Genomic DNA, 57671 nt, shown 5'->3' on the forward strand with positions numbered 1-57671 from the left:
TAAGTAAACCAGAGCGGGTCATTAGCTCAGTTGGTAGAGCAGTGGACTTTTAATCCATTGGTCGATGGTTCAAGTCCATCATGACCCACCACTTCTGGTACACTTTCTCCGTATAATATATTCCTTAGTATCTCCCTTATTTTTATTTATAAACTGCCTGACTAGATTGCTATTATTTAGCGTTCGTTTCTCGTATAATTTGCGCTATTAATTACACTGTAAATAAAGTGGTCGAGAACATGAGTTTAGCTCAAACTATTATGCCTGAAGGTTATATTTTCCCTCCTAAGCCGGCACCGTTAACACAAGACGAAAAAGGCGAATATAAAGCGCGTATAAAACAATTACTGCAAGAGAAAAACGCGGTACTTGTTGCTCATTATTACACTGATCCTGAAATTCAAGCACTCGCTGAAGAAACAGGCGGTTGTGTAGCCGATTCACTCGAAATGGCACGTTTTGGCGCTAGACACGAAGCCGATATGATTATCGTCGCGGGTGTACGTTTTATGGGTGAAACCGCTAAAATTTTAACGCCTAACAAAACTGTGGTGATGCCTACACTTGAAGCAACCTGTTCATTAGATATTGGTTGCCCTGTGGATGAGTTTTCAGCATTTTGTGATCAAGACCCAGATCGTAAAGTGGTGGTATACGCTAACACCTCTACCGCGGTTAAAGCGCGTGCTGATTGGATAGTTACCTCATCGTGTGCACTTGAAATAGTAGAGCACTTAGATGAGCAAGGCGAAAAAATTATTTGGGGCCCAGATAAGCATTTAGGCAGCTATATTCAAAAGAATACTGGTGCTGATATGATCATGTGGAACGGTGCATGTATCGTACATGACGAATTTAAAACCAAAGCCTTAAAAGACATGAAGGCATTGCACCCAGATGCGGGCGTACTTGTGCATCCAGAATCACCGGCTGAAATTGTTGAATTAGCCGATGCAGTTGGCTCTACTAGCCAGCTAATTAAAGCCGCTCAAACAATGAGCAATAAAAAGTTTATTGTAGCCACCGATCGCGGTATTTTTTATAAAATGCAGCAACTATGCCCAGAGAAAGAGTTTTTCGAAGCTCCAACGGCCGGTAGCGGCGCTACATGTAAAACTTGCGCTCACTGCCCTTGGATGGCAATGAACGGCTTACAAGCGATTGAGGAAGCACTGATTGATGCCAGCGGTAAAGAAGTGTTTGTTGATATGGATTTGCGTGAAGGCGCACTTAAATCATTAAATCGCATGCTTGATTTTACAGCCAATATGGCAAAATAATAAATAGCAATATAATGCATTAGATAAAGGCGATACTCAGGTATCGCCTTTTTATTTGCTTATGAGTAGTTAGTTTGATTATTGAGCAGTTAAAAGCATGATGTTAAAAAGGCCTTGCACCAAGCAAGTGTATTTCATACTATAGCGCGCTGTTGCAAAGCAACATTGTGGAGAGATGGCTGAGTGGCTGAAGGCGCACGCCTGGAAAGTGTGTTTAGGTTAATCCCTAACGAGGGTTCGAATCCCTCTCTCTCCACCATTATTCTATATTAGGACGTCTCAGGACGTCCTTTTTTGTGCCTGTAATAAAGTTAAGCGTGTTGGCTTTGTACTTGGCGTTTGTTTTTACGCTGGTGCTTTAATGTATACATTCGTTGGTCGGCTAAGGTTAAGCAAACTTTATAGTCATTACATTCCTCACTACTTGCTAAGCCATAGCTCACGCCTGATAACGGCCAGTGTTTTTGAACTTGTTGATGAATATAGTTTAACGACTCGTTGATGCTCAGGGTGAGTTGGGCGAGCTGTTGTGCTGACTGAACGTTACACACACAAATAAACTCATCACCGCCGGTTCTGCATACCTCGCCTATATCGGCTAACGCATTTTGTATTAACCGTGTAACCTCAATGAGTAGCTTGTCACCGTGAGCATGACCTAGGTGATCGTTAACGCTTTTAATATTGTCGCAATCTATAAACACTATGAGATAAAAATTATCTAAGTTATCAAGTATTTCTTGTAATTGCAGCCGGTTTCCTACTTTGGTGAGTGGGTCTATGCGTGATAGCTCTAGCGCTTTTATAAAATTATTTTGCTTTATTTTTAGCCATTCAGATAAAGAAAGTAAAATACAGATACAATCAATGGCCAGAGCAATAAGTACCCATAATTCAGGTGAACTTATTTCTATTAAATTTAGGTGCGATAAAATAAAAATAACTAAGGACAAGCTATAAACAAGGTTGCCAGTTAAAAAATATTTCGCTCTAAAGTCTTTCATCCCCAGCATTGTAAAGCCCAGTTTTAAGCTTAAATACACCCAAATGGCAGCAAGGAAATGAGCTAAATAAAACACCCAATGAAAGGGTAAAAAGAGGTTTAAAAAACCACAGGCAAGTGCGGTTATGGAGAAGTATTTTAAAAATCGGCTAATACCAGTGCGGGTATGTTGGTCAAAGTTAAATAAGTAATAGGCAAATGAGCTGGCACAAGCAATAGCGAAGGCAAAAATATACATGCCAAAGTAATGGGTGTTAATTGCGTGGTAATTAAAAAGTAACGCAACTATCCCCGCCGCGAATGCCCAGCCAATGCCGTGTAACCCTATGTAACCTGCACAAAATAATGCCACGCGATGTTGTGTTTTAAAGAACATTATTAAGGCCATGCAGGCCAAGGTCAGCATTATCGTAATAGACACTAAGCTTAATGAATTGATATAAAACTGAAGTTTAACAAACTCAGATTGAGGAATAACGTTAATACTAACAGGTTTAGCAAAGTGCTTAGCATTAATATAAAGCCATAAAACACCGTGTGAATTAGCTTCTAGCTGTAACTCAAAAGCTTGGCTGTGCATTACAATGGCTGATGGGCTGGCACTATCTTGTGAAAAATCAGCGACTTTTCTGATCCCACTAGTATCTTGATAAAAAGCAACGCCACTATCTAAATAATTAATTTGGGGGATTATATACCAGCGTCCTGCGCTCACTGTAGTTAAACTAATTTTTGCTATTGCACTTCCATGGGCACTATACAGCGAAGTGACGGGAGTACTTACATTGTGATAGGCATTAACGAGTTGTTCACCTTGGGTTGGTTTAGCTAAATCTACTTGACGCCACATAGCAGACTTTAGTTGTAAGCTGTCATTTTGATTTAATGCTACAGCAAAAGCATTAAAACTAATGGTTTGAAATAGTAAACAACATATAAAATTGAAAGTGTACCGCATGTAATACCTAAGTTAGTGATCCTTAAAAATTATACTGCATTTTTAGCAGAATAATTATCGTTATGACTGTTTCAGCGTATTTTTACTTAAAATGTGGCTGTTAACATTGTATCGCTCCAAGAAGATAAATAAGTGAGTGGCAAATTATTACGCTACAGTACGTTGTTAGCGACGCACATCTTTTGGCGCGCCGCCTTGTGGCCAGTCATTCGCTTTATTGGCAAAAACAGGGCGCTCTAAATGAGAAAAATAATAAGCAATGTCTACAGCTTGTTGATCGGTTAACATACCTTCTTGTCCCAATGGCATATTCCCTTTAATAAACGCAGCTGCGGTGTAAGTACGTGCCATGCCCGCACCATCATTAAACGACTGGTTGCCTGCAACAGCAGGGAACATGTAAGTATTATTGGGGTATAAGCCTTGGCCGTCTAGTTGGTGGCAGCTTGCACAGTGCTGAGCGTATAGGGTTTTGCCGTTATCGGCGTTTGGAATAAGCTCTTTATTAATAGTGACAAAACCTGTTGTTCCTTGCAGGTCATCTTTGCTTTTTATATTTAGTGATAAAAAGTTCATATAGCCGACGATAGCCTGCATTTGAACCGAGTCAGTAGCCAGAGGCTGGCCATTCATTGAGCGCTGAAAACAGCCATTAATTCTATCTTCTATGGTATTTATTTTTGCATTGCGAGAGCGAAATTTAGGATACACCACATTCATCCCTACGTAGGGTGCGGCTTTAGCTACGCGTCCCTCGTTAAGATGGCAGGAACTACAATTAAGTTTATTGTTAACGTTGTTTGGAAGTTGTTTATAAGTATCAATAATCAGCAAACGACCATAACGAACGAGATCTGATTCTGGGCTAGCATCGAGATCCTTAATAGCAGGAGTGGCCAGCGTGTTAGGGTGATTTGCTGATAAGTTTATAATTGTCGGCGCATTACTTAGCACTGTTTGTAATGTTAATTGTGTTTCTTGTGAGTATACGGGCAAAGTAAATAACGTCGCTAATACAACACTAAAATGAACTTTAAACATAATATAACCCAAGCTAATAATAAATAGAGTCTCACCATGACTATTGTTAGTTAAGTTTAATTAGCAGCAATGCAATTGATGAGTTTGATGATTCACGCCTATTTAAAATATAGTTAAAAACTATATAGAAGGTTAATGATTCGGCTATTTTTTTATTAATGGATGTTTAGAGCTGGATTTTTGGCAAAAGGAAGGGGTAATTAAAGTGCCGCTGAAAAGAAGTAATTAAAGCCATTTCATTGTTGAAATGGCTTTGAGCAGTTGTTTAATACTTGTTCTTTTTGGCACTGAGCTGTGCTTGAAACTCATCAGGAAATAAAATCGTGCCGTCGTCTTCTTCGGTAGGGAACACGGCAACCAGTAAGTCGTCTTCTTCAAGGCCTGGCGTCCAGCGGCTAAACCAATCTGCTGTTGGAATTGCTTTAGGTGTACATCCTTCCCATTCGCCGGTTGCCCATGCTTGTGCAAACTCACGGGTTGGCCATACAGGCACACAGTCGTCGTCTTCGTTAGTGAGCATGACGCAGCCGTCGTCATCATTTAAAATCCACACTTGCTTAAACTGCTGCACGGTTTCGTACATGTATGCGAGTCGTTTTTTTGCGCCAAGGCCTAAAATTACGTCGTCTTGCTTTGATAAATTGTCAGTGGTCATTTTTGGCTCTCTCTCACTGTGGGGGGAATACAAAAGGCAGCGACATACTGCGCTTTAAAATTTAGTTTAGCTAATGGCTGCAAGCAGCTCATCGGCTAGTTGGTTTAGTGCGTCGGGGTCTTGATTTGTTAATGCGTAAGTGCGCAATCCATAAATACCCATAACACAAAATCGTGCTAGTTCTATGGCACTTCGCCCATTGGTAATTTCTTTATTATCTATCGCTTTTTGTAATTGCTGCGCAAAGGCATGCTCGTACGCCGTTAAATTAGTACGTAATACGTGGCAAATTTGTGGATCGTTACCCTCTACCTCACTAATGCTTTTTGTAAGCAAGCACACTTTAGTTGCTTCGCCGTCAATACATTCTTGCACAATGATATTAAGGTATTGTTTCAGCGTATCTAAAATACAATTACTGTGCTCAAACAGCGCCGTAAACTGTGTATTGCGATCGGTTTGGTATTGCTCCGTGGCGGCTAAAAAAATGCCTTTTTTATTACCAAATGCCCCATACAAAGAACCCGGATGTAAATGGGTGGCTTGAGTCAGTTTTTGCATACTGGTTTTTGCGTAGCCATGCAGCATAAACATGGCCATAGCTTGGCGTAGTACAAACTCTTTATCAAATTCTGCAGTTCTCATAATGACTCTTTTAGTGGAGAGAGTAGTAATGAATAAATTTATTTTTCTTAGGCCTAGGTGGCAGTTTACGCAATCTTAAACAAAGTTTCAAAATTATACTTGAATATTCATTCAAGTGACCTTATCTTGAATGTACATTCAACAAAGGATAAATATTATGTCGATTGACTTACTTTCACCTTTTAAATTAAATAACAGCATTGAACTGCAAAACCGCGTACTTATGGCTCCACTGACTCGCTGTATGGCAGATGACAATTTAGTGCCAACACAAGCCATGGTTGATTACTACGCTCGCCGTGCTGATGTAGGCTTAATTATTAGTGAAGCCATTATTATCCGTGCTGATGCTCAAGGTTATCCAAATACACCGGGTATCTTCACCAGCGAACAAATTCAAGGTTGGAAAAAAGTCACTGACGCTGTACATGCCAATGGCGGAAAAATGTTTGCACAACTTTGGCATGTTGGCCGTGTAGCTCACCCACACTTTTTTGGGGGTGATGTACTGGCGCCTTCGGCTATAGGTGTTGATGGCTCAGTACCGCGCATGCGTGAGCTGACTTATGTTACGCCAAAACCTGTAACTAAAGACGACATTAAAGGCTTAGTGGCCGATTACGCTAAAGCGGCAGAAAATGCGCTGGAAGCGGGTTTTGACGGTGTAGAAATTCACGGTGCAAATGGCTATTTAATTGACCAATTTTTACATTATGCGGCAAATGAACGTGATGACGAGTACGGCCAAACACCAGAAAACATGTCGCGCTTTGCACTGGAAGTAACCGATGCAGTTATTAATGTAGTAGGCAATGAGCGCACCGCAATGCGTTTAACGCCAGGTGCTTATTTTAATATGAGCGAAGACAATCGCGATAAAGCAGTATTTGATTACTTATTACCTGAGCTTGAAAACCGCAAGTTAGCTTATTTACACGGTGGTATTTTTGACGACAGCATGCGTTTTGATTCACTAGAAGGTAAATCAACCTCTGAATTTTTACGAGCTGGTTATGCAAGTACCTTAGTGGGTGTAGGGAGTTATAGTTTTGAAACTGCTAAAGAAGCGATTAACGACAATAAATTTGATTTAATTGCTATTGGTCGCCCGCTTATTGCTAATCCAGACTACATTAGTAAAATTAAAAACGGCGAAGAAGTCACACCTTACAGTGACGAAATGCTAGCTGAATTGAAATAGTAACTAATTTAGTAAAAACGATAGGGCACTCATGGGCAGCTATGAGTGTCTTTTTTTATACATTTATTTGCCATAATTTACTCATAATTGTTTAACCTTGCTGTCAATAAAGTTCCCCCTCGTTGTCATATTTAAAAATTAGACTGTGCCCGCTTTCATAATTACCTTTTATAATTAGAATCAAACGGGACAACAATGTACGCTTTAAAAAATAAATCGATTTTGAGCATGGCTGTGGCCATGGCGGTATCAACATCAGCTTATGCTAACGATAACGTGATAGAAGAAGTAACCGTTACTGCAAAACCAACCAGTTATGCAAACAACGTTATTGAACCTGCCATGCTTGAACAACAAAGCTCGGTATCGAGTGTGTTATCAGTAATAGATAACTTACCTGGCATTAGCATAAACGAAGGCGACGCATTTGGCGGCGACGATTGGTCAACCACTATTACCATGCGTGGTTTTAGTATTGACTCAAACCAGCAGCAATTAGGTATGACGGTAGACGGTATTCCTAATGGCGGTTCTAATTATGGCGGTGGTGCTAAAGCGAATCGTTACCTAGATAGCGAAAATTTAATCACCGTGGAAGTAGGTCAAGGCACTTCAGATATTAAATCAGCCTCGTTAGAGGCACTAGGCGGTACTTTTAACTTTGTAAGTAAAGCGCCTAGCGTTGAAAAAAGCACCACTTTTGCATATACCTCAGGCAGCCATGACGCAAGTCGCTATTACGTTAAACACGAAACTGGCACCATTTTTGATAATACTCAAGCGTATGTGAGTTATTCGCAAACCGATACTAGCCGCTGGATTGGCTCGGGCAGCAACGGTGGTAAAGATAACCAACATGCTGAAGCGAAATTTGTCACCACCCTTGATGAGTTAACTATAACAGGGCGTTTATCTTACGATGATGTAAGCGAGACGAATTATAATAGCGTGAGCTTGGCACAATTTGAACAAACTCCAGATTGGGATCAACTAACATGGAACTGGACAGGCGTTCCGCACTTTGACCAAATGTTTGCAGAAGGTTGGGGCACGCTGCGTGAAAACACTCTAGGGTATTTAAAGTTTGAATACGCGATTTCACCTACCTCATTGTTAACAATTAGCCCGTATTACCATAAAAATTCTGGCCGTGGCGATTGGATCCCTCCTTATTTAACGTCCCCTGTAGATGAAAGTGGTAACCCAACCACAGAAGGTGGCACAAACGCAGGGTCTTATGGCTTTACAGATAGTAATGGCAATCCACTTGCCCCCAACGCAGGTTGTACAGCAAGCTTAAACTGGCCGTGGGAGTCGGGTCCTGAGCTTAACCCTGCATGTTACGACGCTGATGCCACGCCAGTTATGTCTTATCGTCATACACATTATAATAAAGATCGTTTAGGGGTAACTGCTAATTATCAAGCGACCTTTGGCATGCACGATATTGAAGCGGGTTTTTGGTATGAGCAAAGTGACCGTGATGAGTCGCGTGATTGGCATAAAGTTATAGATGCGCGCATTTATCATCACTTTGATAACACCCCATACTGGACGCAATACAAAAACACCTTTGAAACCGATACCCTTAAATGGTACGCCCAAGACTCAATGGCATTTGGCGACTTAACCCTTAATCTAGGGGTTAAAAAGTACTTAGTAGACATAGAAAAGTATGACCATTATCAAAATGCGACAACAGCTAAAGTAAACAGTGATTCAGACCTTCTATTTAGTGGCGGTATTTTATATCAGCTAAATAGTAATACTGAGTTATTTACCAGCTATAGCGAAAACTTTGCTGCCATTAAAGATGGTGTGCTTGAACGCGACAGCTCTGATTTATCAGCTATTGAGCCAGAAACCGCTGAAAATATTGATCTAGGTGTACGCTATCAAAATAATGCACTTAAACTAACGGCAACGGCCTATTCAATTGAATTTGATAACCGTATCACCTTTATCGCACCAGGCAGCGACACCGGCGGTATAGATTACACCATAGGTACTAACGGCTCGTACCTAAATGTGGGAGGTATTGAATCGACAGGTTTAGAGCTGTCAGCAAGTTATATGCTTAATAATGAGTGGAATGTATATAGCTCATACACTAATAATAGCTCTGAATACAAAGGCGATGCGCCAGGCTTTGAAGCAGGAGGCAAGGTAATTGATTCAGTAGATGATTTATTTGTGCTTTCAACCGATTATTACAGCGGTGATTTCCGCTTTGGTTTATCGGCTAAATACACTGGCGAGCGTGGCGATGTAGATAGCTATACCGTGCTTGATTTAAATGCAGGCTATGCAGCCGAAGTTAATGCTGGCCCATTCAAAGCCGTTGATATTGCTTTTGTGGTTTACAACATTACTGATGAAAGCTACCTAGCAGGCGGCACAGGTAATGGGAGCACTTACTTTATTGGCGCCCCACGCACAGCAGCCGTGACGTTAACCGCCACGTTTTAAAACGTAATAAACGTAATTAAGCCCATCATTGATGGGCTTTTTATTAAACGAGGTGTGTATGCAAACAATAATAACAATACTAATAATCGGTTTGGCTTTACTTAACAGTCAGGCGGTTTTGGCTGCACCGCAAAATGTGGTGTTGGTAACTTTAGATGGGGTTCGCTGGCAAGAAGTATTCAATGGTGCCGATAACAAGCTGATTAATAAAAAAGAGTTTGTTAAGCAGCCAGCACAGTTAAGCAATGAATTTTGGCATGAAAGTCCGCAACAGCGTCAACAGTTGTTAATGCCATTTTTAACTCAAACCATTGCAAAACAAGGCGTTATTATTGGCGATAGGGCTAAAGGCTCAACTATGTCGGTGAGTAATCCGTGGTATTTTTCATACCCTGGATATAACGAAATTCTCACTGGCGAAGTGGATGAAAGTATCAACAGTAACGACAAGGTATTCAACCCAAATAAAACTATTTTAGAGCGTTTAAACGCCCAACCTGAATTTAAAAACAGCACCGCATTATTTGGTAGTTGGGATGTGTTTCCTTTCATTGTAAATACCCAGCGCAGCAAGGTGCAGGTGAATGCGGGGTTTATGCCCGTTGCTGATGATTTATTTGCCGACGCAGCGCTACTTAATGCGCTACAAACAGAGATACCTAGCCCTTGGCATAATGTGCGGCTTGATAGTTTTACCTATCGATTTGCCAAGGCGTATATGCTGGCGAAAAAACCAAGACTATTGGTGATTAGTTTGGGAGAGACTGACGACTTTGCTCACGATGGCCATTACGATGCTTACTTAAAGTCGGCCAAACAAAGCGATGCATTTTTAAAAGATTTATGGCAAACCATTCAAAGTACTGCAGGTTATAAAAATAATACCACGTTAATTGTTACTACCGATCACGGCCGTGGAAGTCATGCCAGTGATTGGCAGCATCACAGCTCTCGTCGAGCATTGCTAGAGCTTAATCTAGGCGCAGATGTGTTTCCTAACGGTATAGTAGGCTCTGAGCATATTTGGCTTGCAGCTATTGGCCCTGCAATTAAAAATAACGGTTTAATTAAAACTAAAAACGAGCTTAAACAAGCGCAAGTTGCCGCCACCGTTTTAAAAGCACTTGGGCAAAACCCACACATAATTAACCCCAATATGGCACCGGCTATTAATGAGATTTTAAAATGAAACAGTTGCTAAAAACCTTTAAGTATTCTGCACTGTCACTGACTATTGTGATTAGCAGTGGAGCAATGGCTGCGCCGTCTAAAATATTATTTGGTTCTTGCGGGCATCAAGATAAAGACATCCCTATCTTTAATGCGATAAATAAAGAGCAGAGTGATTTATTTATATTTTTAGGCGATAACATTTATGGCGATACTAACGACATGGCTGTGCTTAAAAATAAATACCAACGCCTTGGAGCAAAGCCAGGCTTTAAAGCACTACGCGCACAAACACCAATAATAGCTATGTGGGATGATCACGATTATGGTCAAAATGACGCGGGGAAAGAGTATCCGCATAAAGAAGCATCGCGGCAAATCATGCTCGATTTTTGGCAAGAACCTGCTAATTCAAAACGCCGTACCCGCCCTGATGGTATTTATACCTCGTACATGTATGGCGAAGGCGAGCAAACCATGCAGGTGATCATGCCAGATTTACGCTTTAATCGTGACACACTTAATTCTGTTAGCGAGATTGAGTATTACACCAAGCGTAAAGCAAATAACCAAGGCCCGTACAGTTCATCTGAAGTTAAAGGCGCGTCAATGCTAGGGGAGGTACAGTGGCAATGGCTTGAAGCCGAGCTGAAAAAGCCAGCGGCAATAAAGCTAATAGCGTCGAGCTTGCAGTTACTGCCTGATTTTACCGGCTGGGAGTCGTGGGCAAATTTTCCTGAGGATCGAAATCGTTTATTTGCGCTAATTAAAAAACACCAAGTAAATGGTGTGATTATTATTAGTGGTGATACTCACTGGGGCGAGATTTCAAGGTATCAACACAATCTTGATTACCCACTTATTGAAATGACCAGCTCAGGTCTGACAGAAAAGTGGAAAGACGTTAGCCCTAACCAGCATCGTGTCGGTGATTACACACATAATGTTAACTATGGTGATTTAAGCATAGACTGGCAACAAGTCGACCCTGCTATTTCATTAAAGCTTAAAGGCATTGATGGCCAAGTTATTATGCAAAGTGATTTTAGTCTTTCAAGTATTAGTCCTTATAAATAGCATCACCATTTAAATAATAAACGCACTGCAGTTAAAGCAGTGCGTTTAAAAGTTCATCTATTGGTGGGCTAACTTGCTGATTTATTAGTGCCAATTTCCCCTTAGTGCTACCGCTTAAATTGAAAATATCTTACACTGGCTTTATCTCAAGTAAGGCTGGTATCGTATGCTCAATATTATTCAATCAAACCGTATGGAAGCCCTGCAAGCGCAGTTTCATCAGCTATTAAAAGTAAACCCATTGCAAAGCCCATTTGATAAAGAAGTGGTGTTAGTGCAATCGCCGGGTATGTCGCAGTGGCTAAAAATTGGTTTAAGTGAAAATTTAGGCGTAGCCGCGCAGGTAGACTTTCCGCTGCCGTCGAGCTTTATTTGGCAGTTGTACCAGCAACTATTGCCAAACGTGCCTAAAGAGTCGGCGTTTAATAAACCGAACCTTGCTTGGAAACTGTTTGCAATTTTACCTACTTGTATTGACGAGCCACTGTATTTACCCCTAAAAACCTATTTAGAGGGGGATATTGACGGCCAAAAAACCTTTGCCCTATGTGAAAAAATAGCCGATGTGTACGACCAATATTTAATGTATCGCCCCCATTGGATAGCGACTTGGGATAGTGGTGTTGATACGCTTGACGATGTTGATATAACGATTGCGCCTTGGCAACCCGATTTATGGCGTCGTATCGTCAAATTAAGCAAGCAGCTGGGGCAAAGCCAATTTCACCGTGCCAATATGCAAGGGCAGTTACTCAGTGCACTTGAGAGCATGGATAGCAGCTTATTACCAAAACGTATTAGTTTATTTGGTATATCGGCGATTGCTAGCTCGCAGCTTGAGGTGTTTGAAGCCTTAAGTAAAAAAACTGAAGTGTTTTTGTTCTTTTTTAACCCTAGCGAGCATTACTGGGGCGATATAATTGATGAAAAAACAGCCGCTAAAATCACCGCTAAATATGCCAAAATGCCGCTGGTGGAAGCACAGCAAAAAAAGCACACCAACCCCGATGAGGAATACTATTTTATTGGTAATCCGCTGTTATCGTCGTGGGGTAAACTAGGCCGCGATTATTTTGAGCAACTAGTGCAGCTTGATGCCCGCTGGATTGATGGCTTTATAGATGCATTTGACGACAGCTTACTTGGCCAAGTGCAAAGTGAAATTTACCAACTTGCCTTTAAAGGTGAGTCGCTCACCGATAACAAAGAATGGTTTATTAACGATGAGGGCAAGCTGCCAATAAGTGTAAACGATGCAAGCATTACACTTAGCGATTGCCATACACCACTTCGAGAAGTAGAGCGTTTGCACGATTACTTACTTAATTTATTTAATCAAAATTCAGCGCTTACCCCCAAAGACATCATCGTGATGATGCCCGACGTTGGTACCTACAGCCCTTATATTGAAGCAGTTTTTGGTGGTGCACAGGGCAGCCGATTTATACCTTATGCGCTAGCCGATTTAGCCATAGAGCAAGAAAAGCCAGTGCTGAGTTCGTTTGCTAGTTTAGCTAACCTACCGTTCTCGCGCTTTGGTGTGTCGGATATTCTCGATTTATTACAGGTTACCCAAATTGCTGAAAAGTTTGGTTTAGAAGCGCATGAATATGAGCAAATTCAGTATTGGTTGGAGCGCGTTGGCGTTAAATGGGGTGTAAACGCGGAACATAAAAGTAGCTTTGACTTACCTGCAATTGAGTTAAACACCTGGCAACATGGCTTAAACCGGTTACTACTGGGTATTGCCATGCGCGATGAACAATGCCCATTTAATGGTATTTATAGTGCCGATGAGGTTGAGGGCATGGCGCTCGATACACTCAATAAGCTGGTACATTTTATTGATGTATTGCAAGACTTTAAAGCTAAGCTCACCCCCGATGATACACTCACTAATAAAGCCCAAATTTTAAGTGAGCTGCTCAATACTATTTATGAGAGCGAAAGCGACGACAGTTGGGATTTATTAGTACTGCAAAAAGTACTCGAAGACATTGGCAAACATCATGATAATGGTGATTACAGTGAGGCCGTGTCGCAGCGCATTGTTAGCTATTTAATTAAACAAGGCATACAAGAAAAAGGTGTCGGCCAACGTTTTTTAGTGGGGCAGGTGAATTTTTGTACGTTAATGCCAATGCGCGCTGTGCCGTTTAAGGTGGTGTGTATGCTAGGCTTGAATGATGCCGATTACCCACGTACCGTGCAGCCTATCGGGTTTGACCTAGTACCTTATTCTAAAAAGCAAAAAGGTGACCGTTCACGAAAACTCGATGACCGCTACCTCTTTTTAGAAGCGCTTCTTAGTGCCCGAGATAATTTATATATGAGCTACATTGGTCGATCATGTTTTGATAACCAGCCACGCATGCCATCAACACTTGTCAGTGAATTGTTAGAATACATAGGTCGCAGCTTTAAACTTAGCGAACCCAGTGATAAACCCTTGCCAGATTGCCTTATTAGCCAACAACATTTACAACCTTTTAATAGTCATTATTATTTGCCAGCTAGCGCTGAACAGGCAGGGCTTAACAACCACAGCTATAACCCAATTTGGCTGCCTAGCGAGGCCATTGAGCCAAAATCAATCACTGCGCTTGATGTAACGCCTCCAGAGCTGCTTGATCTTGATATGTTTATTCGCAGTGTGTGCCACGCCCAAGAGAGCTTTTATCAGCAAAGCCTAGGGTTACGTTTGCCGCAATTTAACGATATAGCCAAAGATGAAGAACCGTTTAGCTTAGATGCGCTGCGCCGTTATTTTTACCTTGATGAAATACTTGAAGCTAATATTAACGATACCCCACTGAGTACCGAACAAATACTGCAGCGCGGTGAGTTGCCGCAAGCCCATGTTGGCAGCTTAATTTATGAGAGCATGCAACATCGCGTTGATGCGCTTGCAGGGCAAGTAAAACAACAAATAAAAGCGGGTAAAAGCGAACCGATAGAAGTATTACTGTCACTTGAAAACACCACCATTGAAGGCTGGCTAAACCATGTGTATATGCAAAAACAAGTGTTTTATCGCAGTGCCAGTATTAAAGCTAAAGATTTAATTAAAGGCTTTATTTATCACCTTGCTGCACAAAGCATGCAACAAGAGGTTGAAACCTTATTGCTAGGTTTAGATAAGCAAATAAGCTTTGCCCCAATGAGTAAAGCCGATGCCGATTTACTGCTTGCAGATTGGTTTGCGCTTTATAAAGAATTACGCAACAAGCCCGTCGCGTTTTTTCCGGTAAGTGGTTATGAATACGTAAAAAGCGGTGGTGATATGGCAAAAGCCAACAGTAAATTTAGTCCACAGTATATTGGCCGAGGCGAAGGAGAAAACCCTTATATTCGTCTCACGGTGCAATCACTTAATGACTGCCAAGACGAATTTATACATTGGAGCGATAAGCTACTCGACCCATTATTTGAGCACGCCAAGGAGAGTGACTATGCAAGCGCTTAATCCACTCACTATGCCATTATCAGGGCAAAGCTTAATTGAAGCCAGTGCTGGCACAGGTAAAACCTACACGATCACGGGTTTGTATTTGCGCTATTTATTGGGCATGCAAATACCTGGTGAGCTGAATACGCCATTGAGTGTTGAGCAAATTTTGGTAGTCACCTTTACCGATGCCGCCACGCAAGAAATTAAAGACCGTGTTCGCAGCCGTATTATTGCCGCGCGTGATGCGTTACTTGGGCAAGTACCCAATGATGAGCTAATTGAGGGTGTAATAGCGGGCGTTGATGACAAGCACCGTGCGTTTGACTTACTTGATGCCGCAGCTAAATCAATGGACGAAGCGGCTATTTTTACCATTCATGGCTTTTGTCAGCGAATGCTAAAGCAGCATGCGTTTGAATCCGGTGTGGCATTTAACTTAGAGTTCATTTTAGATGAGCGCGATATTCTGCTTGAAACCATAAAAGACTTTTGGCGCGCGTTTGTATACCCACTCAGTAAAGAAAGAACAGATGCGATTTTAGCGGTATTTGCTGCGCCCGAATCACTATTTAGTCATGTAAATAGTATTTTAAATAAGGCGAACGCAGAGATAACCCCGCAAGTTAGTTTAGATGCGGTATGGCAAGCGCGAGATGAATACTTGGCGTTTGTTCCAGCCTTTAAAAAAGCCTGCCTAGAGCAAGAGTTTATTGGTGCTGTTAAAGCATCCGATTTAAGTGGCTCAAAAACACCTGGGCGAAAGGGCAGTCTTGTTGCACTTGAAGCATTTTGCTTAGGCAATGATGACTTTTTTGAATTTGGTACCAGTAAGTATTCGTTTGAGGTGTGGAGTAGCGAGAACTTAAGTAATGCCGCTAATTATAAAAAAAATGGCACATTACTGACTCATCCACTTATTAGCCAATTCGATGCCTTAGCCGCACTTAACAACACCATTAACCAAGGGTTAAAAATTGCGATAGTGCAATATGCGGCGAGCTGGGTAAAAGCGGCCATAGTTAAACGCAAACAAGAACAAAGCGTGATCACCCCTGACGATTTACTGACTAATTTACACAGTGCCTTAAAGAGTGAACAAGGTGATGTGCTCGCACAAAAAATAGCGCAGTTATTTCCGGTGGCAATGATAGATGAGTTTCAGGATACTGACCCGATTCAGTACGGGATTTTTAGTAAAATTTATGCTCAAAGCAATACCACTTTAGCTATGATAGGCGATCCTAAACAAGCAATTTATGGGTTTAGGGGCGCAGATATATTTACCTACATTGGCGCAAAAGAAGCGGTAGATGAGCCACAACAATTTACATTGGGCACTAACTTTCGCTCAAGCAGTGATATTGTAAATAGCGTAAATAGCTTATTTAGCAAATACGCCAATAGCTTTATTTATAACGATGCCATTCCCTTTAATAAAGTGAAAGCCAAGGGCAAAAAAGCAGATGAGTCGTTTTTAATTGATGGCAAACCGGCCACCGCCTTTGAATTTAATGTGTTTGTAGATGAAGCCGGCGATGAAAAAAATAAGCCGACCAGTAAAGGCGTAGGGCAAGCTCATTTAGCCACCCATTTTGCTAATAAAATAGTTACTTTACTTGAGCAAGCAAACCAAGGTGTTGCCTGTATTGGCGCTAACCCTGTCAGTGCTGCTGATATTTGTATTTTGGTGCGCGACCGCGTTGAAGCACAAATAATGAAGCAAGCGCTGAGTAAAGCTAATATTGCCAGTGTGTATTTGTCGCGCGACAGTGTATTTAGTCAAGAGTTGAGTCATCACTTGCTCAACTTTTTAACAGCTTTGCATGGTCAGTACGATGAGGCATTACTTCGCGGTGTATTAGCCGGCCCGTTATTTTGTTTAAGCTATAACGATATTTTTGTTCTAGCCGATGATGAAAATAGCTGGCAAGAACACCTAAACTTTTTTGCTCAACTTAGCCATATTTGGCACAAGCAAGGGGCAATGGCAATGCTTGAACGCTTACTGAGTCATAATCAGCTCAGTGCGAAATGGCAGGGCTTGGGCTATAACGTAGAACGTTGGCTTACCGATTTTAGGCACCTTGGCGAAATACTGCAGCAAAAACAAATAGAGCTTGAAGGGACACTTCGTTTATTACGTTGGTTTGCGCAAAAGGTGAGCCAGCAAGATGGCGAAACAGTGCAAGTTCGCTTAGAAAGTGATGCGAACTTAGTTAAAATTGTGACTATGCATGCTTCTAAGGGGCTTGAATACCCATTGGTATTTATGCCATTTGCCAGTGGTTATCGTGAAACTAAAGACGCGCTTTATCATCAAAATGGCAAGTTGATTTACGATTTAAGTAAAGACGAAAACGCCCTGCAAAAAGCCGAACAAGAACGTTTAGCAGAAGATTTACGCTTGCTTTATGTGGCACTGACCCGAGCAGTGCATTTTTGTTCGCTGGGCGTGTATAACATTTCTCAAGGGCAAAGTAGCCGTTTAGCAATTCAAAGTAGTGCGCTGGGGCATGTATTATTCTCAGGGTTAGAGATAACCAGCAGCCAAGTGTGGCGCACCCATTTAAGTGAATTTTGTGAGACTAATCATGCTATGCAATACCAGCAATTTACCTCTGGCGAACTAGTTGAGCAGGGCATACTTCGCTTAAATAACAGTGACACTAAACAGCACGATTTACTTATTAATACAGTAACGGCGCAGATTGAACGTGACTGGCGAGCAACCAGCTTTAGTGCCTTGAGCTTTAAAAAGCATGCAGAGCAACTTGCTCCAGGGCGCAGTGATGAAGATCATCAAAGAGATGAGTTTGCTGTGCAGCAAGATGAACTTCCTTCACCGTATGGCTTTCCAAAGGGTGCAAAACCAGGGAGTTGTTTGCACGAAATATTTGAGCAGCTTGATTTTACCAGTCCGGTAAATCATCCCACGAATACAGAGCAAAACTTAACGGCTGTGATTGAGCGTGCTTTTGAAAAATACCATATCGATGAGCAATGGCAGCAAATTACCGAGCAATGGGTACTCGATGCACTTAATTGCCCGTTAAACAGCGAGAATAATTTAAGTTTGAGCCAATTAGCGCCAAGTGACTGTTTAGTAGAAATGGAGTTTAATTTACCGCTTAGCAGCCTCAGTGCCCCTAAGCTTAATGAAGTGTTGATTAAACATTTTGGCTTTAACCAGAGTAAACTTGAGTTTGCCCATGTGAAAGGGTTACTAAAAGGCTTTATTGATTTAATTTTTTGCTACCAAGGCAAGTATTATATTTTAGATTATAAATCGAATTATTTGGGCAGCACCCCTGCCGATTATGTTCCTGAGCAGCTAGAGCAAGCCATGACCAGCCATCAATATCATTTACAGTATTTAATTTATACCGTAGCGCTGCATCGCTTGCTTAAACAGCGAATTCCCGATTATTCAATAGAGACGCATTTAGGCGGTGTTTATTATACTTTTTTACGCGGTATGCCAGCAGGAGAGGGAGTGTACTTTAAACAGCTAAGTGCAGATCAAGTCGTTATTTTAGATGGCTTGTTTAGCCAAGGAGCCATGCTATGAGTGATTTAAATCAACAACCGGGTTTGTTTGATGACTTAGATGATGCGCCTTTAGATGAACCTGTGCTCACAACAGCGCAGCCAACGATGCAGACCAGCGAAAGCATTAAAGTCGTGCCGTTGCTAACGTATTTAACGGACGAACATAGAGTGCGTGTGGTTGATGTAAAACTGGCTGAATTACTCAGTGGCACAAACGCACAGCAAGGGTATGACGACCTCTTTTATATAATTTTAATGCTGTGTTTATCGCAGCAAAGCCAACATAGCTGTTTAACCCTAACAGAGGTTGATTGGACTAATCCGTTTAATTTACGTCAAAGCGACTTTACTAAACTAGAGGGCACACAGCCTGACACTCTGAGCCCATTTAGTGATGACTTTACGACTGAGGCGGCAATACGTTATTTACTCTCACATCACAGTGTTGGGGAGCAAAAGCCGCTGCAATTGTTTAATCAACGGTTATATTTTTCTCGTTTAGCAGGCTATGAACAGACTCTTGCGCAACGATTACTAACAATGAGCGAGCGACAACTTAACATTGATGATGCAGTACTTGCTCAGTTATTAACTCGCTACTTTCCTGATGATCCGAGTATTGATATTGATTGGCAAAAAGTAGCGTGTGCGATTGCCGCTACAAAAGGTTTTAGTGTGATCACGGGCGGGCCTGGTACAGGTAAAACCACCACGGTGACAAAGCTGTTAGCGATTTTGCAGTCGTTATATCAAGCGGCACCATTGAGCATAAAATTAGTAGCGCCCACCGGTAAAGCAGCGGCGCGACTAACCGAGTCAATTTTAGGGGCCAAAAATAAGCTTAATGAAATACCGGATGAGATTAACGCGTTGATCCCGCAAAGTGCGCAAACCATTCATCGTCTGTTAGGAGTTAAGCCATTTACCAATAAATTTCGGCACGATAAAAGCAATCCGCTGCATGTTGATGTGCTGATTATTGATGAGGCCAGTATGGTCGACTTATCACTTATGGCTAAATTAATCGAGGCTTTGCCAGATCATGCCCGATTGATTTTACTCGGTGATAAAGACCAACTTGCCTCGGTTGATACTGGCAGCGTAATGAGTGATTTATGCCAAGGGTTAGTGCTTGGGCAAACACCACATTATTCGAAAGTACGCTGCGAGCAATTGAACACGCTGTGCTTTAATGGCGCCATTAAACTCAACGCGCAAACTCAAAGTGAGTTTAAACTCGCTGACTGCATTGCTTTTTTACAACATAGTTATCGGTTTGATGCCAAAAGCGGTATTGGTCAATTGGCGCTGGCTGTAAATACCAACAACCGAGGAATATTAAACTATGTTGAACAACAAAGCAGCGAAGGGCATTTTAGCGATATTATTTTAGACTATGATTTTGTTTCCACACCGATTGAAAAGTTAGTAAATAGTGCCGCAAGTCATTATGCTAATTACCTAACACTGATAGCCCAAGATGCCAGTGTTGCACAAATACATGCAGCTTTTGCCAGTTATCAGTTACTGGCTGCGGTTCGTGAAGGCGATTATGGTGTTAATAGTTTAAACCTGCGTATTGAACGGGTATTGCAACAGCAAGGTTTAATAAGCGTTAACCCTAATCAGCGGCATTATACAGGGATGCCAATTATGGTTAGCCAAAACGACTATCAGCTAAAATTATTTAACGGTGATATAGGGATTTTAATGCCCGATGATAGCGGTCAACTCAAGGCACTGTTTATTGATGAGCAAGGCAATGAACGGGCATTTTCGCCCGCACGATTACCGGCGCACGATAAAGTCTATGTAATGACCATTCATAAATCCCAAGGCTCAGAGTTCAGTTATACAGCGATGGTATTACCACCGCTCAAGCAGGCGAGTATCGGTATTAATAGGCAATTAGTGTACACGGGAATTACCCGGGCAAAGCATACCTTTGAGCTGGTGGCAGATAAAAAAGTGCTGCAACTGGCCATGGGTAAAAGTGTATCACGGGCGTCAGGCTTGTATGAGCGATTAGTGTAAAGCCATACTTATACTAATCGTTTATTTTTGGGGTTCGCTTTCTAAAAACGTTGGGTTGCCAGCCAAAATGCAGTGCGCCCAATCTTAGAAAAACGGTTACCAATAATGAACCTATAATGCACCATAAATAAGGTGCTTCTAATAAAAATAGCGTGGCATAGGTTAAGCCTCCTGCAAAACACGCGGTGGAGTAAAGTTCTTCGCGCATCACCAGCGGTACTTCTCTACAGATCACATCACGTATTAAGCCGCCAAATATACCCGTTGTCATTCCCATTGTAAGCGCAACCACCATGGTTGTGCCTTCAATGAGTGCTTTTTCAATACCGACCACATTAAAAATAGCCATACCAATGGCGTCAACCAGCAACATGTAATAGTTAGACACATCGGGTAAGTGGCGAATAAACATTACGGTGACAAAAATAGCGCCATAGGTGGCATATAAAAAATTTGGATTGGCTATCCAAAATACAGGTTGGTTAAGAAGAATGTCTCTTAGTGTGCCACCGCCTAAAGCTGTGACTGAGCCAACAACGACAACACCAAATCCACCAATGTCTTTGTCATGGCCTAATAACGCACCTGAAATTGCAAAAAATGCGACGCCAATAAGGCTCAAAAAGTTAAAATATTCTGCCGTCATTGAGGTGTCCTTACCAGATTTAGAATTTATAATTAAAGGTAAGCGATTAGGGATTTATATTAGCTGAATAACACTATAAAACAAGCACATGAGTATTACCTCTGTGCTTGTTATGATGGGTTGTTATTGTAAGTAGTCAACGACCAGTTGAGATAATGATTCTACGCCAAGTTGTAAGGCATTTTCGTCAACATAAAACTGAGGTGAATGATTACTTGGCGCCGTTTTAGCGTTTTGATCTTTTGGAGTGACGCCTAAAAAGTAAAACAGTCCAGGAGTTTCTAGCGCATAATAACTAAAGTCTTCTGCACCGGTAATCAAATCTGTAGTAATAATGTTGTCAGCGCCAGCAATACGGGCAAGCGTAGGGGTCATTTTTTGAGTCAGTGCAACATTATTTACTGTTACAGGGTAACCGTGATCTATATGTACGTCGGCTTTTGCACCAGCGGATTCGGCAACCAGCTCAGCGGTTTTAGCTAAACGTTTTTTAATATCGGCGCGCATAGTTTGATCAAAGGTTCTAATTGTTCCAATTAGCTCGACGATATCAGGGATTATATTTGAGCGTATGCCGCCATTAATCGCGCCAAACGAAATCACAGAAGGTGCTTTAGTTACATCAACTTGGCGTGAGGCGATTGTTTGAGTTGCCATTATAATTTGTGATGAAGCAACTATGGGATCTACGCCATTCCAAGGGCGCGAGCCATGGGTTTGACGACCCGTTACGTTAATTGTGAAAGAGTCTTCACTGGCCATTAGTGGCCCTTCTCTAAAGCCAATTTGACCAGTATTAAGTGAGCTGGTGACATGTAAGCCAAATACCGCCTCTGGCTTTTGTTTAAATAAACCTTCTTTTAGCATTAGCTCAGCGCCACCTTCTTCTCCCTCGGGGGCACCTTCTTCAGCCGGTTGAAATACAAACAGTACGTCACCCGCTAACTGATCTTTTATTTTTACCAGTGACTCTGCTACGGCCATTAAAATTGCAACATGAGTGTCGTGCCCGCAGGCATGCATAACGCCTACTTCATTACCACGATAGGTTGAGGTTTGTTTAGAGGCAAAGGGCAAATCAACTTGTTCGGTAACGGGTAAAGCATCCATATCGGCACGAAGAGCGACTAAAGGACCTTTTTTACCACCGCTTAATTTAGCCACAACACCGGTATGCGCAACATCGGTTTGTACTTCAAGACCCAAAGATTTTAAATGGTTAGTAATGTACTTAGCGGTTTCAAATTCACGGTTACTAAGCTCTGGATATTGATGCAAATGCCGACGCCATGTAATGACTTTTTCACTCACGCTTTGTGTTGCATGTTCAAGTTGGGTGTTAATGCTACTAGCAAAACTAGGCGCTGAAATAGCAGTAAATAAAACACTGCCAAAAATTATTTTTTTTATCATTTTAATTCCTTGGTTTTCATCGTGTGTAATTAACTTACGCTATTACATCAATAAAAAGTAGTGTTGTTTAATAGTTAATCGCAGTCCAAGAAAAGTTTGTTGAAGCTGCTTAAAAAAGTATTTATTGCTATTTTGTTTAGCACAATAGTTTAGCGCTTTTGTCGTATTTTAGTGCAGATGTTTAGCTTTAACGGTGGAAATGATAACAAAATGTTGCATTTTTTGAATTTGTTCCCAATACTGGTCAATGCATTGCTTTTATCATGCACTGACATCAGCGTGTAATAAGCTAAACATAATAAAAATATTGAATCAGTTAAGGATTAATATGAATAACACACACATATTTAAACGCGCGACTTTATTTGCAGCCGCAATAGGACTCTTAATGAGTTTTTCTGCGCTCAGTAAAGAGTATAAAGTAGTTTTAATTCATGGCTTGCAAGTATCTCAGCTTACTAATAAAGCAGGCAGTGATGTGGTAAATGACGGTCAAAGTTATTGGCAGTCTTATTGGGTGAATCGTGCAGATGAGCGTATTGATTGGCCTGCATATGAGCGAATAGAAGGCAAAATTACCACAGATTGGGTATGGCCCAAGCTACAACAGATCTCTCGTTCAAATCTATGCGAACCAGGCTGTGTGTTTGTAACCCACTCAACCGGTGATTTAGTTGCCCGATATATCATAGATAACCAAGAAAACTGGCTAGAAAACGCGGGTTTAAAACCGCTTAATATTATAGCGACCTTTGATTTGGCGGGTGCTGGTGGCGGCAGTGAATTAGCCGACTTAGCGGTGAGCGCGTTAAACGGCGCATCGTGGAATTTTGCAGTTGATGCTGCATTAACATGGTGGCTAGGCAGTGAGGTTAATGAAGCGGTAGGTGTTTTACACGATTTAAAAGTTAATAATGCACGCAGAATTGCGCCATTACCTGATGCGCGTACACCACGATTACGTTTTGTGGCCGATGGTAATGCTTACTTAGGTTTAACGGCAGGCTTTTTACGTGGTAACGATGATTCGGTAGTCGCTACTCACTCATCATGTGGCGCAAGCTCGGTAAGCTCATTTGGTAGTTGTAGTGCCAATATTGACACCAATGGGCGTTTAACTTCACAAGGTGATGCTGTTAGTAGCTTTATGCCATACCATTATCCCTTAATGATGACTAATAGCTACAGCCATAACGAAATTCAACAAGCGCAGCGCCAAGGTAACGTAACGGTGGCGATGAATAATATTAGCGTAGCTGGTGATACATTAGGATATGAAACTGTAGATGAAACCACCGGTAGCTGGTTTTGGAAAAAACAATACCGTTATGTAAAAGGCTCTGATAATTTGAGTGCATCAGCACTTATATATAATGTGATCCCATAAATGTGATTGTGCGTGCGGCTTTATATGCTGCACGCTTTTTATATTAATTCGCTTTATTCAGTGATTTATTTTTAGGTAAGAAAACCTGAATGCAAATAGCAACAGGTTATCGCTCTAACAATGATTAACTGCTATTGCGAATTGATGTTATAGGATAAATAACAATGAAAAAATCCTACGTTATTGCTTTAGTGATTATTGTTGCCGGCTTAGTGTGGTTTTTAGGTCAAGGTAATGCTAGTTATTCAGCTTCGCAAACAACAGCTAAAGAGCATAATAAAACACCTGAACTTGCGGCTATGTCGGCAAAATCAGAGGTACCAGCAGTTAAATCAAGCATAAAAAAAATGCCTGAAGAGCAGCATGAGTTTAATGAAGATATAGCTAAAGCAGCATCGGCGGTAGCGCAGCAATATCAGCAAAGCTTAGCATTTCCGCCATATTCGCAACCTCTAACGGTAAATGATGAAGACCGGCTTAAGCCAAATCAGTTTTTTCCGGTTAGTAGCCCAGTGGGAGAGCAGGGCGGGGAGTTAACCTTAAGTTTATCTCAATATCGCTATGTCTACCCGCAAGCGATTAAATTAACCATAAGCGCACAAAATTTAGGTAAAGCACAGGTAACACTCAGTGATACTGATACTAAACAGCCGTTAAAAACACACAGCGGTGTTGCTCGTGACAATGAGTTGGCAATTACGTTTAAAGGTGAGGAGGACTATCCTCGCAATTTACAGTTATTAGTTGAAGCCGACATTGCGGGTAAAATGGTTCCTGTGGTGGCACAAATACAATATATGCCGCCTAGTGCGACCCTAACTAGCTTTGATAACGCGTATCCACGTAATGATAATATGATAGTGCCTGCTAACTTAACAGTGATAAAAAGTGGCTTATATCGTCTAAGAGCTAACTTATACAGTGGAACTTCGCCATTAGCACATTTAGTTGCTAAAGCACGTTTAAATGAAGGCAGCCAACAAATTGATTTTAAAGCGCATTGGTCTGTTTTGCCTAAGCAAACGAATGACTTACGGTTGAGGGACTTTGTTATTGAACGTATGTCGCCAAGCCCAGGTGAGCGTAACAGCTTTGGACAAAGTGAAATAAGTGAGTTTACTATTGAGGATTTTGCTTACGATAGCTTACAACAGCTGCCTTATCAGGCGAATAAACAAGAAATGCAGAGTTTAGAGTTTTTACAAGGATTAGCTGCCAGTAAGTAGTAGCATAGAACAGAGTGTAGGGTTTGCATTACTGCAAACCCTTAAAAATTAGCTTAAGTTAATAGTAACTACATCTGCTTGGTTTGTTTCATCTTGTTCAGGATTAACCGGCGCTTTTGGTATGTCGGGTTTATCTAACGCAATGTCGCCACCATCAATAACGTCACCGGTTTGCAGATTTGCAAAATCAAACAGTTGGTTATCAGCTAAATGCGAAGGCACAACATTTTGCATGGCAGTAAAAATACTTTCTATACGCCCAGGGTGCTCTTTATTCCATTGCGCTAGCATATTTTTAGTGTGCTTACGTTGTAAGTTTTCTTGTGAGCCACATAAGTTACACGGAATAATAGGGTAGCCTTGGCTAAATGCGTATTGGCTAATATCGGCTTCTTTACAATATGCTAATGGGCGAATAACCATGTGCTCGCCGTTATCACTCATTAGCTTAGCCGGCATACTTTTAAGTTTGCCACCGTAAAACATATTTAAAAACAAGGTTTCTATCATGTCATCGCGGTGATGGCCTAAAGCTATTTTTGTGGCTCCTAGCTCTTTAGCGGTGCGGTACAAAATACCACGACGCAGACGAGAGCAAAGTGAGCATGTTGTTTTACCTTCAGGAATAATATCGGTAACAATACTGTAGGTATCTTCTTCGACAATTTTATATTCAATATTTAAGTTATCAAGGTATTCAGGCAGTACATGCTCAGGGAAGCCTGGTTGTTTTTGGTCAAGGTTAACCGCAAAAAGCTCAAACTTAATAGGGGCAACCCGCTGTAAATGTTGCAGCATATCGAGCATAGTATAACTGTCTTTGCCGCCCGATAAGCACACCATGATACGGTCACCTTCTTCTATCATGTTAAAGTCCATGACAGCTTGACCTGTGAGGCGGCGTAAACGCTTTTGAAGCTTATTTAAGTTGTGTTGAGCTTTGGCTTGAGCAGAATGAGACACTACGCCCCCTTATAAATAGTACGGCAAAATTAATTGCTAAAAATAAAGGGGCGTATTATATGCCATATGTAATATCACAGCTACAGCAAACGTTAACTTTCTGCAAGGGGGCTTACATAGCCGTCAGGTTTCAATGCAAGTACATCACAATCAAGGCTGTCAATAACATGCTCAGCGGTGTTACCTACTAATGCTGCACTTAAGCCGGTACGTCCCACAGTGCCAATAACCACTAATTCACTATTTAAACGTTTAGCAACATCTGGTATCACATCTTCTGGCAAGCCTTCTTCTATAAAGCACTGCTCAGAGGTTAAGTTAAACTCATTAGCTAGTTCATTAGTTGACTCAATATGATGTTTTTTAACTGATTCGTTGTAAAGCCCGGGGTTAAACTCAGGAATTTCTATGGCAATATTTACCGGTGTAGCAGGGAAAGCATTGACTAAGTTAAGTTTAGCATTAGCGAGTTCACATAAAAACTGTGCATCTTTAATAATGCGCTTATTAAGTGATAGGTGCTGTTCATTTTCACTGACTGCATTTACGGCAGCTAAAATATTACCTTGTGCTGGCCATTGCATATCTTTTACAAATAATACCGGCGTTGGGCATTTTCTAACTAAGTGCCAGTCTGTAGGAGTAAAAATAACCGCTTTTAGTGCGCCGTGTTGATGCGTACCTTTGATAACTAAGTCGTATTTATCATTGATAACGGTATTAATTATTGCCTCGTATGGTCGATTATGCCAAATAACTTGCGTATCAATATTAATATTTTGATAAGGAGAGACCAGATCTTTAAGCCATAGCTCGCGATCTTTGAGGACGGCTTGACGCATTGCTTCACGTTCATCGCCTGATAACATAGTGGTCATTTCGTAAGAAAAATCGTAAACCGTCATAAAGGCGGTAATGCTCGCACCCGATTTTTTGGCTAAATCTATTGAACGCGCGAGGGCATTTTGATCGTCTTTAGTTGGGTCAATAACCGCGATAATACGTTTAATCGTTTCCATTGTGCTACTCCATTCACTTAACAGTTATATATTTAGTGTAACGCAAATACACAACAGTTAAAGGGGTAGCACTAAGATTATTGTTCTATATCAATTTATTGATCTATTAACGGGGTTTTACAATCGCAGCTGTTTTCGCAAGCGCGTCATTATCTAAAATAGTAATAAACTTACCTTCTACTTTGATCAAATCTGCTTTTTGAAAACGGCTCAATAAACGGCTAATGGTTTCAACAGTTAAACCAAGGTAGTTGCCAATTTCACCGCGAGTCATAGTAAATCTAAATTCTTTACGTGAAAAACCACGTTCACCAAAACGCTCTGATAAATTATAAATAAAACTCGCTAGGCGTTCTTCGGCAGACTTTTTATTAAGTAGTAGCAGCATTTCTTGATCGTAGGTTATTTCACTACTCATTAAGCGCATAATTTGTTGGCGTAGCTTAGGCAGTTTACCAGCAAGTTCGTCAAGGGTATCAAAGGGGATTTCACATACCATTGAGGTTTCTAGTGCTTGAGAAAAGCTTTGATGCTGCATTTTGTTAATGGCATCAAATCCAACAAGGTCGCCAGCTAAGTGAAAACCGGTAATTTGTTCATCGCCTTGCTCAGACAAGGTATACGATTTAAACGAGCCTGAACGAACCGCATAAATTGCATTTAAAGGCGCGCCTGATTCAAATAAGTAGTCACCTTTGTGTAATGGTTTTTTTCGCTCAATGATCTCATCAAGTTTATCCATTTCTTGGCCATTTAAAGAAAATGGTAAACATAACTGGCTAATACTGCAGTTATTACAGCTAATAGCACAATTACCTTTAGCACGACTTTGAGAAAAATCCATAAGTTCAATCCGTTAAATTTCTATGCACGACATTTATCAATGTTAATGCACTAGCTTATCTGTTGCAATGATCAGAAGGTAGATACCGTACCAAATGATAACACTGCCTAATGTTATTCGTGTCCATGGGTGGTTAAAAAGCGTATTTAGCTTTTGTGCAGCCACACCTAAGGTGATCATGGCAGGAAATGTCCCTAGGGCAAATGACAGCATAACCAAAGCACCATTGAGGGCGTTGCCACTGGTCATTGCCCAGGTAAGTGCAGAGTATACTAAACCGCACGGTAACCAGCCCCATAACGCGCCATAACCAAGGGCTTTTAAAGGCGAATCAATGGGCATTAAATATTTATTAAGTTTAATTAAGTGCTGCCAAATAAGGGTTTTACCCAGTTTTTCAAGCCACTGTAAGGTGGCGGCTATGCGCATAATATAAACGCCAACCAGTAACATAAAAATACCGGCTAAAAATGACAAAAATAATGAAAAGGCAGAATTTTGCGTGGCAAACTGGCTACTAATACCCGCAACAAGGGCTCCTGCTAACATATAACTTAAAGCTCGACCGCTGTTATAAGCAACAGAATATAACCAGGTTTGACGTTTGTTACAGGCAAGTTGTAACGAACTGGCAATACCGCCACACATAGCAATGCAATGACCACTGCCAATTAAACCCATTAAAAAAGCGCTAACAAAAATAGGGTCAATCATTACTTTTATTGTGCTGCTCTTTGTCGTCTTCAAACAAAATACTGTGGCCTTGCTTGTTTAAATCAGAGAATTGCTCGCCTTTTACAGCCCAAAAAAACACGCCAATAGCAATTAATACAAACAAAATAGCAATAGGAACTAAAATATAAATTATGCTCATAACTTTAATAGCCTTAGTGAATTACATATCACAATAATTGAGCTGGCAGACATACCAATAACCGCCATCCACGGCGCAACTAAGCCCATAGCAGCAAGCGGTAATATTGAGCCATTATATAATAAAGAAAGTGTTAGGTTTTGTTTAATTATACGTCGTGTTTGCTTGGCAACGGTTAATAAATGCGAGATGGAGGCTAAGTCACTGTTAAGCAATACAACATCGGCACTGTTTTTAGATATATCGGCACCGGTTTCCATGGCGATAGATAAATGGGCACTGGCAAATACTGGGCTGTCGTTTACGCCATCACCAACCATAGCAACAATTTCACCTTGCGATGACCAGTGATCAACGGCATTTTGTTTATCTTTTGGACTGCAACTGGCTTGCACTGAGTTAAGCTTTAACTTTTTAGCGACTTTGGCACCCGCATCAGATGCATCACCAGTTAGCATATGGCAACTAAGGTTAGCCGCTTGTAAAACATTAATTAGCTTATCGGCATCGGCTTTAACTTTATCTACAAAGTAAAAGCGTGCAACAGCCTGCTTGTTTATGTAAAGCGTGGCCTGTGCGTTGGTTTTCTTTGTATCAAACCAACCACTTTTACCAATAGCGTAATGCGTATTATCAAACTGAGCACTTATCCCAATGCCTGGGTGGAGTTGTACATCGTCAAATTTACGCTGTCCTTTAAACTCCTTAAATGCACTGGCAATAGGGTGTTCAGAGTAACTTTCAAGCTGGGCTGCAATATCAAGAACTTGCTCTTTACTGTAGTTATCATCAAGTATGTCAACCACGTCGAGGCTAAACTTACCTTGTGTAAGCGTACCTGTTTTATCAAAGGCAAATAAAGTGAGCTTTGATAGGGTTTCGAGCACATGCGCTTGCTTAATTAATATGCCTTTGCGGGTTAAGGTTGCTACAGCACAGGTTAATGCGGTTGGAATTGCTAAACTTAATGCGCACGGGCAAGTGGCCACTAACACCGAAATAGTGATCCAAAATGCAACGTCAGGATCTACCTGATACCAACCAATCGCAGTTATGGAAGCAAATACCAGTAATACAGCAACAAACCACTGCGCCACTTTATCGGTAATTTCAACCAGTCTTGGGCGTTTTGTCAGGGCATTATGTTGCAGGCGAATAATTTGATTAAGCAGGGTGTTTTGGCCTAGCTTATTGATTTTTATTTCAATTATACCATCATGATTAACCGTGCCTGCATATACGTTATGATCAATATACTTTCGTACTGGTTGATGTTCGCCGGTCATCATCGACTCATCAACACTGGTACTGCCTTTAACTAATATGCCATCAGCAGGAATGGTTTCGCCTGCTTTTATTAACACAATATCGTTAAGTTTGAGTTTTTTGGCGGCAATGATGTGCTCATTACCGTGTTCATCGAGCGTACGCGCAGTAAGGGGTAACAACTTTTGCAAGTTAGCAGTAAATTCACTGGCTTTTAAACGCGCTCTAAACTCTAAGTATTTACCTAATAAGAGTAAAAAGGTAAACATACAAATAGATTCAAAGTAAACTTCGCCTACTTCCATTACTGTGGCATAACAGCTAGCGCCATAAGCACCAAAAATAGCCAATGATACTGGTAAGTCCATATTCAGCTGTTTTGCTTTTAAGCCATTAATTGCATTACTTAAAAAGGGCAGGGCGCTGTATAGAATAACGGGGGTGGCGAGAATTAAACTGATCCATCTAAAGTACTGTTCAAAATTGCTGTCCATTCCAGAGAACATGCCAAAGTACATTGCAAAGGCAAACATCATCACTTGCATGGTCATCAAACCTGCAACACCGAGACGACGAATATACGCTTTGGCAGTTTGCTGTTTTTGCTGGGCTTCTAAATCTGATTGGAAAGGGTACGCTTTATAACCTATTTCAGCCAGTGAGGTAATTAGCTCACTTAAAGGCGTGGCGCTTTTATCCCAGTGGATCATGGCACGATTCGTTGAGGTATTTACATCAACGCGTTTTACTGATTTAAGGTTTAATAATTGTTTTTCAATAAGCCAAGCACAGGCAGCGCAAGTTATACCTTCAACACTCAGTAGTACCTCAGAACTGTCATTATGGGTGCTAATAAACTCATCTTGAATATCTTCATTGTCATAGCTTTTAATAAAAGCGAGCTGTTCAGGAACCAGTTGTTCTACTTTACCAGCGCTAACAGTGCGGTATTTGTAGTAATCGGTCATTCCTTGGTCAATGATATTCTGTGCAACAGCCTGACAGCCAATGCAACACATTGGCTGAGATGTATTGTCTATAACTACATGTGCGCTAAACCCAGCAGGCACACTTTCAAGACAATGAAAGCAATTTTTAGACATACTAAATACTACTTATAGTTAGGAGTAACTAAAACGGTGGTTGTGGTTGGTAAAGTGACACTTTCTTTCATTTTCCAACTAGCATCAACGGGTTCAATAAACACTGAGTAAGCACCAGCCGTGTAGCTTTCTAATAATGCAGTAAACTCTTGGTTTGCATTAGGCGTCAAGGTTGCTTCAAAATCGTGGGCTTTAATAGTACGGTGGAAAAATGACAATTTTAGTGCGTGGATGTTGCTCGTATCGCCTTTAGTAAATTTAAAGCTTACTCGCTCATCAGATACATTTAGGTCACCATGCAGATACAAGGCTTTTGCTTTATCAAACTTGATTAGTTCTAAGTTGATTGCTTTGCCTTTTTTATAGTAATCGTCCACAACCATATCTGGGCCGTTACCAATGGCTGTAATAAATAAACTAATGCAGCCAATAATTGCAGCTAGAGGGAAGAAGATTAAAAACCAAGGCCAAAAATTTTTATACCACGGAGTCGGTTGCATAGTTGCTCTAAAATTGATGAATGTGCAGCTATATTATAATAAATAAAAGAAAAAGACTAAAAAAAAGCCTCCGAGTGGAGGCTTTTTTGATCTGTATTAATCTATTGAAATAAAAAGATTAAAACTGAAACGTTTTGTTAACTTTATCGTTATTTTTCTTGCGATAAGCTGTAAACGTAAGCAGTTAATAGGTGAATTTTGTCTTCGCCTAAAATCTCTTTAAATGCAGGCATTACACCAGCACGACCGTGGTTAAGTGTTTCTTCAACAGCACGTTGAGAACCACCGTATAACCAAATGTTATCAGTTAGATTTGGTGCACCAAACGGTAGGTTATGCGCAACTGAGCCTTTACCATCTGCCCCATGACATGCTGCACACATAGCGAACTTCGCTTTACCTGCCTCAGCGTCTTTTTGGTTAACAGTACGACCAGAGAGGCTAAGTACGTAAGCGGTCATTTCTTTAACGCCTTGCTCGCCTAATGCATCACCCCAAGGCGGCATTGCTGCAACACGACCTAAAAGTAATGTTTCTCTGATTTTGTCAGGCGTACCGCCATATAACCAGTCGTTATCTGTTAGGTTAGGGAAGCCAGTACCACCACGAGCATCAGAGCCATGACATTGCGCACAGTTTTGAGCAAATAAGCGTTGACCAATTTCAACTGCTAATTGACCCTGCGTTTGTTCATGTTTAGTGCCATTTTCAAGAGCGATTTGCTGAGCTGCATCACCCGCTAATTTAGAGTCAACTAATTCTAAAACAGGGGTTTTTGCCAATTCATTAAAAATCGGACCAAAACGCTCTTCAGCAGCGCGGTATTCTGCATCTAGCTTTACAAAGCGGCCATCTTCTTTAGCATCAATGACTGCTTCTTTCGATTCAGTTAAAGAGGTAACACCTTGATTTGAGCTAGTCCACTTTGCCAAGCCTTCCCAATTACCTAAACCTGGGTAAGCTGCTAGGTAATAAACAGACCATACAAACGTTGCGAAGAACATGTAAGTCCACCATTTTGGTAGTGGATTGTTTAATTCTTCAATGCCGTCAAACTCATGTCCACAGCTTTCACCTTCTTTTACGCCTACATAGTTTTTTAAGTTCCAAACTAGTAGACCAAAGATAATGATTAAGCATGCAAGGGTTAATACAATAACCCATATACTCCAAAAGCTAGTCATTTCTCAGACCCCTTTTCCTCGTTAGAGAGTGTATTGTTGTGTTTTTTTTCATCTTCAAAGATGACATTAGCAGCGTCTTTAAAACGACTTTTACTACGCTTGCTATATGCCCATCCAACAATCACAATAAATAATACTAAAATTACCAGAGTCAAAATGCCTCTGTATGTCCCGTAGTCCATAATAATCTACTTCAAATGTGTGCCAAGTTGTTGCAAATAAGCAATAAGGGCTTGCATTTCTGTTGCACCTTTACCGTCATTCATTGCGTCAACTTTAGCAATGTCAGCGATTAATTCCTCGTCACTGCCATAACCTAAACCCGGGTGTTTTGGGTTTTCTGGGTTAATAGCAAACGTGTCACGGAAAATTTGTAGCTTTTTCAGAGTTAAGCTTGTATCGAGCGTGTTCTCTGCTAACCAAGGGAAGCCTGGCATATTCGACTCAGGAACCACAGCACGTGGATCAACTAAGTGCGCATAATGCCAGTCATCTGAGTAACGTTTACCTACACGTGCTAAGTCAGGACCAGTACGTTTAGAACCCCAAAGGAATGGGTGATCCCATACTGACTCACCCGCAACCGAGTAGTGACCGTAACGCTCAACTTCATCACGAAATGGACGAATCATTTGTGAGTGACAGTTAGCACAGCCTTCACGTACATAGATGTCACGACCTTCAAATTCAAGCGCGTTTAATGGGCGTAACCCATCAACGGGTTTAGTTGTGTCGTCTTGGAACATTAGCGGGGTAATTTCTACTAATGCACCAAAGCTGATTGCGAAAACAGTCAAGATAGCCATAAGGCCGATGTTTTTCTCGATAATTTCGTGTTTATTTTGCGAATTTTTATTGCTCATTATCTGACTCCGTTATGCTAACTGCGCTTGTTCATCAAGTTCTAGCGAGTTATTTTTCGCTGAAACTGTACGATAAACGTTATAAGCCATAACCAGCATACCTGCGACGATGAATACACCGCCTAAGAAACGCATAACATAGAAAGGATGAGAGGCTTCTAACGACTGAACAAAGCTGTACATTAATGTACCGTCAGAGTTAACTGCACGCCACATTAGGCCTTGCATTACACCTGAAATCCACATTGCAACAATGTATAAAACAACACCCACTGTGTGTAACCAGAAGTGTGTATTGATTAATTTAATGCTGTACATACGACCTTGCGAGAATAACGCTGGGATAAGGTGGTAAATAGCACCGATAGAAATCATTGCAACCCAACCTAATGCACCTGAGTGTACGTGACCTACAGTCCAATCTGTGTAGTGCGATAACGCATTTACAGATTTAATTGCCATCATTGGGCCTTCAAATGTCGACATACCGTAGAAAGACAATGAAACAACTAAGAAACGAAGTACCGGGTCAGTACGTAGCTTATGCCATGCACCTGAAAGCGTCATAATACCGTTGATCATACCACCCCAAGACGGTACAAATAAGATAATAGACATCACCATACCTAAGCTTTGCGTCCAATCAGGAAGCGCAGTGTAGTGAAGGTGGTGAGGGCCTGCCCAAATGTAAAGCGAGATAAGTGCCCAAAAGTGAACAACCGATAAACGGTATGAGTAAACTGGACGACCCGCTTGCTTTGGTACAAAGTAATACATCATACCTAAGAAACCAGCAGTAAGAAGGAAACCTACAGCGTTGTGTCCGTACCACCACTGAACCATTGCATCAACCGCACCGGCGTAAATTGAGTATGATTTGGTTAGTGAGACTGGAACAGCCATGCTGTTAACAATATGAAGTACTGCAACAGTAATAATGAAACCAGCATAGAACCAGTTAGCTACATAAATATGTGCTACTTTACGTTTAGCAATGGTGCCCATAAAGACGATAGCGTAAGTTACCCAAACAACAGCAATTAAGATATCGATAGGCCACTCAAGTTCTGCATACTCTTTAGAAGTAGAAATACCCATTGGTAAAGTAATGGCTGCAAGAACAATAACTAACTGCCAACCCCAAAAGGTAAAGGCGGCTAATTTATCTGAAAGAAGGCGCGTTTGACATGTACGTTGTACGACGTAATAAGACGTCGCAAAAAGAGCACTTGTACCAAATGCGAAAATTACTGCGTTCGTGTGTAACGGACGAAGTCGAGAGTAAGTTAACCATGGTGTGTCAAAGTTAAGTGCTGGCCAAGCTAGTTGGGCAGCAATTAGAACCCCAATACCCATGCCAACGATGCCCCAAATCACTGTCATAATAGCGAATTGGCGTACAACTTTATAATTGTACTCAGTTTGTGATGCTACTGTTTGGCTCATTTTCTGGCTTCCGCTGCAATAAATGCGTTTAGAAATGAATTACCCACTTGTTAAAGTAGGACCTACTATTATTCCAAAGTATACTATCTAAACCCCACAATATGTGGTTTTAAAGATAATAATCTCAAGAAATACTTGTTTTTTTTGCGGTTGAAATGATAAATTTTTTGGCCTTAAAAAGATAGGTCAATTGCGTAATAATATGACATCAATCAAACTTTATTAAGTTGCTGTCTATTTTTTGAGGTGATTTGTACCTTACTCGCTCACTAAAGCCGATAATCAACCAACTTGCCCTAATGATGGGCTCATATATTAAATATTTTGAGAACCTGCATGTATATGTATAAAGTGTGTTTACTTTCTTTTCTATTATTTTTACTAGGCTGTGACTTTTCTGGATCAACAACAACACCAAAAGTAAGCCAATCACAAACCGAGTGTAAAAATAACGCCCCCTGTATTTTTGCAAATCAAGTTAAAGTGTGGCTGAGCGAGGAAACCCTATCACCGGAAACACCGTTTTCAATTTATGCACAGTTACCGGCTGGCGTAACAATAACAGCGGCTAAGTTAGAGGGAGTAACTATGTATATGGGCTACATTCCGGTGCAGTTTACTAAACAGGGTCATATTTGGTTAGCAAATACTATGGTTGGGATTTGCTCAGAAAAAAATATGGTATGGAAGCTTGTTCTTACTACTGTCGATACAAACACCGCCACAAGCGAAAATGTTGAATACTTTTTTAACGTTACCTATTAAAGATATTCTATTCAGGTGCGGCTTTTAACTGTGCCATTCCCATAGCATTATAGTGGCAAAGCAAAATATCACCTATCTCACACTCAATAGTTATCTGCAGTTAAAGCACGTCAGTTAAAATAACCCCCCCTAGCAGAGCACAAGAAACCTATTTATCTTCAAGTTTAATAGCTTCAGTGCTGATGGGCTTACTTATTCAATTGTGCTCATACATGCAATAAAGTACCCATATCATTTATAGATGGGTTTATCTAATGGACCCACTTTGATGACAGTTTTTGCTTTAACTTGTAACCAGTCTGAAACTCTCAATACACATAAAATTTGCATGATTAAAACTTATAACAAAAAATTTCAGACTAAATAAACAATCTCCTTGCATAAATATGGTTAGTAATTAACACCTAGTTTTACCGTTTTAATAACGAGCTGTGATTAACATGTTAATTTTCCTATTTAAGGCACACTATCCCGATAATTACATTTAATTACAAACTCTACCCATTTGATTTCACCTGTGTTTTTTATGTGATTTGATTTGGTTTAGTATATGATTTATATGTGTTTTTATTCATTAACAATGAAACATACTGTAACCTTTGTTCCTTTCGTGGGACGCCCCAATTTGTGTAGATTGTAAAACACTCACCTGTTAAGTTTTCGTTCAGTTAAAGGCGCCTAAGTTGCTCCCGCTCACTCAAAATTCTCATAAAAGTGGGCATTACCAATTTAGGTAAATTTTTCAACAAGTAGGGTTCATCCATGAAAAAATCAACTCTTGGTTTAGCTGTAATTGCAGCAATCCCAATGTTCTCAAGTGTTCAGGTTTTAGCTGCAGACGAAGCAGCAAAGTCAATTGAAAAAATTCAAGTAACGGGCTCTCGTATCAAGCGTTCAGATATGGAAAACGCAAGCCCAGTTACACTTATCGGTGCTGATGACATCCAAGCTATGGGTGCAACAAGTATTGATAGCGTTTTACAAAAAATGACCGCTACAGGCGGTGCAATGACCAACCCTGGTGTTAATAATGGTTCAGGTGGTAATGCACGTATCGATTTACGTGGCTTAGGTGCTAACCGTACATTAGTACTTGTTAATGGTCGTCGTATGATTGCATCAGGTACTGGTGCAGCATCAACGGTTGATTTAAACACCATTCCAGTTTCAATGATTAAGCAAGTAGAAGTACTTAAAGATGGTGCATCTGCTGTATACGGTACTGATGCGGTTGCAGGCGTAGTAAATATTATCTTAAAAGATAATTTTGAAGGTCTAGACATGAACGTCAACACTGCAATTACAGGCGAAGGCGACGCAACAGAAAATTCTATAGATTTCACTGTAGGCAGCTCATTCGACAAAGGTAATATTGTTATCGGCATGCAGTACACTGACCGTGGTAAAGCATCTCAAGCTGATCGTGATTACTCAAACTGTCCAATTGCTGAAGGTGCAAACGGCTTATATTGTACAGGTTCTTCATACAATGAAGGCGGTCATATTTGGAACGGTAACGGTGAAAAAGGCACAACTGTAAACGCTAAAGGCGAAGATACAACAGTTTCTCTTATCGATGATAATGGTGTAACAGGGCGTGGTGGTGATTACCATCGTTATACTAATGAAGATGCTTATAACTACTCACCAGCAAGCTACCTTTACACGCCAATGGAGCGTTTAAACTTAACAGGTATCGCTACATACGAACTATCTGATGACACAAGCGTATTTGCTGAATTTACTTATACAAAGCGTTGGTCAGAGCAGCAAATGGCACCACAGCCAGTATGGTTTGATTTTGAGTACAATACAGAGAATATGGGTGACTCACTATTAACTCAAAGCTATGATAATCGTGTTGATTTAAATGGTGACGGCTACTTAGATAAAGATGCTGATGGTAACTACATCACACAAGAAACGAATTACAAAAATGGTGATGCAATTTCTTACGGTCGTCGTATGTCAGACACTGGCGCGCGTTACTTTGAACAGTCAGTTGATACTGTTCGTGCTGTAGTAGGTGCAGAAGGTTTTGTGGGTGATTATTCTTGGGACGTATCAGCTAACTTCGGTCGTAACGACTCAGTTGATAAGTTAAGTAATCTTCACAACATGGGTGCCATTCAGGATCAAATCACTGAAGGCAAATTCAACCCATTAGATCAAGCTGCATGGGTATCTGAAGATTTCCGCAAAAATGTTTACACAGAAGTTAACAACGGTGGCAGCCAATTATTCATATTAGCAGCGTCTGTTTCAGGTGAAATGTTTGAATTACCAGCAGGTTATGCTGCATTTGCAGCGGGTGTAGAGCGTCGTCAAGAAAAAGCATGGTTTACGCCAGATTCATTAACAGCGCAAGGCCTTGCAAACGACCCAATGGTTGAGCCAACTGCAGGTGGTTTTGATGTAAACGAAGCCTATGTTGAGTTCGCTATTCCTCTACTAGCTGATGCACCTCTTGCACAAAATGTTGAGCTAAGCGCAGCAATTCGTGCATTCGATTACAGTACATTTGGTTCTGATGAGACATGGAAACTAGGTCTTACTTGGAAAGTAAATGATGAATTAATGTTACGTAGTGTTGTTTCAACAGCTTTCCGTGCACCAACGGTTTCTGAGTTATATTCAGGTAATTCACCATCGTTTGATCAAATTGATTTCCCAGGTGCACAAGAACAAGCAGAAGTAACAGTCGGTGGTAATGATGCATTAACACCAGAAGAAGCTGATACTTTAACTGCCGGTATTGTTTATGAGCCACAGTGGTTTGATGGTTTCTCAATGACACTTGATTACTATGAGATTGACATTGAAAATGCGATCACACAAGTTGATAGTCAATACATTGTTGAACAGTGTCTAAATAACCCAGCAAATTCTAGCACAGCACTTTGTAAGTCAGCGGGTGTTTCAATGGATGCAACTGGCCGTGTTAAATTTAATAACCAGTTACAAAACGTAGGTTCTGAAAAAACATCGGGTGTTGATTTAAACCTAGCATACAGCTTTGAAGCTGCAGGCCTTAACTGGAAAGCAGGCTTAGACACAACATACTTAGAAGAGTATGTAGTTGCAGTAACGGGTTCTCCAGTTGATTACGCCGGTGTAATTACTTCTGGTACTGGTGGTTATGCAGATCTTAAGTCAAACCTAACCATTAATGTGTCAGGTGACAACTGGGATGCACAATACCAAATGCGTTACATCGCGGGTATGGATAGCTACGCATGTCTAAATAAAGACACGTGTTATGCACCTACAACACCATCAGTTATCTACAGTGACTTGAGTGGTAGCTACCTAGTAAACGATACTGTTTCTCTTTCAGCAGGTGTAAACAACTTGTTCGATAAACAGCCTCCTTACTACACTGGTAACAACGACTCAAACACTGACCCGTACACTTACGATGTGTTAGGTCGTCGTTTCTTTGCAAGCGTAAACGTTAAATTCTAATTTTAACTAATTAGAATTGCTAAAAGGCCTAGTTTTTACTAGGCCTTTTTTGTTGAACAAAATTAAAGAGGCACGTAAAATTGAATATCAGACCCTAGGAGGCATCATTGTTAAAGCAAGACGAAAATTTATCGTTTGTTATTGAACCGCAATTATCACCGCGTGCAGAGCAGCGTCTCGATCTTTATTTTTCTATCCCAAACGAGATGGGTATTAATGCACAAACCCTTAGCGAAGAGTCTTACTTTAATAACCAATTTAAATCTTTTGTAGCCTACAACGCTAATAATATCCACCTTCCATTGGTACGAAGCCGCTTTGTGAGTAAAAACAAAGGTGAGCAACAAGACTACCGACAAAATCTAAATTTATATTGTTATCAAGTACGCCTTGCTATTGATGCTGATATTAAAGATGCGTTAAAAATTCAAGAAAGCGATGAATTTTACCAACGTGCAATGGAGCTTTGCGAGCAAAGCCAAAGCCTACTTCGAAAACTCAGACGTTACACCCCAGATAACGAAAAGTTGATCCCGTTTTATACTAATGCTGATAACTACCTAAGCTGGCAAATTGAACAAACTTTTTTAAAGCTGCTTGATGAAGGCCCGCGTAGTAGCGATCACGCTAAAGAGCGAAATGACTTACTAAACTTTTGTAAGTCAGAGAGTGAGTATCGAGCAGAGCAGCAATATAATTCTGATTCAACACTTAAAGACGCCAATAGAATTACTAATAAGATGCGTTTACTCCAGCGTTTAATAGAGCATGGAGTGATTTTACAGCGCCAAACACGCTATCTTAATAGCTATTTAAAACGTTTGGTAAAAGGCTCTGTAACGGCCGTTATAATGGCTTTTGTAATGGTGGTTATTTTAAATGCGCGTTCTACCTTTACTGAAATAACCGCCTCATTGATTTTGATTTTAGGGGTTATTTACGGGCTGAGAGAAATATTTAAAGAAGATATTACCCGTATTATTTGGCGTGCTATTGTGCGAGGGCGGCCAAAATGGCGGTTTATTTTTAAAAACAGCATCACAAAAGATAAAGTGGCGAGCCAGTTTATTTGGTTAGAATACACCCGGTTTAAAAAAATCCCTAAAGAAGTGAGAAAAATTTTCTCCAAGCGTCGTCAACAAAATAAACAGGCGGCACAATGGCTGCATTTTGCTAGCGAAACACGGGTCAGTGCTAAAGAATTTTTGCCAGGCTACGATAGCTTGCAGCAAACACTGCAATTTAATCTTGCGCCATTTGCACGTTATTTAAAAAAGGGGGAGGGGAAACTCTACCATTTAGAAAATAATAAAATTTCTAAACAGGGAGTCGAAAGACGCTACCAATTAAATATGGTATTAGTTCTAACCGAATCTGATAATGCACTGTATCAACGCTACAAAATCACTTTAAATCGCAGTAAAATTGTCAATATAGAGCTGATTTACACCAGTGACGCTAAAAAAGAGGAATAACATACGTTATTCCTTTATTCCTTTATTCCTTTATTCCTTTATTTCTTAACCTTAACTAGCTTACTTATCTGTTAGCCCTTTTTTGCTGTATAGCGTTACTTTGTCTGATACTAAGGTAATTTCGATGTTTTTAGCGTCATCCCCCCAAGTACAGCTAGTATGCAGTGTTTTTTCTACACAATTATCAGCACTACCTAAAATGGCTTCAACTTCAGTTTTGCCCATTCCGATTTTAATTTTTTCGTAATTTTCCAAGCTTACTTTCGAACAAGCCGCAAGACTCAGTGCTGCAGCAATTATTAGTAGTTTTTTCATTGTTATTTTCCTTTGAGTAAATACCGTTAATGATTAAATTTTCGAATTTGTACAATCATCCCCAGTCGAGGGTGATCAAAGTAATGAATATCTTCGCTAAACACCCGTCTAAACTGTGAAAAACGGGCTGACTCTAGCTCTCCGTTGTCACGTTTTTCACTAATATCAAAGTGTGCATTAATGAATAAGTAATGGCGCAAGTGTATTTTAAATAGCCCATCTAATTCCCATTTCATTTCGGGAGATTGAGTTTCGATAAATAGTGGCTCAGGCGTATTTATCAAGCTAATAAAATCAGAATTGGCGTAACTAATCGCGGTGTTTATATTGTTCTTTAATTGGCTGCCTGCAAACAAGTGTATGTTAGGCGAACGTGATTTGCTCGCACCTTCAAATCGCCAACCGGTATGTAATAAAGGAGTAAGCCCTTTGCGGTTTAAAGCTTGACGTTGCGATTCGAACTGCAATTGCTCAGGGGCTAACAGGTAAGTTTGCTCCATCGTCTCTAGTGCTGGTGCCTGAGGGGTTACTGGTAGCACATCGTAACTCTTTATATAATCAATGCTGTCGTTACACGCTGCTGACTGTGGGTTTGAATTAACTAAGGTGTCAGCAAAGGTACGTGTTTGAAAACGCGGATCGCCGTTTATACACGCGTCCATTGCTTGGTTTTTATAAACTGGGCTTAGTAAATCTAAGGTGTTTTTATCTTCTAAGGCATCGTGCTTTAAGCTAAAGTCTTCTTGTAGATATGGGGCAGGGCGTTGTTTAAATATCAATACCTCTACTTCAAACCAGCGCTCTGCAAATGCAGTACTGCTGAACAAGCAGCATAAAATAACCAGCGATTTTTTCAGCAACATTAATGGCTAACCTTTTTTTCGAAATCTGCAATCATAGCAGTGATCATTTTTAAGCGTTCACGGGCATTTGCCTCGCTAATGACAAAGCGTAATTTATTTGCGCCATCCATCTTGTAGATATGCGGCGCACTTTGTATCAAACCAATAATGAAGCTAGGATTAACCTTAGTATTTTGACTAAACTCAAAGTAACCCCCTTTCGGGTTAGCTTCAATTTTTGTTATGCCTAAATTACTCGCCTGCATTTTTAGTTGTTGTAAGCTAAACAAGTTTTTAGCTGCATCGGGTAATAAACCAAAGCGGTCTATCAATTCAACTTGCAGCTCATCAATATCAGCAAGACTAGCACAACTTGCTACACGCTTGTACATACCTAAACGCGCGTTAACATCGTGAATATAGTCATCTGGCAACAGAGCCGGTAGCTTTAAGTCTACTTCTGTTTGTTTTTGTAATAGATTTTCAAGAGTTGGCTCTTGACCATTTTTAAGTGCGTTAACGGCCTGTTCAAGCATTTCCATATACAAATTAAAGCCAATGGTCTGCATTTGCCCTGATTGATCATCCCCTAATAGCTCACCCGCACCACGAATTTCTAAATCATGAGTTGCTAAGGCAAAGCCAGCGCCTAAATCTTCTAATGAGGCAATCGCGTCTAAACGTTTTTTCGCATCTTTAGAGAGTGCCTTAGGGTTACCGGTAAGTAAATAAGCATAGGCTTGGTGATGGCTTCTACCTACACGTCCGCGTAATTGGTGTAGTTGAGCAAGACCAAGTTTATCGGCTCTATCCATAATTATGGTGTTTGCTGTGGGCACATCAATACCGGTTTCAATGATTGTGGTACACACAAGGACATTGTATTTTTGATGATAAAAGTCGGTCATTATCTGCTCAAGCTCTTGCTCTCGCATTTGCCCATGTGCAGAGGTTACTGTTGCCTCAGGCACCCATTCACTAATTTCTTGAGCGACACGTTCAATGGTTTCTACGTTGTTATGTAAAAAGTATACTTGGCCGCCACGTTTAATTTCACGCAGTACCGCTTCGCGAATAAGCTCTTCGTCGCGTTGGCGTACAAAGGTCTTAACCGCTAAACGTTTAGCCGGTGGAGTGGCAATAATTGATAAATCGCGCATGCCACTCATCGCCATGTTTAATGTACGCGGAATAGGCGTAGCGGTCAGAGTGAGTATGTCTACATCAGCTCTCAGGGCTTTAATTTTTTCTTTTTGACGAACCCCAAATCGGTGTTCTTCATCAACAATTAACAGGCCTAAATCTTTAAAGTTGATATCTTGTTGAATCAATTTATGAGTGCCAATAACCACATCTAGCTTGCCATCACTCATTCTTTCAAGGGTTTCTTTTTGCTCTTTGGTCGAATTAAAACGCGACAGCACACCCACTTCAATTGGAAAATCAGCAAAGCGGTCTTTAAAATTATCGTAGTGTTGCTGAGCAAGTAGGGTGGTAGGGACTAAAATAGCCACCTGCTTATTATCGTTAACTGCTACAAAGGCTGCACGCATAGCTACTTCGGTCTTACCAAAACCTACATCACCACATACTAAGCGATCCATGGCTTGTTTTGACTGCATGTCACCAAGCACCGCTTCAATGGCGTTACGTTGATCATCCGTTTCTTCAAACGGGAAGCTATCGCTAAATTGGCGATAAGCTTGGCCATCAAGCGTAAACTTATTACCAGGCTTAGCTTGGCGTTGTGCATATATGTCGAGTAACTCTGCGGCTACATCACGTACTTTTTCGGCGGCGCGCTTTTTCGCTTTATCCCAGGCATCAGAGCCGAGCTTATGCAGTGGCGCACTGGCCTCTTCACCGCCGGAGTAACGACTAAGCATATGAAGTGCCGATACCGGCACATAAAGCTTTGCTTCACCTGCATAAGTAATAGTTACAAATTCAGTCACCACACCGGCGGCATCAATCGTTTGCAGCCCTTGATAACGGCCCACACCATGGTCAAGGTGCACAACCGGTTGACCTTCTTTAAGCTCTGCTAAGTTACGAATTAGTGCGTCTTGGCTTGCTTCATACTTGTGCTTACGACGTCTGCGTTGTGATACTTTGATCCCAAGCAATTCTTGCTCGGTAATAATGCTCAAGCTTGGTTTAGTACTAAGCACTACACTTTGCTCAAGCGGACTGACAATTAAACCAACGTCATTACTGCTGTTGGTAAACTGCTCAAAACTATCAAATTCTTTAAATTTTAAGCCGCTAGGTTTTAATATACTCAGTAATGATTCGCGTCGACCGTCCGACTCAACACTGATGACAACTCGGCCTTTTTTCTTTTTTTGTTCTGCCACATAATTTATAAATGCATCGTAGGGTTGATGTTGTTTATGATCGATGCGTACATTGGGCAATTCATTAACTGCGAGGTTTTTATTACCTGCTTTGGTGCCTAGCTTTGCTTGCGATAGGCGAATGCGGCCATAATTGCCTAAATTGGAAAACAGCTCATTAATTGGCTGATATAATTCATCGGGCGGTAATAGTGGACGCAGAGGATCTACACGGCGGTTCTCATAACGCACATTAACATCGTGCCAAAAGTTATCCGCTGCATGCTCTAAATCCCCTAACTGCATGACGGTTGTTGAGTCAGGTAAGTAGTCGAATATGGTTGCTAAGCCTTCAAAAAACAGCGGCATGTAATACTCTATACCTGCTGGCCAATTGCCTTTACTGACCTGCATGTAGACTGAGTCTTGCTCAGCACTTGCGCCAAATTTTTCACGATAGCTTATTCTGAAACGTTCAATATCTGATTCGTTAGTAGGGAACTCATGAGCAGGCAGTAGCTCAATTTTGTCTACTTTTTCGTCTGAGCGCTGAGTTTCCACATCAAATAAACGGATGGTATCTAGCTCATCATCAAAAAAGTCGAGCCTAAATGGATGCTTACTCCCCATGGGGTATAAATCAACAATAGAGCCGCGTATGGCATATTCGCCATGTTCCATGACTTGTTGCACATGTAAGTAACCCGCTTGCTCTAAATTTTCTCGCAGGGCATGGGTGTCTAATCTATCGCCTACTTTAAAATTCAGCGTTGAGCCGTATATAAATGATGCTGGTGCAGTACGCAGCATCAAGGTTGATACCGGCACAATGAGCACGCTTTGTTGCTCTTTTTTCAGTGTATTGAGTGTTGCTAAGCGCGCTGAAATAATATCTTGGTGGGGAGAGAAGTGATCATAAGGCAATGTTTCCCAATCTGGAAAAACCATCACTGGGTTATCAGGCAGCAAGTACTCTAATTCTGTTTCAAGGCGCAGAGCACTTGGAGTATCAGGGGTAACAATTAACACCAAGTTATCTTGCTGTTTTACACCTTGTGCAATAGCAATGCTTAAGCCACTGCCTAAAAGTTCGCCCCATTGAATTTTATCTTTTTGAGATTTTACCCAAGGCAAGGCTGCCCATTGCTCAAACGCCATTAATTACTCCATTAAATTAGGCTCTTAACGAGTAAGAGCCACATTATTATTTAGTCACGGTAAATTTTTGTTAAATCTTGATAATGATCAATTCTACGGTCGCGTAAATACGGCCAGATACGTCTTACGTTCTCGCTGCGTTTTTGATCAAGTTTTACCATTAATATTTGTTCATTTTGGTTATCAGCCTCTGCCAACATTTCACCTTGAGGGCCTGCAATAAACGAGTTGCCCCAAAATTGAATACCGTCACTTTGACCGCTCGGGTCGCGCTCAAGGCCAACACGGTTACAACTAATCACCGGAACGCCATTAGCAACCGCATGCGCTCGCTGTGAAATAACCCAAGCATCTTTTTGGCGGGTTTGCTCGTCTTTATCATCGCGAGGGTCCCAGCCAATAGCTGTTGGGTAAATTAAAAGCTCAGCACCGGCCATTGCCATTAAACGCGCGGCTTCAGGAAACCATTGATCCCAACATACCAGTACACCTAGTTTACCTACTGAGGTTTGAATAGGCTCAAAGCCTAAGTCCCCAGGAGTAAAGTAAAACTTTTCATAAAACCCTGGGTCGTCTGGAATATGCATTTTACGGTATTTACCTGCAATGCTGCCGTCTTTTTCAAGCACCACGGCGGTATTGTGGTAAAGGCCCGTAGCACGTTTTTCAAATAATGACGCTACAATCACAATACCAAGCTCTTTGGCGAGTTCACCTAAAATATTACTACTTGGGCCTGGTATTGTTTCGGCCAAATCAAATACATCAACGTCTTCGGTTTGGCAAAAATATAAACTACGGTGTAATTCTTGAAGTACAACAAGTTGCGCGCCTTTACTTGCTGCATCGCGAATGCCCGCAATTGACTTTTCAATGTTATGTTCAGCGTTGTCACTGTTGCTTTGTTGCACTAAGGCAACTGATAAATGTGCAGGGCTTGTCATTGTGCTGCTCCAGCTAAAAATCCACGGGGTAATTGCATTGTAATGCAGTGAAGACTGCCAAATTGCTCAATAATAGGTAAACAATTTACACCAATAATTGTGTGCTCTGGGTATGCCTTTTGAACTTGCGTTAAAGCGCGTTGGTCGCTTGCATCGTCATAAGTAGGCACTAATACCGTATTATTAATAATTAAGTAATTTGCATAGGTGGCGGGTAGACGCGTATTTTCATCATCATACACGGCTTTTGGCCACGGTAACTCAATTAGCTTATATGGGGTGTTATCAGCGGTTTTAAAGCTTTTTAGTTGTTTTTCCATGGCATCTAGCGCGCTAAAATGCTCATCGCTTTCATCGTCACATTTTACATACACAAGGGTGTTATTAGGCGCAAAGCGCACTAGCGTATCAATGTGGCTATCGGTGTCGTCACCCGCTAAATAACCATGATCAACCCATAAAAAACGTGTTGCCCCTAAGTGCGCTTTTAAAAGAACTTCTATGTCACTTGGCGTTAAATTAGGGTTACGATTTTTATTCAGTAAACACTCGCTGGTTGTTAGCAATACACCGTGTTCATTTATTTCAATACCACCGCCTTCAAGTACCATATCGAGGGCTTGATACTGGTTGTTTATATTGCTTAGCTGTTTAACTAATATGTGATTTATTTGATTATCAAGGGCACTTTCAAACTTATTACCCCAGCCATTAAAGGTAAAGTCGTAGACTTTTAGTTGCTCTGGCTTTTCTATAGCGCTACACGTAAGCGGGCCATGGTCACGCGCCCACGTATCGTTAGTAGGAGTAACAACAAAATATACACGGGTCTGCTTAATACCAGCATCATTTAGTAATGAGTTTATGTGGGTTTTTAATGCCTCATCATGAGCAACAATCACTAAGGCTTGTTTCGCAGTAATATGTTTTGCAAGTTCAATATAAACGGGTTCAACACGCGCTAAATTATCAGCCCAATCGGTATTTTTGTGTGGCCATGTAAGCATAACTGCATCTTGCTCGGCCCATTCAGGTAAAAGTCTAAAGTTCATGGATTTTTAATACAAATAAAGATGGGGCTAGTTTAGCAGTTCAATTACGGCTAAGTCACTTTTAAATAAGTGTTTGAACTACAATTTAAAGCGGTAAATAAACACTGGTGTTACTCGTTTGGACTCTCTTTCGCTTTTTCAAGTTGCTGACGCTTTTTAAGCTGGCGTGTTTGCGCATGTAAACTGGCTCTAACAACCAGCTCTTGATCACTGTCTCTTATTGATACAAAGAGCAGGGTATATTGGTAATGCTCATTGTCTTGTTTTTCTATAGCAACGACTTCGCTATAACAATACACTGCAGAGGCTTCGTGTTGTAAAAACAGTTTGGTACGAAATTTCTGACCTAATGTGTACAAATGTTCACTGATAAACTTAATTCCGCCACCGCCATAACTATCGCAATAAATAGAGTTATCTTCAGGTTGTTCAGAAGCTAAAATATGGCTCATGATCAAATCTATTTTGCGCGATTGGGCTTGTAAAAACGTCGTCAGTTCTTGGGCAATATCTCCTAAGTTACGCAAAGGACCCAAGGCGCTTTGATCTAAACTACTGACTTCGTTAGCGAGTTTAAATAAAGGCGGAATGTCTGCGTCTAGTTCAGCCAAGCTTTTTGGTACCACTGCGTCATCTACAGCAAATAGATTGACGCGATTGCTTTCTTCAATTTGAAAGTAAAGCTCAAAATCAGCTAATTTTTGATTATTCATTTGTAACTCCTAACCTCTATCCGTTAATAGTAGCGTTGCGATTAGTAAATTACTACACAACAAACCAATAAAAATAAGCTAAATAACTGTTTGGCTTCACTATAAAAACGCTAGGGGTGCTACTTTTTATACAGCCATAATGATTAAAAGCATAATAAACATTCATACATTTATACTGAGTATGTATGTTAGCAACTAATAAATAACCAATAATTAACAAAATGCCTTGTAATTAACCTTAAAACTCGTAATCTTACGGTAATAATAATAACAAGGGACTACCCACGTGGCTCAAGGACTTAAATTGGCCAGTACTTTCTCAGACATATCTACGCAATTACGGCGCTTTGTGTCTAAAATCGTATTACCTGACGATGTTGATGATATTGTTCAAGAAACCTTTGTTAAAAGCTATGAAGCAGAGCTAAAACAAGATATTCAATACACCCGCAGCTATATGTTAAAAACAGCTAAGCACCTCGCCTTGAATCATATAGCTAAATGGGATAATAAATTTAGTACTCCTTTGAATCACGAAACTGAACTTCCTAAATTGCTCAAATCAATGCAATTAGAAGATGAATACACCTCCAAAGAGCGTTTTTTACTATTTTGTCGAGCTACTGAGCAATTAAGCCCTGTGGTAAGAAAGTGTTTTATATTAAAAAAAGTATATGGGATGAGCCAAAAAGAGATCGCACAGCAAATGCAGCTAAGTCAAAGCACGGTAGAAAAGCACATTGCTAAAGGACTATTAAACACCATGCTGTATATGCGCGAGCAAGCGCAAGATGAGAGTGAGCATGGGCAACAAAGTGCGAGCATTGTGAGGGCAGTAAAATGAATAACATCCATCAATTTACTTCAAAAGAATTAATCTTAGAAAAAGCATCGCTATGGATAAGCGCGATTGATCGTGGCTTAAGTACACAAGAGCAAGAGCAATTTAAACTATGGATGCTACAAAGCACCGCTCATCAAAATGCGGTATATGAGTTAGCGCAACTGTGGGACGACTTAAGTGTGCTTAACGAACTTAGCGTATTGTTTCCTAATAAACACTCAGCTGGCATTAAAACCAAGCCTGCCTATGTATATGGTATTGCAGCAAGTATTATTGCAGCCTTAATGATGTGCAGCTATTTTTTGATAAACATTGATAGCAACTTTAACCAAAATTTAGCTAAAGTAAATTATACAAAAATTTATAAAACAAAGGTTGGCGAGCAAGCAACCTATGTTTTACCAGATGGCACAATAGTTCAGCTTAATACCAATAGTTCATTGGAAGTAGCTTATAGCCAAGGGCGCAGACAGTTATTACTAAGCCGTGGGGAAGGACGTTTTAACGTAGCTAAAGATGCATCACGACCATTTAGTGTGATGGCGGGTGACAAAAGCTTTACCGCACTTGGTACAGTCTTTAATGTGCAGCGCAATACCTCATCAGATCTCGAGTTGGTAGTCACTGAAGGTAAAGTGATGATCACCGATCCTAGCGTTGCCGTTAATACTGACGATTTTAAAGCGTATCAGCAAGCTGATAACAGCAATCACGAAATCCGCCAGATCAATGCCAATATAGTGATATCGGGTGAAAAAGCTATTATTGAACAGAGCGTAACTAAACCAATTACACAATTATCGGTTGATGACGTACAACGCGATTTAGCATGGCAAAATGGCATGTTGATATTCAATGGCGAGCAACTGGTTGATGCCTTAAACGAAGTTAGCCGTTATACCGCCACGCGATTTGAACTGTCATCTGATGAATTAGCGCGTATTAAAGTGGCTGGCGTGTTTAAAGCGGGTGATGTCGCAGGGCTTTTAGAGAGCTTACAAAATAATTTTTCAATTGAGCATGAGCGTTTAGGCGAGCATGTTGTTAGTTTAAAATATCAAAAAAAGTCATAGGTAATGGTAATGAAAATCACGCCATTGTTAATCAATGTTACTCATAAGGGTTTAAAAAGTAATTTAAAGATTAAAAAAATGATAAAAACCTATAGAGGATTTTTGTTTGCTAACTGTTTATATAAGTTGCGCAGTAACCATATGTGTTATTTAAGCCCGTTGGGACTCGTTGCACCGCTGTTTTTTAGTATCAGTGTGCACGCGAGTCAAACTGAGGGGCAAATGATGCAGTTTGATATAAAAGCGCAACGAGCAGACAAAGCCTTAATTGAATTTGCCAAGCAAACTGAACAAACAGTGGTTTTTTCGTACGAACTTGCTAAACAGTACCAGGCAAATTCGTTATATGGATTTTATTCTCAACTCGATGCGTTAAACGCATTGTTAGCTGAGACTGAGCTCGATGCGGTTGTTGATCAAAATGGTTTACTGAGTATTAAACTCAAACAAATCAATAGGAAAGATAACAACATGATGAAGCTTTCAGGAGTTAGTGCTGCTGTATTACCTGCTTTACTTGCAGTTAATTCACAAGGAATAAATGCCGCTGAACAAAGCGCAGAACAAAACATCGAAAAAATTGCTATTGTAGGTAGTCGTGTCGCAGGACGCTCAGTTGAAGACTTACCTGTCCCCGTTGATATTTTAAGTGCAGAAGCACTCGAAAATACCGGTCAAACTGAAGTTGGCCGCATGCTTCAAGCTATCGCACCTTCTTTTAACTTTTCAAGTTCATCTATTAGTGATGGTACTGATGCATTAAGACCCGCAACCTTACGTGGCCTTGGCCCGGATCAAACATTGGTATTGATCAATGGTAAGCGTCGTCATCAAGCCAGTATTATCCACATTAATACTTCTGTTGGTCGTGGTACTGCGGGTACTGACATGAATGCGATTCCAGCCTCAGCCATTAAACGTATTGAAGTACTGCGCGACGGCGCTGCGGCTCAATATGGTTCGGATGCAATTGCCGGTGTTATTAATATCGTGCTAAAAGATGGCAGCGAAGGTGGTAAAGCGGCCGTTAACTACGGTGAGTACTCTGAAGGTGATGGCGAAACCGTTAATATCGACTTTAATAAAGGCTTTGCTTTAGGTGATAACGGTTATTTAAATACAACTATTAACTACCGTGATCGTGCACCAACTAACCGTGCAGGCCTTCATGGCTCATGTCAGTTCTATGGCTGTACTGAACTTTCTGATGGTACCTTGCTTGCAGGTGATCCACGCGAATTAACCGCACCGCGTGATACATTCAGAATTGGTGATGCTGATTCACAACAATTTGGTTTAACAGTTAACACCGGCTACGAATTAGGAGCGGGTGAACTATACGGTTTTATTACCTATTCAACTCGTGATAACGAATCAGCAGCATTTTTCCGCCATAATGCTAATGCAGGTGGTAACCCGGTACTTCAAGATGGCGATGCAACTATCCCAGCTGGTTTTTTACCTAAAATAAACACCACGATTGACGATATTTCATATAACTTTGGTTATAAAACTGAATTTGATAACGACTCAAGCTTAGACTTATCGTACACCTATGGTGAAAACAGTATTGACTACACGACTAGCGATACTATTAACGGCTCTTACGCGAATTTTTTACGTTATGATCAAGGCCTAAGTGCAGCAGATATTCGCGCCACGATTCCACGTCAAGGTTACGCTTATGGCATGGAGCTATCACTGCAAACGATTAATCTTGATTTTACTCAAAATTTCGATGATTACTCATTGGCAATGGGTGCTGAAATTCGTACCGATGAGTACCGAATTTTAGAGGGTAGTGAATACGCATATCGTGATTACGATACCAACAACGGTGTTAATATTTATGATGGACTAAGCGGTGGTGTTGGCAGCGAAAACGCATCCGGTGGCACACAAGGCTTTGGTGGTTCATCGCCAGCATCGTCGGTTGATGAGTCCCGTGATGTGATCTCGTTTTACTTAGACGCTGAAGCTTACGTTATTGAAGATGTGATTATCTCAGGGGCGTTACGTTACGACAATTACAAAGGGTTTGGCGATACAGTTAATTTTAAACTAGCCGGTAACTGGTCAGTAACCGAAGATATTTCACTTCGTGGTGCGCTAAGCTCAGGCTTTAGAGCACCTTCAATGCAACAGTTGTATTTTAACAACATCAGCACACAGTTTGTTGTAGGCCCTAATGGTAACTTAGTGGCTGAAGAAGTGGGTACCTTTAGAAACGACTCAACCCTTGCCCAAAGTTTAGGTATTCCTAAGCTCACAGAAGAGAAATCTCAAAACCGTAGTTTAGGTATCGTTTATAACGTAAGCGATAATATTAATGTAACCCTAGATTACTACTCAATCGATATTGACGATCGTATTGTAATTAGTAATCGCTTAGGTAAAGGCTTATCAAGCAGCCTTGATGCCGCGTTACTGAGCTCGGGTGCAGGTGCAGGGCAGTTTTTCTTAAATGGCGCTGACACTGAGACACAAGGTATCGACTTTGTGGCTACATGGAATACAGAAGGCCTAGGTGGCACGCTTGATTTTACTTTAGCGGCTAACTTTACCGAAACCGATGTGGTGTCTCTATTTACACCAGCAGGCTCTGGCCTTGAAACCGTGCCAGTCGATGATGTGTTTTCTGATCAAGAAATTTCTATTATTGAAGAATGGCAACCAGAAGATCGAATTAACTTAAGTGCACTTTATCGTCGCGACGACTGGACCGTAAACCTATCGCTTAACCGTTTTGGTGAGTACACAGTTGAAGATGGCGGCCGCCAGACTTACGGTGCTGAAATTTTAACGGATATTAAAGTAAACTATTTTGTGACTGATGATTTATCGGTAAATATTGGCGCAAATAACTTATTTGATGTTTACCCAGATGAAAACACCATAGGTAATTCACGTTCAGGCACAATTGTGGATGCTCAAGGTAATACTATTGTCAGCAGTGACGGGGTATTTAAGTACTCACGTCGTTCAGCGCCATTTGGCTTTAATGGTGCTTACTACTACGTAGGCGCAGAGTACCGCTTTTAATAAGGGTCTGTTGACCTTTTTGGATTAAAATTTGTTCAAACTAGGAGCGGTTTAATCGCGGCGCGAGGTTTGTAACCTAGTGGGCTAAGTAAAAACCGAGCAACAAAGAGTAAATCGCCCCTAGGCAGAACCCTTCGGGCAGCGCCTGTGTGGTATTGATGCAGCGTTATCGCCTATTTATGGGGAATAACCACACCACATAGGCTCTGTCTTGCCTAAATACCAAACAGACTGCTGCAAATTCAACCTTAAAAGGTAAACAGACCCTAATAACTCTCCTATTGTTATTTAACAACCAAAGGGCCGTCAGGCCCTTTTATCGTTTTTAAACTTAATGTTTTTGCATTTTACTCATTTCTGCATGGCAGCTTTGCATGGTAAGTAATACCTTTGATAGCGCAGCTTCACAGTCGTGGGACTGAGGCTTTTTCAACGCTATTTTTATTTCTTCTAAGGTTTTATCTTCCACTTCCTCAAGCTCTTTAACGTATATTTGATCGTTATCGTTAGTAAATTTACTGATCAAAGCGGTGAATGCTTGGCGTGCTTCTACAACAAACGACGAGCCATCTTCGCGTTCACCCTGCTGATTAATTGCATAAGGTTGTAAACTCTCCACACAGACTTTACGCGCGTCAATCATACGTTGAAATAGGGCACCTATTGCGGGGTCTTGTATTTTATCTTGTGCTTTTTGGTAAAAGTCGATGCCGCTATTCATTACTTGGATAATGTCGGTAATATGATTTATTTCTTGTCCTTGATGGGTGCTCATAATAATGACCTCTGTTAATTTAAAATACAGTCATTACCAAGCAAGCGCTATTCCAAACAAGCTTTATTTTTAAGTTTTTGTATTTTATGGCTTTTAATTGTTTTTGACGGGGAGGAAGGCTTGCTAACCAAGCGCTAGCAAGCAAATTTTACATAAAGGTATGTAAGAAGGTTATTTTAGCTCATCCGCTACTTCAGCTACTTTTTGGCGTAACCAAATATGGCTAGCATCTCTGTGTAATAAAGGGCTCCATATCATATCAAGTTCAAATGGCGGAATAGGAAAGGGTGGCTCAAGTATTTTAAGCCCAGGATCGTCTACATAAATATTAGCTGCCTTTGAGGGCAAAGTCGCAACTAGGTTTTTCTCTTTCGCTAAATGAATAGCGACATGGTAGTTACGAGTAAAAGTGGCAATATTTCGGTGTTTACCAAAATGCGCCAGTGCTTCGTCAACCCAGCCCAGCTTTTGCACATCTTTAGGATCCATCCCTACACCCACACCAAAACCTGTCTTACTTACCCAAATGTGGCGAGCTTTTAAATAGCTGTCTAGACTAAAGTTTTCAATAATAGGGTTGTCGGATTTGACTAAACAGCAAAAGCTATCTTTCCAAATACGTTTATGATGAAACGACTGTGGTAAATTTTCAAAGCGGTTAATCGCCATATCTACTTTACCGTTTTCAACATCGTGAAAGGTTACATCACTGGGAGTTAAAATATCTAAGGTGGTGTCGGGCGCTTCTTCGTGTAGTTTACCTAATAAACGCGGTGCCATGGTACTGGCTGCGTAATCACTGGCCATGATCCTAAATACCCGTTTGCTTTGTTTAGCATCGAACTCACGATTAGGTGCCAGTGTTTCTTCAAGGGTCATCAAAATACCACGAATGACAGGCTGTAGCTCAATAGCACGCTCGGTCGGTACCATGCCATCGCTGGTACGTACTAAAATAGGATCATTAAAAAGGTTTCGTAGGCGTTTAAGTCCGTTACTCATGGCCGGTTGAGTAATACTAAGCTGGTTTGCAGCACGAGTAACATTACATTCGCGCAGTAATGTATCGAGGTAAACCAGTAAATTTAAATCTATTTTACTTATATTCATTGTGTGTCCTTAACGTTTACCAATAATGGATAAAACGTTGTGCTGTAGGATAGGGATAAATATGACTCACCTTTCCATTTTTTATATTTTGTTGTGCTTGTTTCCAAAAGTTCACATCAAGTAATTCAGGGTGCGTGCTAGTTAAAAATTGTTTATATGTTGGGTTAGGCATTACAAAAGTACATAGCTGCTCTGGAAATACATCTTGAGGAGCAACCGAGTAACTTTGTTCGTCCATTAAATAATCGTCATAACTTTTTGCTTTGGGTAGTGCTCTAAAGTTCATGTCTGTTAAATATTGCACTTCGTCGTAATCGTAAAAAATAATACGTTTGTGCTTACTTACACCAAAGTTCTTTAACAACATGTCACCGGGGAAAATATTCACGGCAATCATTTCTTTGAGTGCTTGACCATACTCTTCTATGGCATCGGCGGCACTTTTTTCATCTGCATTTTCTAAAAACAGATTAAGCGGTGTCATGCGTCTTTCAATATATAAATGTTTTATAATTAACCAGTCACCTTCAATAACCATTGATGATCCAATGGTTTTATGTAACTGCGCTAACAAGTTACTATCAAAACGCGCTAAAGGAAATACGACGTTTGAATACTCTATAGTGTCGGCCATTCGCCCTACACGGTCGTGGCTTTTAACCAATTGATAGCGTTTTAATACGGTATCGCGACCAAATGGCTTACTTTCACCAAATTTATCTTTGATGACTTTAAATACATAGCCAAATGAGGGCAGAGTAAATACCATCATCACCATACCTGGGGTGCCAGGTGCAATGGTAAATTCGTCATTAGAATGGGTTAAATGATTCAAAAACTCACGGTAAAACTCAGTTTTTCCTTGTTTATGAAAACCAATCGCATTGTAAAGCTCGGCTAAGGTTTTATTCGGCATCAGTTGGTTTAAAAACCGCACTAACGCGGAAGGGGCGTGAGTTTCTACCATAAAGTAAGCGCGTGCAAAGCCAAAAATAACCCGCATTTGCGACGACTTAGTCAGCAGGGCATCAAGATATAACCCCTGATCTTCATGGTGAAGTACCGCAATGATAAAAGGTTGAACGCCACTTTGCGATACAACACGCCCTACAATATACGCGGCTTTATTGCGGTAGAACGGCGTGTGTAATATATCAAAACGCATTTGCCAATGCTGGTGGTGAGTATCGGGGGCCTGCTTATAAAACGCTTTAACTAATAAACGAATATCGCGCTCAAGATTGACAAAATCGGCTTTAAAATCAAAGTGGTTAATGATTCGTTTAATGGTTGGTTTTAAACCGTCCACTACAGGGAAGTAGCTTCTGTATTCAGCTTCTACAGGCACTGAAGGCGCATCTTTGAGTGTTGCTTCAACAAAAATAAAATCGTTATGGAAATAGCGGCGGTGGTACAGGCGGCAAAATACGGAGTTATAAAATGTCTCAGCAAGCTCAGCTTGCGGATGAAAACATAAAAAATGCTGGTAAATTTTCTTTACTTCAAGCCATAAGCTTTCGTTTAGCTGGTCTGTTTGCTGGCGTTCACGTAAGGTTTTTGTGGTTTCGTTAACCCGATCATCGTAATAACTAATACGCAAGCGGCTAATATCATTAATTGCTTGCCAATCTCTTTTAGCAAACGCATAGGGCGCTTTTGCTGTTGTTCTTTGAAACAGCAAGTAATGTTTTTTAAATCCGGTTAAAATTAATTCAGCAATTTGGCGTGGTTGCATCAGTACTCCTTAATTGACGCCTTTAGGTGTTTAGCAAAGTGCAGGTGGATACCATTTAAATTGTAAAAGGTGGTTAAAAGAAGTTGCACCACTAAACACGCATTAGAGTTCGAACTCTACGGTTGTTAAGGGTATGTTATTTTATGTTTAAAACCAAGCTAATTAAGATGATATTTATTTAAGTTAATTAGTGGCTGATTGGTAGGCATCAATCTTTTTTTGTAATTTTTTAATTCGCTTTTCAATCAACTTTTTATCTTTTTTATATTGCTTATCTAAGCTTTTTTGTGTCTTTTTAATATCTTTACTAATTCGTTTTTTGTCTTCCGCACTCAATATATGATTTAAGCGCTGTTGTTGCTTAAAATCAGCTCTGTCTTTTTCTCGTGTAAGAATGGCGAGTTTATGCTGGTTACTGCGCAGCTCTGCCTCTAAGTTGGTAATTATGGTGTCGCGTTCAAGTTCGTTTAACTGCTGGGTGTAGTTTATTTCTTCACCTGTCTGTTTAGGCTCAGTGGAAGTTATTTTATGCATGGTTGCATTGTTACTACAGGGAAATTGTGAAAATGTCGTTCCTTTTGGAGTAACGCATTTGTAGTAGGTGGTTTGAGCTAATGCGAAAGGGCTAAAACAAAAAAGGCAGACAATAATGATCAGATTAATAACGTTGAACATAATGATTATCCTTTGCATATTCTGATCGAGTTAATAATTTTTAATGCTAAAAACTATAACCTAGCTTGGGGGGATAGCAAGTGCA

43 protein-coding genes and 2 tRNA genes are annotated in these 57671 nt (G+C 40.7%); 18 read left to right on the plus strand and 27 right to left on the minus strand.

Annotated elements, in window-relative coordinates; all coding sequences use genetic code 11:
* Positions 1-15: 15 nt before the first annotated feature.
* The 3 genes from P20311_RS03595 to P20311_RS03605 all read left to right on the plus strand — a co-directional run bounded on the left by P20311_RS03595 (position 16) and on the right by P20311_RS03605 (position 1539).
* Positions 16-91: transfer RNA gene (locus tag P20311_RS03595), tRNA-Lys, on the plus strand.
* 148 nt (positions 92-239) lie between these two features.
* The gene (gene nadA, locus P20311_RS03600) at positions 240-1280 is read left to right on the plus strand and encodes a quinolinate synthase NadA (protein WP_008109764.1); all 1041 of its coding nucleotides are present in this window, start codon (positions 240-242) and stop codon (positions 1278-1280) included.
* A 169-nt stretch (positions 1281-1449) separates the two neighbouring features.
* Positions 1450-1539: transfer RNA gene (locus P20311_RS03605), tRNA-Ser, on the plus strand.
* Between the two features lie 52 nt (positions 1540-1591).
* Here the strand turns inward: P20311_RS03605 and P20311_RS03610 are convergent.
* From P20311_RS03610 to P20311_RS03625, 4 genes are all read right to left on the minus strand, one after another.
* On the minus strand, positions 1592-3241 hold the full coding sequence (locus P20311_RS03610) for a diguanylate cyclase (RefSeq protein ID WP_008109766.1): 1650 nt from the start codon (positions 3239-3241) through the stop codon (positions 1592-1594).
* Between the two features lie 165 nt (positions 3242-3406).
* Complete coding sequence (locus tag P20311_RS03615) at positions 3407-4282, minus strand: c-type cytochrome (protein WP_008109769.1); 876 nt, start codon at positions 4280-4282, stop codon at positions 3407-3409.
* A 265-nt stretch (positions 4283-4547) separates the two neighbouring features.
* Complete coding sequence (locus tag P20311_RS03620; RefSeq protein WP_008109770.1) at positions 4548-4937, minus strand: DUF2750 domain-containing protein; 390 nt, start codon at positions 4935-4937, stop codon at positions 4548-4550.
* 66 nt (positions 4938-5003) lie between these two features.
* Positions 5004-5582: a TetR/AcrR family transcriptional regulator gene (locus P20311_RS03625; RefSeq protein WP_008109773.1), complete on the minus strand. Its 579-nt coding sequence runs from the start codon at positions 5580-5582 to the stop codon at positions 5004-5006.
* A gap of 157 nt (positions 5583-5739) precedes the next feature.
* Here P20311_RS03625 and P20311_RS03630 point away from each other — a divergent pair, with 157 nt between their 5' ends.
* The 7 genes from P20311_RS03630 (at position 5740) to recD (ending at position 20533) form a co-directional block, all read left to right on the plus strand.
* Positions 5740-6783 (plus strand): alkene reductase, encoded by a 1044-nt coding sequence (locus P20311_RS03630; protein WP_008109775.1) that lies wholly within the window; start codon positions 5740-5742, stop codon positions 6781-6783.
* Positions 6784-6978: 195 nt separating this feature from the next.
* Positions 6979-9252 (plus strand): TonB-dependent receptor domain-containing protein, encoded by a 2274-nt coding sequence (locus P20311_RS03635; RefSeq protein WP_008109776.1) that lies wholly within the window; start codon positions 6979-6981, stop codon positions 9250-9252.
* Between the two features lie 58 nt (positions 9253-9310).
* Positions 9311-10441, plus strand: a complete 1131-nt coding sequence (locus tag P20311_RS03640) for an alkaline phosphatase family protein (RefSeq protein ID WP_008109779.1) — start codon at positions 9311-9313, stop codon at positions 10439-10441.
* On the plus strand, positions 10438-11499 hold the full coding sequence (locus tag P20311_RS03645; RefSeq protein WP_008109780.1) for an alkaline phosphatase D family protein: 1062 nt from the start codon (positions 10438-10440) through the stop codon (positions 11497-11499). The genes P20311_RS03640 and P20311_RS03645 overlap by 4 nt, the downstream gene beginning before the upstream one ends.
* Positions 11500-11665: 166 nt before the next feature.
* Positions 11666-14965 carry an exodeoxyribonuclease V subunit gamma gene (gene recC / locus P20311_RS03650; RefSeq protein ID WP_008109782.1) on the plus strand — a complete coding sequence of 1100 codons (3300 nt, stop codon included), beginning with the start codon at positions 11666-11668 and terminating at the stop codon, positions 14963-14965.
* The gene (gene recB, locus P20311_RS03655) at positions 14952-18518 is read left to right on the plus strand and encodes an exodeoxyribonuclease V subunit beta (RefSeq protein ID WP_008109783.1); all 3567 of its coding nucleotides are present in this window, start codon (positions 14952-14954) and stop codon (positions 18516-18518) included. Before recC ends, recB begins: the two co-directional genes overlap by 14 nt.
* Entirely contained in the window at positions 18515-20533 is a 2019-nt protein-coding gene (gene recD / locus P20311_RS03660) for an exodeoxyribonuclease V subunit alpha (RefSeq protein ID WP_008109786.1), read from the plus strand. The genes recB and recD overlap by 4 nt, the downstream gene beginning before the upstream one ends.
* Positions 20534-20546: 13 nt before the next feature.
* Here recD and P20311_RS03665 read toward each other — a convergent pair whose 3' ends face one another.
* Positions 20547-21179, minus strand: coding sequence for a trimeric intracellular cation channel family protein (locus tag P20311_RS03665; protein ID WP_008109789.1), 633 nt, complete (start codon positions 21177-21179; stop codon positions 20547-20549).
* A 123-nt stretch (positions 21180-21302) separates the two neighbouring features.
* Complete coding sequence (locus P20311_RS03670) at positions 21303-22592, minus strand: amidohydrolase (RefSeq protein WP_008109790.1); 1290 nt, start codon at positions 22590-22592, stop codon at positions 21303-21305.
* A 328-nt stretch (positions 22593-22920) separates the two neighbouring features.
* Here P20311_RS03670 and P20311_RS03675 point away from each other — a divergent pair, with 328 nt between their 5' ends.
* Together P20311_RS03675 and P20311_RS03680 are read left to right on the plus strand one after the other, a co-directional pair.
* Entirely contained in the window at positions 22921-23979 is a 1059-nt protein-coding gene (locus tag P20311_RS03675) for a hypothetical protein (RefSeq protein WP_008109793.1), read from the plus strand.
* A gap of 164 nt (positions 23980-24143) precedes the next feature.
* Entirely contained in the window at positions 24144-25205 is a 1062-nt protein-coding gene (locus P20311_RS03680; RefSeq protein ID WP_008109795.1) for a hypothetical protein, read from the plus strand.
* A gap of 48 nt (positions 25206-25253) precedes the next feature.
* On the opposite strand, the gene ttcA is transcribed toward P20311_RS03680, so the two are convergent.
* The 11 genes from ttcA to ccoN all read right to left on the minus strand — a co-directional run bounded on the left by ttcA (position 25254) and on the right by ccoN (position 35267).
* On the minus strand, positions 25254-26168 hold the full coding sequence (gene ttcA / locus P20311_RS03685) for a tRNA 2-thiocytidine(32) synthetase TtcA (protein WP_008109797.1): 915 nt from the start codon (positions 26166-26168) through the stop codon (positions 25254-25256).
* A gap of 92 nt (positions 26169-26260) precedes the next feature.
* Entirely contained in the window at positions 26261-27187 is a 927-nt protein-coding gene (uspE, locus tag P20311_RS03690; RefSeq protein WP_008109799.1) for a universal stress protein UspE, read from the minus strand.
* Between the two features lie 106 nt (positions 27188-27293).
* Positions 27294-28031 carry an FNR family transcription factor gene (locus tag P20311_RS03695; RefSeq protein ID WP_008109801.1) on the minus strand — a complete coding sequence of 246 codons (738 nt, stop codon included), beginning with the start codon at positions 28029-28031 and terminating at the stop codon, positions 27294-27296.
* Positions 28032-28073: 42 nt separating this feature from the next.
* The gene (locus P20311_RS03700; protein WP_008109803.1) at positions 28074-28745 is read right to left on the minus strand and encodes a sulfite exporter TauE/SafE family protein; all 672 of its coding nucleotides are present in this window, start codon (positions 28743-28745) and stop codon (positions 28074-28076) included.
* Positions 28738-28905 carry a cbb3-type cytochrome oxidase assembly protein CcoS gene (gene ccoS / locus P20311_RS03705; protein ID WP_008109812.1) on the minus strand — a complete coding sequence of 56 codons (168 nt, stop codon included), beginning with the start codon at positions 28903-28905 and terminating at the stop codon, positions 28738-28740. The genes P20311_RS03700 and ccoS overlap by 8 nt, the downstream gene beginning before the upstream one ends.
* Complete coding sequence (locus P20311_RS03710; RefSeq protein WP_008109814.1) at positions 28902-31274, minus strand: heavy metal translocating P-type ATPase; 2373 nt, start codon at positions 31272-31274, stop codon at positions 28902-28904. Before P20311_RS03710 ends, ccoS begins: the two co-directional genes overlap by 4 nt.
* Positions 31275-31282: 8 nt before the next feature.
* Complete coding sequence (locus P20311_RS03715; RefSeq protein ID WP_008109815.1) at positions 31283-31774, minus strand: FixH family protein; 492 nt, start codon at positions 31772-31774, stop codon at positions 31283-31285.
* Positions 31775-31923: 149 nt separating this feature from the next.
* Positions 31924-32958, minus strand: coding sequence for a cytochrome-c oxidase, cbb3-type subunit III (ccoP, locus tag P20311_RS03720; RefSeq protein ID WP_008109816.1), 1035 nt, complete (start codon positions 32956-32958; stop codon positions 31924-31926).
* Complete coding sequence (locus P20311_RS03725) at positions 32955-33140, minus strand: cbb3-type cytochrome c oxidase subunit 3 (protein WP_010389598.1); 186 nt, start codon at positions 33138-33140, stop codon at positions 32955-32957. The genes ccoP and P20311_RS03725 overlap by 4 nt, the downstream gene beginning before the upstream one ends.
* Before the next feature lie 6 nt (positions 33141-33146).
* Complete coding sequence (gene ccoO, locus P20311_RS03730; protein WP_008109817.1) at positions 33147-33821, minus strand: cytochrome-c oxidase, cbb3-type subunit II; 675 nt, start codon at positions 33819-33821, stop codon at positions 33147-33149.
* A 12-nt stretch (positions 33822-33833) separates the two neighbouring features.
* Positions 33834-35267 (minus strand): cytochrome-c oxidase, cbb3-type subunit I, encoded by a 1434-nt coding sequence (gene ccoN / locus P20311_RS03735; RefSeq protein WP_008109818.1) that lies wholly within the window; start codon positions 35265-35267, stop codon positions 33834-33836.
* A 336-nt stretch (positions 35268-35603) separates the two neighbouring features.
* Between ccoN and P20311_RS03740 the strand changes: the two genes are divergently transcribed.
* From P20311_RS03740 to P20311_RS03750, 3 genes are all read left to right on the plus strand, one after another.
* Entirely contained in the window at positions 35604-36032 is a 429-nt protein-coding gene (locus P20311_RS03740; RefSeq protein WP_008109819.1) for a hypothetical protein, read from the plus strand.
* 762 nt (positions 36033-36794) lie between these two features.
* Complete coding sequence (locus P20311_RS03745; protein ID WP_008109820.1) at positions 36795-39497, plus strand: TonB-dependent receptor; 2703 nt, start codon at positions 36795-36797, stop codon at positions 39495-39497.
* A gap of 107 nt (positions 39498-39604) precedes the next feature.
* A complete protein-coding gene (locus P20311_RS03750; protein ID WP_008109821.1) occupies positions 39605-40972 on the plus strand; it encodes a hypothetical protein in 1368 nt (455 codons plus the stop codon).
* Positions 40973-41032: 60 nt separating this feature from the next.
* On the opposite strand, the gene P20311_RS03755 is transcribed toward P20311_RS03750, so the two are convergent.
* The 6 genes from P20311_RS03755 to P20311_RS03780 all read right to left on the minus strand — a co-directional run bounded on the left by P20311_RS03755 (position 41033) and on the right by P20311_RS03780 (position 48332).
* Positions 41033-41287: a hypothetical protein gene (locus tag P20311_RS03755; RefSeq protein WP_008109822.1), complete on the minus strand. Its 255-nt coding sequence runs from the start codon at positions 41285-41287 to the stop codon at positions 41033-41035.
* Positions 41288-41313: 26 nt separating this feature from the next.
* Positions 41314-42150 carry a peptidoglycan binding protein CsiV gene (locus P20311_RS03760; RefSeq protein ID WP_008109823.1) on the minus strand — a complete coding sequence of 279 codons (837 nt, stop codon included), beginning with the start codon at positions 42148-42150 and terminating at the stop codon, positions 41314-41316.
* On the minus strand, positions 42150-45623 hold the full coding sequence (gene mfd / locus P20311_RS03765; RefSeq protein ID WP_008109824.1) for a transcription-repair coupling factor: 3474 nt from the start codon (positions 45621-45623) through the stop codon (positions 42150-42152). Before mfd ends, P20311_RS03760 begins: the two co-directional genes overlap by 1 nt.
* A gap of 50 nt (positions 45624-45673) precedes the next feature.
* Positions 45674-46567, minus strand: a complete 894-nt coding sequence (locus P20311_RS03770) for a carbon-nitrogen hydrolase (protein ID WP_008109825.1) — start codon at positions 46565-46567, stop codon at positions 45674-45676.
* A complete protein-coding gene (locus tag P20311_RS03775) occupies positions 46564-47619 on the minus strand; it encodes an agmatine/peptidylarginine deiminase (RefSeq protein WP_008109826.1) in 1056 nt (351 codons plus the stop codon). The genes P20311_RS03770 and P20311_RS03775 overlap by 4 nt, the downstream gene beginning before the upstream one ends.
* A 110-nt stretch (positions 47620-47729) precedes the next feature.
* A complete protein-coding gene (locus P20311_RS03780) occupies positions 47730-48332 on the minus strand; it encodes a PilZ domain-containing protein (RefSeq protein ID WP_008109828.1) in 603 nt (200 codons plus the stop codon).
* Between the two features lie 286 nt (positions 48333-48618).
* On the opposite strand from P20311_RS03780, the gene P20311_RS03785 reads away from it, so the two are divergent.
* The 3 genes from P20311_RS03785 to P20311_RS03795 are packed head-to-tail and all read left to right on the plus strand — an operon-like array spanning position 48619 to position 53291.
* Entirely contained in the window at positions 48619-49176 is a 558-nt protein-coding gene (locus tag P20311_RS03785) for an RNA polymerase sigma factor (protein ID WP_008109831.1), read from the plus strand.
* The gene (locus tag P20311_RS03790; protein WP_008109832.1) at positions 49173-50249 is read left to right on the plus strand and encodes a FecR family protein; all 1077 of its coding nucleotides are present in this window, start codon (positions 49173-49175) and stop codon (positions 50247-50249) included. The genes P20311_RS03785 and P20311_RS03790 overlap by 4 nt, the downstream gene beginning before the upstream one ends.
* Before the next feature lie 9 nt (positions 50250-50258).
* Positions 50259-53291: a TonB-dependent siderophore receptor gene (locus P20311_RS03795; RefSeq protein WP_008109834.1), complete on the plus strand. Its 3033-nt coding sequence runs from the start codon at positions 50259-50261 to the stop codon at positions 53289-53291.
* Positions 53292-53622: 331 nt separating this feature from the next.
* Here P20311_RS03795 and P20311_RS03800 read toward each other — a convergent pair whose 3' ends face one another.
* The 4 genes from P20311_RS03800 to P20311_RS03815 all read right to left on the minus strand — a co-directional run bounded on the left by P20311_RS03800 (position 53623) and on the right by P20311_RS03815 (position 57586).
* Complete coding sequence (locus tag P20311_RS03800; protein ID WP_008109836.1) at positions 53623-54066, minus strand: PA2169 family four-helix-bundle protein; 444 nt, start codon at positions 54064-54066, stop codon at positions 53623-53625.
* Positions 54067-54237: 171 nt separating this feature from the next.
* A complete protein-coding gene (locus P20311_RS03805) occupies positions 54238-55176 on the minus strand; it encodes a LysR family transcriptional regulator (protein WP_008109839.1) in 939 nt (312 codons plus the stop codon).
* 16 nt (positions 55177-55192) lie between these two features.
* Positions 55193-56911 (minus strand): bifunctional isocitrate dehydrogenase kinase/phosphatase, encoded by a 1719-nt coding sequence (aceK, locus tag P20311_RS03810; protein ID WP_008109841.1) that lies wholly within the window; start codon positions 56909-56911, stop codon positions 55193-55195.
* A 183-nt stretch (positions 56912-57094) separates the two neighbouring features.
* Positions 57095-57586 (minus strand): DUF4124 domain-containing protein, encoded by a 492-nt coding sequence (locus tag P20311_RS03815; protein WP_036934386.1) that lies wholly within the window; start codon positions 57584-57586, stop codon positions 57095-57097.
* Between the last annotated feature and the right edge of the window lie 85 nt (positions 57587-57671).

Origin of the sequence: Pseudoalteromonas sp. BSi20311, assembly GCF_000239875.1 — a bacterium.
Classification (GTDB): domain Bacteria; phylum Pseudomonadota; class Gammaproteobacteria; order Enterobacterales; family Alteromonadaceae; genus Pseudoalteromonas.

Coding starts and splice junctions, on each gene's coding strand:
- nadA (WP_008109764.1), top strand. CDS start 240: ATGAGTTTAGCTCAAACTATTATGCCTGAAGGTTATATTTTCCCTCCT.
- P20311_RS03610 (WP_008109766.1), bottom strand. CDS start 3,241: ATGCGGTACACTTTCAATTTTATATGTTGTTTACTATTTCAAACCATT.
- P20311_RS03615 (WP_008109769.1), bottom strand. CDS start 4,282: ATGTTTAAAGTTCATTTTAGTGTTGTATTAGCGACGTTATTTACTTTG.
- P20311_RS03620 (WP_008109770.1), bottom strand. CDS start 4,937: ATGACCACTGACAATTTATCAAAGCAAGACGACGTAATTTTAGGCCTT.
- P20311_RS03625 (WP_008109773.1), bottom strand. CDS start 5,582: ATGAGAACTGCAGAATTTGATAAAGAGTTTGTACTACGCCAAGCTATG.
- P20311_RS03630 (WP_008109775.1), top strand. CDS start 5,740: ATGTCGATTGACTTACTTTCACCTTTTAAATTAAATAACAGCATTGAA.
- P20311_RS03635 (WP_008109776.1), top strand. CDS start 6,979: ATGTACGCTTTAAAAAATAAATCGATTTTGAGCATGGCTGTGGCCATG.
- P20311_RS03640 (WP_008109779.1), top strand. CDS start 9,311: ATGCAAACAATAATAACAATACTAATAATCGGTTTGGCTTTACTTAAC.
- P20311_RS03645 (WP_008109780.1), top strand. CDS start 10,438: ATGAAACAGTTGCTAAAAACCTTTAAGTATTCTGCACTGTCACTGACT.
- recC (WP_008109782.1), top strand. CDS start 11,666: ATGCTCAATATTATTCAATCAAACCGTATGGAAGCCCTGCAAGCGCAG.
- recB (WP_008109783.1), top strand. CDS start 14,952: ATGCAAGCGCTTAATCCACTCACTATGCCATTATCAGGGCAAAGCTTA.
- recD (WP_008109786.1), top strand. CDS start 18,515: ATGAGTGATTTAAATCAACAACCGGGTTTGTTTGATGACTTAGATGAT.
- P20311_RS03665 (WP_008109789.1), bottom strand. CDS start 21,179: ATGACGGCAGAATATTTTAACTTTTTGAGCCTTATTGGCGTCGCATTT.
- P20311_RS03670 (WP_008109790.1), bottom strand. CDS start 22,592: ATGATAAAAAAAATAATTTTTGGCAGTGTTTTATTTACTGCTATTTCA.
- P20311_RS03675 (WP_008109793.1), top strand. CDS start 22,921: ATGAATAACACACACATATTTAAACGCGCGACTTTATTTGCAGCCGCA.
- P20311_RS03680 (WP_008109795.1), top strand. CDS start 24,144: ATGAAAAAATCCTACGTTATTGCTTTAGTGATTATTGTTGCCGGCTTA.
- uspE (WP_008109799.1), bottom strand. CDS start 27,187: ATGGAAACGATTAAACGTATTATCGCGGTTATTGACCCAACTAAAGAC.
- P20311_RS03695 (WP_008109801.1), bottom strand. CDS start 28,031: ATGGATTTTTCTCAAAGTCGTGCTAAAGGTAATTGTGCTATTAGCTGT.
- P20311_RS03700 (WP_008109803.1), bottom strand. CDS start 28,745: ATGATTGACCCTATTTTTGTTAGCGCTTTTTTAATGGGTTTAATTGGC.
- ccoS (WP_008109812.1), bottom strand. CDS start 28,905: ATGAGCATAATTTATATTTTAGTTCCTATTGCTATTTTGTTTGTATTA.
- P20311_RS03710 (WP_008109814.1), bottom strand. CDS start 31,274: ATGTCTAAAAATTGCTTTCATTGTCTTGAAAGTGTGCCTGCTGGGTTT.
- P20311_RS03715 (WP_008109815.1), bottom strand. CDS start 31,774: ATGCAACCGACTCCGTGGTATAAAAATTTTTGGCCTTGGTTTTTAATC.
- ccoP (WP_008109816.1), bottom strand. CDS start 32,958: ATGACTAGCTTTTGGAGTATATGGGTTATTGTATTAACCCTTGCATGC.
- P20311_RS03725 (WP_010389598.1), bottom strand. CDS start 33,140: ATGGACTACGGGACATACAGAGGCATTTTGACTCTGGTAATTTTAGTA.
- ccoO (WP_008109817.1), bottom strand. CDS start 33,821: ATGAGCAATAAAAATTCGCAAAATAAACACGAAATTATCGAGAAAAAC.
- ccoN (WP_008109818.1), bottom strand. CDS start 35,267: ATGAGCCAAACAGTAGCATCACAAACTGAGTACAATTATAAAGTTGTA.
- P20311_RS03740 (WP_008109819.1), top strand. CDS start 35,604: ATGTATATGTATAAAGTGTGTTTACTTTCTTTTCTATTATTTTTACTA.
- P20311_RS03745 (WP_008109820.1), top strand. CDS start 36,795: ATGAAAAAATCAACTCTTGGTTTAGCTGTAATTGCAGCAATCCCAATG.
- P20311_RS03755 (WP_008109822.1), bottom strand. CDS start 41,287: ATGAAAAAACTACTAATAATTGCTGCAGCACTGAGTCTTGCGGCTTGT.
- P20311_RS03760 (WP_008109823.1), bottom strand. CDS start 42,150: ATGTTGCTGAAAAAATCGCTGGTTATTTTATGCTGCTTGTTCAGCAGT.
- mfd (WP_008109824.1), bottom strand. CDS start 45,623: ATGGCGTTTGAGCAATGGGCAGCCTTGCCTTGGGTAAAATCTCAAAAA.
- P20311_RS03770 (WP_008109825.1), bottom strand. CDS start 46,567: ATGACAAGCCCTGCACATTTATCAGTTGCCTTAGTGCAACAAAGCAAC.
- P20311_RS03775 (WP_008109826.1), bottom strand. CDS start 47,619: ATGAACTTTAGACTTTTACCTGAATGGGCCGAGCAAGATGCAGTTATG.
- P20311_RS03780 (WP_008109828.1), bottom strand. CDS start 48,332: ATGAATAATCAAAAATTAGCTGATTTTGAGCTTTACTTTCAAATTGAA.
- P20311_RS03790 (WP_008109832.1), top strand. CDS start 49,173: ATGAATAACATCCATCAATTTACTTCAAAAGAATTAATCTTAGAAAAA.
- P20311_RS03795 (WP_008109834.1), top strand. CDS start 50,259: ATGAAAATCACGCCATTGTTAATCAATGTTACTCATAAGGGTTTAAAA.
- P20311_RS03800 (WP_008109836.1), bottom strand. CDS start 54,066: ATGAGCACCCATCAAGGACAAGAAATAAATCATATTACCGACATTATC.
- P20311_RS03805 (WP_008109839.1), bottom strand. CDS start 55,176: ATGAATATAAGTAAAATAGATTTAAATTTACTGGTTTACCTCGATACA.
- aceK (WP_008109841.1), bottom strand. CDS start 56,911: ATGCAACCACGCCAAATTGCTGAATTAATTTTAACCGGATTTAAAAAA.
- P20311_RS03815 (WP_036934386.1), bottom strand. CDS start 57,586: ATGTTCAACGTTATTAATCTGATCATTATTGTCTGCCTTTTTTGTTTT.